General features: G+C 65.5%; 55 protein-coding genes (2 of these 55 running past the window's edge). 37 read left to right on the plus strand and 18 right to left on the minus strand.

Features of this window, described 5'->3' with window-relative positions; genetic code table 11:
* The 22 genes from EV665_RS22370 to ureG form a co-directional block, all read left to right on the plus strand.
* On the plus strand, positions 1-979 hold the 3' portion of the coding sequence (locus EV665_RS22370; RefSeq protein ID WP_133035758.1) for a sarcosine oxidase subunit beta family protein. Its footprint begins 272 nt before the window's first position; the window shows 979 of its 1,251 coding nt (coding positions 273-1,251); the start codon falls outside the window, past its left edge; the stop codon is at positions 977-979.
* 7 nt (positions 980-986) lie between these two features.
* On the plus strand, positions 987-1,262 hold the full coding sequence (locus tag EV665_RS22375) for a sarcosine oxidase subunit delta (RefSeq protein WP_133035759.1): 276 nt from the start codon (positions 987-989) through the stop codon (positions 1,260-1,262).
* Positions 1,259-4,216, plus strand: a complete 2,958-nt coding sequence (locus EV665_RS22380; RefSeq protein WP_133035760.1) for a sarcosine oxidase subunit alpha family protein — start codon at positions 1,259-1,261, stop codon at positions 4,214-4,216. Before EV665_RS22375 ends, EV665_RS22380 begins: the two co-directional genes overlap by 4 nt.
* A gap of 10 nt (positions 4,217-4,226) precedes the next feature.
* A complete protein-coding gene (locus EV665_RS22385; RefSeq protein ID WP_133035761.1) occupies positions 4,227-4,781 on the plus strand; it encodes a sarcosine oxidase subunit gamma in 555 nt (184 codons plus the stop codon).
* Between the two features lie 122 nt (positions 4,782-4,903).
* The gene (locus EV665_RS22390) at positions 4,904-7,330 is read left to right on the plus strand and encodes a GcvT family protein (RefSeq protein WP_133035762.1); all 2,427 of its coding nucleotides are present in this window, start codon (positions 4,904-4,906) and stop codon (positions 7,328-7,330) included.
* Between the two features lie 284 nt (positions 7,331-7,614).
* Positions 7,615-8,517 carry a branched-chain amino acid ABC transporter permease gene (locus EV665_RS22395; protein WP_064331020.1) on the plus strand — a complete coding sequence of 301 codons (903 nt, stop codon included), beginning with the start codon at positions 7,615-7,617 and terminating at the stop codon, positions 8,515-8,517.
* Between the two features lie 3 nt (positions 8,518-8,520).
* Positions 8,521-9,909: a high-affinity branched-chain amino acid ABC transporter permease LivM gene (livM, locus tag EV665_RS22400; protein ID WP_064331019.1), complete on the plus strand. Its 1,389-nt coding sequence runs from the start codon at positions 8,521-8,523 to the stop codon at positions 9,907-9,909.
* Positions 9,909-10,817: an ABC transporter ATP-binding protein gene (locus tag EV665_RS22405; protein WP_064331018.1), complete on the plus strand. Its 909-nt coding sequence runs from the start codon at positions 9,909-9,911 to the stop codon at positions 10,815-10,817. The genes livM and EV665_RS22405 overlap by 1 nt, the downstream gene beginning before the upstream one ends.
* Positions 10,817-11,542 (plus strand): ABC transporter ATP-binding protein, encoded by a 726-nt coding sequence (locus EV665_RS22410; protein WP_064331017.1) that lies wholly within the window; start codon positions 10,817-10,819, stop codon positions 11,540-11,542. Before EV665_RS22405 ends, EV665_RS22410 begins: the two co-directional genes overlap by 1 nt.
* Positions 11,543-11,648: 106 nt before the next feature.
* The gene (locus EV665_RS22415) at positions 11,649-11,993 is read left to right on the plus strand and encodes a DUF6867 family protein (protein WP_064331016.1); all 345 of its coding nucleotides are present in this window, start codon (positions 11,649-11,651) and stop codon (positions 11,991-11,993) included.
* 112 nt (positions 11,994-12,105) lie between these two features.
* On the plus strand, positions 12,106-13,224 hold the full coding sequence (locus tag EV665_RS22420) for a branched-chain amino acid ABC transporter substrate-binding protein (protein WP_064331015.1): 1,119 nt from the start codon (positions 12,106-12,108) through the stop codon (positions 13,222-13,224).
* A gap of 208 nt (positions 13,225-13,432) precedes the next feature.
* A complete protein-coding gene (locus EV665_RS22425; protein ID WP_133035811.1) occupies positions 13,433-14,284 on the plus strand; it encodes an urease accessory protein UreD in 852 nt (283 codons plus the stop codon).
* A gap of 97 nt (positions 14,285-14,381) precedes the next feature.
* Positions 14,382-14,684: an urease subunit gamma gene (locus tag EV665_RS22430; protein ID WP_064331014.1), complete on the plus strand. Its 303-nt coding sequence runs from the start codon at positions 14,382-14,384 to the stop codon at positions 14,682-14,684.
* 4 nt (positions 14,685-14,688) lie between these two features.
* Positions 14,689-14,943 (plus strand): DUF1272 domain-containing protein, encoded by a 255-nt coding sequence (locus tag EV665_RS22435; RefSeq protein WP_133035764.1) that lies wholly within the window; start codon positions 14,689-14,691, stop codon positions 14,941-14,943.
* 10 nt (positions 14,944-14,953) lie between these two features.
* Positions 14,954-15,259: an urease subunit beta gene (locus EV665_RS22440; RefSeq protein WP_133035765.1), complete on the plus strand. Its 306-nt coding sequence runs from the start codon at positions 14,954-14,956 to the stop codon at positions 15,257-15,259.
* A 1-nt stretch (position 15,260) separates the two neighbouring features.
* Complete coding sequence (locus EV665_RS22445; protein WP_133035766.1) at positions 15,261-15,695, plus strand: lysozyme inhibitor LprI family protein; 435 nt, start codon at positions 15,261-15,263, stop codon at positions 15,693-15,695.
* Positions 15,696-15,700: 5 nt separating this feature from the next.
* Positions 15,701-16,399: a Urease operon accessory protein gene (locus EV665_RS22450; protein WP_133035812.1), complete on the plus strand. Its 699-nt coding sequence runs from the start codon at positions 15,701-15,703 to the stop codon at positions 16,397-16,399.
* A gap of 2 nt (positions 16,400-16,401) precedes the next feature.
* A complete protein-coding gene (gene ureC / locus EV665_RS22455; protein ID WP_133035767.1) occupies positions 16,402-18,108 on the plus strand; it encodes an urease subunit alpha in 1,707 nt (568 codons plus the stop codon).
* 141 nt (positions 18,109-18,249) lie between these two features.
* Positions 18,250-19,083, plus strand: a complete 834-nt coding sequence (locus tag EV665_RS22460; RefSeq protein WP_133035768.1) for a GGDEF domain-containing protein — start codon at positions 18,250-18,252, stop codon at positions 19,081-19,083.
* 105 nt (positions 19,084-19,188) lie between these two features.
* Positions 19,189-19,659: an urease accessory protein UreE gene (ureE, locus tag EV665_RS22465; protein WP_133035769.1), complete on the plus strand. Its 471-nt coding sequence runs from the start codon at positions 19,189-19,191 to the stop codon at positions 19,657-19,659.
* Positions 19,652-20,323: an urease accessory protein UreF gene (locus tag EV665_RS22470; protein WP_133035770.1), complete on the plus strand. Its 672-nt coding sequence runs from the start codon at positions 19,652-19,654 to the stop codon at positions 20,321-20,323. The genes ureE and EV665_RS22470 overlap by 8 nt, the downstream gene beginning before the upstream one ends.
* Positions 20,324-20,417: 94 nt before the next feature.
* The gene (gene ureG, locus EV665_RS22475; RefSeq protein WP_133035771.1) at positions 20,418-21,029 is read left to right on the plus strand and encodes an urease accessory protein UreG; all 612 of its coding nucleotides are present in this window, start codon (positions 20,418-20,420) and stop codon (positions 21,027-21,029) included.
* A 21-nt stretch (positions 21,030-21,050) separates the two neighbouring features.
* Here the strand turns inward: ureG and EV665_RS22480 are convergent, their stop codons facing one another.
* From EV665_RS22480 to EV665_RS22515, 8 genes are all read right to left on the minus strand, one after another.
* Positions 21,051-21,731: a Crp/Fnr family transcriptional regulator gene (locus EV665_RS22480; protein WP_064331006.1), complete on the minus strand. Its 681-nt coding sequence runs from the start codon at positions 21,729-21,731 to the stop codon at positions 21,051-21,053.
* A gap of 149 nt (positions 21,732-21,880) precedes the next feature.
* Positions 21,881-25,192, minus strand: a complete 3,312-nt coding sequence (locus EV665_RS22485) for an efflux RND transporter permease subunit (RefSeq protein ID WP_133035772.1) — start codon at positions 25,190-25,192, stop codon at positions 21,881-21,883.
* 196 nt (positions 25,193-25,388) lie between these two features.
* Complete coding sequence (locus EV665_RS22490) at positions 25,389-26,594, minus strand: efflux RND transporter periplasmic adaptor subunit (protein WP_133035773.1); 1,206 nt, start codon at positions 26,592-26,594, stop codon at positions 25,389-25,391.
* 317 nt (positions 26,595-26,911) lie between these two features.
* Complete coding sequence (locus EV665_RS22495; RefSeq protein WP_133035774.1) at positions 26,912-27,904, minus strand: ABC transporter substrate-binding protein; 993 nt, start codon at positions 27,902-27,904, stop codon at positions 26,912-26,914.
* A gap of 25 nt (positions 27,905-27,929) precedes the next feature.
* Complete coding sequence (locus tag EV665_RS22500; protein ID WP_133035775.1) at positions 27,930-28,799, minus strand: ABC transporter permease; 870 nt, start codon at positions 28,797-28,799, stop codon at positions 27,930-27,932.
* Positions 28,796-29,680: an ABC transporter permease gene (locus tag EV665_RS22505; protein ID WP_133035776.1), complete on the minus strand. Its 885-nt coding sequence runs from the start codon at positions 29,678-29,680 to the stop codon at positions 28,796-28,798. Before EV665_RS22505 ends, EV665_RS22500 begins: the two co-directional genes overlap by 4 nt.
* Before the next feature lie 3 nt (positions 29,681-29,683).
* Positions 29,684-30,019, minus strand: coding sequence for a hypothetical protein (locus EV665_RS22510; protein WP_064331001.1), 336 nt, complete (start codon positions 30,017-30,019; stop codon positions 29,684-29,686).
* On the minus strand, positions 30,019-30,822 hold the full coding sequence (locus tag EV665_RS22515; RefSeq protein ID WP_133035777.1) for an ABC transporter ATP-binding protein: 804 nt from the start codon (positions 30,820-30,822) through the stop codon (positions 30,019-30,021). Before EV665_RS22515 ends, EV665_RS22510 begins: the two co-directional genes overlap by 1 nt.
* 122 nt (positions 30,823-30,944) lie before the next feature.
* Between EV665_RS22515 and EV665_RS22520 the strand changes: the two genes are divergently transcribed.
* Positions 30,945-31,358: a cupin domain-containing protein gene (locus tag EV665_RS22520; protein ID WP_064330999.1), complete on the plus strand. Its 414-nt coding sequence runs from the start codon at positions 30,945-30,947 to the stop codon at positions 31,356-31,358.
* A 215-nt stretch (positions 31,359-31,573) separates the two neighbouring features.
* Here the strand turns inward: EV665_RS22520 and EV665_RS22530 are convergent, their stop codons facing one another.
* From EV665_RS22530 to EV665_RS22545, 4 genes are all read right to left on the minus strand, one after another.
* Complete coding sequence (locus EV665_RS22530) at positions 31,574-31,948, minus strand: hypothetical protein (protein ID WP_133035778.1); 375 nt, start codon at positions 31,946-31,948, stop codon at positions 31,574-31,576.
* The gene (gene hydA / locus EV665_RS22535; RefSeq protein WP_133035779.1) at positions 31,945-33,399 is read right to left on the minus strand and encodes a dihydropyrimidinase; all 1,455 of its coding nucleotides are present in this window, start codon (positions 33,397-33,399) and stop codon (positions 31,945-31,947) included. Before hydA ends, EV665_RS22530 begins: the two co-directional genes overlap by 4 nt.
* A gap of 11 nt (positions 33,400-33,410) precedes the next feature.
* On the minus strand, positions 33,411-33,605 hold the full coding sequence (locus EV665_RS22540; RefSeq protein ID WP_064330996.1) for a hypothetical protein: 195 nt from the start codon (positions 33,603-33,605) through the stop codon (positions 33,411-33,413).
* Between the two features lie 101 nt (positions 33,606-33,706).
* The gene (locus EV665_RS22545; protein ID WP_133035780.1) at positions 33,707-34,957 is read right to left on the minus strand and encodes a Zn-dependent hydrolase; all 1,251 of its coding nucleotides are present in this window, start codon (positions 34,955-34,957) and stop codon (positions 33,707-33,709) included.
* A 269-nt stretch (positions 34,958-35,226) separates the two neighbouring features.
* On the opposite strand from EV665_RS22545, the gene EV665_RS22550 reads away from it, so the two are divergent.
* Positions 35,227-35,877 (plus strand): TetR family transcriptional regulator C-terminal domain-containing protein, encoded by a 651-nt coding sequence (locus EV665_RS22550; RefSeq protein ID WP_064330994.1) that lies wholly within the window; start codon positions 35,227-35,229, stop codon positions 35,875-35,877.
* Here EV665_RS22550 and EV665_RS22555 read toward each other — a convergent pair.
* Positions 35,858-37,081: an OpgC family protein gene (locus EV665_RS22555; RefSeq protein WP_133035781.1), complete on the minus strand. Its 1,224-nt coding sequence runs from the start codon at positions 37,079-37,081 to the stop codon at positions 35,858-35,860. The genes EV665_RS22550 and EV665_RS22555 overlap by 20 nt on opposite strands.
* Before the next feature lie 78 nt (positions 37,082-37,159).
* A complete protein-coding gene (locus EV665_RS22560; RefSeq protein WP_245507799.1) occupies positions 37,160-38,089 on the minus strand; it encodes a DMT family transporter in 930 nt (309 codons plus the stop codon).
* Positions 38,090-38,251: 162 nt separating this feature from the next.
* Between EV665_RS22560 and EV665_RS22565 the strand changes: the two genes are divergently transcribed.
* On the plus strand, positions 38,252-38,890 hold the full coding sequence (locus tag EV665_RS22565) for an exopolysaccharide biosynthesis protein (RefSeq protein WP_064330992.1): 639 nt from the start codon (positions 38,252-38,254) through the stop codon (positions 38,888-38,890).
* 207 nt (positions 38,891-39,097) lie between these two features.
* On the opposite strand, the gene preA is transcribed toward EV665_RS22565, so the two are convergent.
* Positions 39,098-40,411: an NAD-dependent dihydropyrimidine dehydrogenase subunit PreA gene (preA, locus tag EV665_RS22570; protein WP_133035782.1), complete on the minus strand. Its 1,314-nt coding sequence runs from the start codon at positions 40,409-40,411 to the stop codon at positions 39,098-39,100.
* Positions 40,412-40,426: 15 nt separating this feature from the next.
* Positions 40,427-41,788, minus strand: a complete 1,362-nt coding sequence (locus EV665_RS22575) for an NAD(P)-dependent oxidoreductase (protein WP_064330990.1) — start codon at positions 41,786-41,788, stop codon at positions 40,427-40,429.
* 246 nt (positions 41,789-42,034) lie between these two features.
* Here EV665_RS22575 and EV665_RS22580 point away from each other — a divergent pair, with 246 nt between their 5' ends.
* The 9 genes from EV665_RS22580 to EV665_RS22620 all read left to right on the plus strand — a co-directional run bounded on the left by EV665_RS22580 (position 42,035) and on the right by EV665_RS22620 (position 52,177).
* Entirely contained in the window at positions 42,035-42,988 is a 954-nt protein-coding gene (locus EV665_RS22580) for a sugar-binding transcriptional regulator (RefSeq protein WP_064330989.1), read from the plus strand.
* Between the two features lie 159 nt (positions 42,989-43,147).
* Positions 43,148-44,461: an ABC transporter substrate-binding protein gene (locus EV665_RS22585; protein WP_133035783.1), complete on the plus strand. Its 1,314-nt coding sequence runs from the start codon at positions 43,148-43,150 to the stop codon at positions 44,459-44,461.
* Between the two features lie 256 nt (positions 44,462-44,717).
* Entirely contained in the window at positions 44,718-45,590 is an 873-nt protein-coding gene (locus EV665_RS22590) for a carbohydrate ABC transporter permease (protein ID WP_064329351.1), read from the plus strand.
* A gap of 70 nt (positions 45,591-45,660) precedes the next feature.
* The gene (locus tag EV665_RS22595; protein ID WP_064329352.1) at positions 45,661-46,485 is read left to right on the plus strand and encodes a carbohydrate ABC transporter permease; all 825 of its coding nucleotides are present in this window, start codon (positions 45,661-45,663) and stop codon (positions 46,483-46,485) included.
* Between the two features lie 23 nt (positions 46,486-46,508).
* Positions 46,509-47,510 (plus strand): ABC transporter ATP-binding protein, encoded by a 1,002-nt coding sequence (locus EV665_RS22600; RefSeq protein WP_133035784.1) that lies wholly within the window; start codon positions 46,509-46,511, stop codon positions 47,508-47,510.
* A complete protein-coding gene (locus EV665_RS22605; protein WP_133035785.1) occupies positions 47,507-48,280 on the plus strand; it encodes an L-iditol 2-dehydrogenase in 774 nt (257 codons plus the stop codon). The genes EV665_RS22600 and EV665_RS22605 overlap by 4 nt, the downstream gene beginning before the upstream one ends.
* A gap of 57 nt (positions 48,281-48,337) precedes the next feature.
* Entirely contained in the window at positions 48,338-49,822 is a 1,485-nt protein-coding gene (locus EV665_RS22610; protein WP_133035786.1) for a mannitol dehydrogenase family protein, read from the plus strand.
* Positions 49,823-49,901: 79 nt separating this feature from the next.
* Positions 49,902-50,594 carry an HAD family hydrolase gene (locus EV665_RS22615; protein WP_064332608.1) on the plus strand — a complete coding sequence of 231 codons (693 nt, stop codon included), beginning with the start codon at positions 49,902-49,904 and terminating at the stop codon, positions 50,592-50,594.
* Positions 50,594-52,177, plus strand: a complete 1,584-nt coding sequence (locus EV665_RS22620) for an FGGY-family carbohydrate kinase (RefSeq protein WP_133035787.1) — start codon at positions 50,594-50,596, stop codon at positions 52,175-52,177. Before EV665_RS22615 ends, EV665_RS22620 begins: the two co-directional genes overlap by 1 nt.
* 325 nt (positions 52,178-52,502) lie before the next feature.
* Here EV665_RS22620 and EV665_RS22625 read toward each other — a convergent pair whose 3' ends face one another.
* On the minus strand, positions 52,503-53,297 hold the full coding sequence (locus EV665_RS22625; protein ID WP_133035788.1) for a response regulator: 795 nt from the start codon (positions 53,295-53,297) through the stop codon (positions 52,503-52,505).
* A 161-nt stretch (positions 53,298-53,458) separates the two neighbouring features.
* Here EV665_RS22625 and EV665_RS22630 point away from each other — a divergent pair, with 161 nt between their 5' ends.
* The 3 genes from EV665_RS22630 (at position 53,459) to EV665_RS22640 (ending at position 55,829) form a co-directional block, all read left to right on the plus strand.
* A complete protein-coding gene (locus EV665_RS22630) occupies positions 53,459-53,638 on the plus strand; it encodes a NepR family anti-sigma factor (protein ID WP_245337296.1) in 180 nt (59 codons plus the stop codon).
* Positions 53,639-53,645: 7 nt separating this feature from the next.
* Positions 53,646-54,200 carry an RNA polymerase sigma factor gene (locus tag EV665_RS22635; RefSeq protein WP_024270843.1) on the plus strand — a complete coding sequence of 185 codons (555 nt, stop codon included), beginning with the start codon at positions 53,646-53,648 and terminating at the stop codon, positions 54,198-54,200.
* A 123-nt stretch (positions 54,201-54,323) separates the two neighbouring features.
* Positions 54,324-55,829 carry a sensor histidine kinase gene (locus tag EV665_RS22640; protein ID WP_133035790.1) on the plus strand — a complete coding sequence of 502 codons (1,506 nt, stop codon included), beginning with the start codon at positions 54,324-54,326 and terminating at the stop codon, positions 55,827-55,829.
* A gap of 31 nt (positions 55,830-55,860) precedes the next feature.
* Here EV665_RS22640 and EV665_RS22645 read toward each other — a convergent pair whose 3' ends face one another.
* A protein-coding gene (locus EV665_RS22645; RefSeq protein WP_133035791.1) for a hypothetical protein crosses the window boundary here: on the minus strand, positions 55,861-56,202 show its 3' portion. It continues 90 nt past the right edge of the window; 342 of the gene's 432 nt are visible here — the last part of the coding sequence; its start codon lies beyond the right edge, outside the window; its stop codon occupies positions 55,861-55,863.

A 56,202-nucleotide genomic window follows, 5' to 3' on the forward strand; every position in this document is an offset into this window, starting at 1 on the left:
CTACGAGTTCTCGCTGAAGCTGTGGGAAGGGTTGGAGCGGGAGCTGAACTACAATGTCATGCTGTCGCAGCGCGGCATCATCAGCCTCTATCACAATGACGGCCAGCGCGATCACTATGTCCGGCGCGGCAATGCCATGATGATGGAGGGCGTGGCGGCCGAGCAGCTCGACCGCGAGACGCTGAAGAAGATGCTGCCCTTCCTCAATTTCGACCATGCGCGCTTCCCGATCATCGGCGGCCTCCTGCAGCGGCGCGCCGGCACGGCGCGGCACGATGCCGTGGCCTGGGGTTTTGCGCGCGGCGCGGACCGGCTCGGCGTCGATCTCATCCAGAACTGCGAGGTCACCGGCATCCGCCGGGAAGACGGCATCGTCACCGGTGTCGAGACGACGAAGGGTTTCATCGGCTGCAACAGGCTGGCGCTCGCGGCGGCCGGCAACACTTCCCGCGTCGGCGAAATGGCGGGGCTGAAGCTGCCGATCGAGAGCCATGTGCTGCAGGCCTTCGTCACCGAAGGGCTGAAGCCCTGCATCGACCACGTCATCACCTATGGTGCGGGGCACTTCTACATCTCGCAGTCCGACAAGGGCGGCCTCGTCTTCGGCGCGGAGATCGACGGCTATTCCTCCTATGCCCAGCGCGGCAACCTTGCGACTGCCGAACATGTCATGGAGGAGGGGGTGACGATGATCCCCGGCCTTTCCCGCGTCAGGGTGCTGCGCGCCTGGGGCGGCGTCATGGACATGTCGATGGACGGCTCGCCGATCATCGACCGCACGCCGATCGACAACCTCTATCTCAACTGCGGCTGGTGCTACGGCGGCTTCAAGGCGACGCCCGCCTCCGGCTTCTGTTTCGCGCATCTCATCGCCAAGGGGGAGAGCCACCATGTGGCGCGCGCGCTCAGGCTCGATCGTTTCGAGCGCGGTTTCCCCATCGACGAGGCGGGTGCCGGCACCCAGCCGAACCTGCATTGAGGATGCCATGGCGAGCCTGATTTCCTGTCCCCATTGCGGGGTGCGGCCCAAGGAAGAGTTTTCGATCCGCGGCGATGCGACGCCGGTCCGCCCGGCGCCCATGGCCTCGGATGAGGCTTGGAATGATTATGTCCATGTCCGTGCCAATCCGCGCGGGCGCATCCGCGAGCACTGGCAGCATGTCGCCGGCTGCCGGCGCTGGCTGGTGGTCGAGCGGGACAACTTTACCCATGACGTGTTTTCCGTGACGGATGCCGCCGCGGGGCGGGGAGGCGCGCAATGACCGCCTATCGCCTCGCCTCCGGCGGCCTCATCGATCGCAGCAACACCATCGGCTTCACCTTCGACGGGGCGAGCCTTTCCGGCCATGCCGGCGATACGCTTGCCTCGGCCTTGCTTGCCAACGACCGGCTGCTCGTCGGACGCAGCTTCAAGTACCATCGCCCGCGCGGCATCGTGACGGCCGGGCCGGCGGAGCCCAACGCGCTGGTCACCATCGGCACGGGCGCGCGGCGCGATCCAAACACGAAGGCGACCGTCGCCGAGCTCTACGACGGGCTTGCCGCCACCAGCCAGAACCGCTGGCCGAGCCTTGCCTTCGATATCGGCGCGGTGAACGACCGCCTGTCGCGCTTCCTGTCCGCCGGCTTCTACTACAAGACCTTCATGTGGCCCGCCGCCTTCTGGGAAAAGGTCTATGAGCCGCTGATCCGCCGCGCTGCCGGCCTCGGCCGCACGGACCTTCCGCGCGATCCCGACGGCTACGAGAAGAGCTGGGCGCATTGCGACCTTCTCGTCGTCGGCTCCGGCCCGGCGGGCCTCGCCGCGGCGCTGGTCGCCGCCCGCTCGGGCCTGCGCGTCATCCTCGCCGAGCAGGATTTCGTCCTCGGCGGTGCGCTCCTGTCGGAGACAACCAGGCTCGACGGCGAGGCGCCGTTCGTCTTTGCTCGGCACGCGCTTGACGAACTGCACGGCCATCCCGGCGTGACGCTACTGCCGCGCACCACGGTCTTCGGCTGGTACGACGACAATGTCTTCGGTGCCGTGGAGCGGGTGCAGAAGCACAGCGCCACGATCGACGCGGCACGGCCGGTCGAGCGCCTGTGGCGCATCGTGGCGAAGCACGCGATCCTTGCCACCGGCGCGGAAGAGCGGCCGCTGGTCTTCGGCGGCAATGATCGGCCCGGCATAATGATGGCGAGCGCCGCCAGCACCTATGCCAACCGCTTCGGCATCGCCGCCGGCCGGTCGGTGGCGATCTTCACCAACGGCTCGTCCGGCTATCGCACGGCTGAGGACCTTTCCGCGCAGGGCGTGGAGATCGCCGCGCTGATCGACAGCCGCACGGATGCGTCGGACCGCGCGCCCGATGGCGTGCGGGTGGTGCGTGGCGGCGGCATCATCGACACGAAGGGGCGCCGGCGCGTGCGCGCCGTCATTGCCGATCGCGGCGGCTTCGAGGAGCTGATCGCCTGCGATGCCGTGGCCATGTCCGGCGGCTGGAGCCCGGTCATCCACCTTGCCTGCCAGCGCGGCGGCAAACCGGTCTGGTCGCAGGCGCTGCAGGCGTTCCTGGCGCCGGAGGCGGGCGACGGCCTCGTCATGGCCGGTGCCGCGGCGGGGCACTACCGGCTTTCCGAATGTCTCGACGATGGCGCACGCAAGGCGTCGGCCATCGTGGAAGCGCTCGGCCGGCCCGTCGCCGGTTTCGAGCGTCCCGTCGTCGGCGAGGAGGTCGATCCGTCCTTCACGGCGCTCTGGCATGTGCCGGGCGCCAGGTCCAAGGCCTTCGTCGACTTCCAGAACGACGTGCACGGCAAGGATCTCGGCCTTGCCCTTCGCGAGGGCTTCGGCCATGTCGAGCATGCCAAGCGCTACACGACGAGCGGCATGGCGACGGACCAGGGCAAGCTCGGCAACATCAATGCCATCGGCATCCTCGCCACGATGCGCGGCGTCAGCCCCGCCGAGGTCGGCACCACCACCTTCCGGCCGTTCTACACGCCCGTCTCCTTCGGCGCGCTCGCCGGCTCCTCGCGCGACGAACACGCCATGCCCGTCCGCCGCTCGCCGCTGCATGGCTGGGCGGCGCGGCACGGCGCGGTCTTCATCGACGCCGGGCTCTGGTATCGCTCCTCCTGGTTCCCGAAGGCGGGCGAGAAGACCTGGCGGGAAAGCGTCGACCGCGAGGTCCGGACCGTGCGCGAACATGCCGGCCTCTGCGATGTCTCGACCCTCGGCAAGATTGAGGTCTTCGGGCCGGATGCCGCCGAGTTCCTGAACCGGCTCTATTGCAATCCCGTGCTGAAGCTTCCCGTCGGCAAGGCCCGCTACGGGCTGATGCTGCGCGAGGACGGCATGGTCTATGACGACGGCACGGTGAGCCGGTTGGCCGAGGAGCATTTCCTCGTCACGACCACCACGGCCATGGCCGCCGGCGTGCTCTCCCATATGGAGTTTGCCGCGCAAGTGCTCTGGCCGGAGCTTCGCGTGCGCTTCCTGTCGGTCTCCGATCAATGGGCGCAGATGTCGATCGCCGGGCCGAAGGCGCGCACGATCCTGCAGGCCGTCGTCGAGGACGATCTCTCGAATGCGGCCTTCCCGTTCCTTGCCGCCCGCGAGGTGCGGCTGAAGGGCAACCTCAAGGCGCGGCTCTTCCGCATCTCCTTCTCCGGCGAGCTCGCCTATGAGCTGGCGGTGCCGGCGGGTTATGGCGAGGCGGTGGCCGACGCGCTGATGCGGGCGGGCGAACCGCAGGGCCTCTGCGCCTATGGCGTCGAGGCGCTCAACGTGCTGCGCATCGAGAAGGGCCATGTCACCCATGCCGAGCTCGATGGCCGCGTGACGCCCGACGATGCCGGCCTCGGCCGCATGATGGGCACCGGCAAGCCGGATTTCATCGGCAAGCGGCTCTCCACCCGCTTCGGCCTGACGGCCGCCGACCGCGCCCAGCTCGTCGGCCTGAAGGCACTGGAGGCGGACAAGGACATGCGCGCCGGCGCGCATCTTCTCAAGGACGGTGCCAAGCCCTCGACGATCAACGACCAGGGCTGGGTCAGCTCCGTCTGCTTCTCGCCGACGCTCGGGACCCATATCGCTCTTGCCTTCCTGAAATCGGGCCGGGAGCGCTATGGCGAGAAGATCGTCGTCTGGGACAAGCTGCGGGGCGTGGAGACGTTCGCCGAAGTCTGCGATCCGGTCTTCGTCGATCCGGAAAACCGCAAGCTGATGGCGTGAGGGGAAGGCTATGGCTTACGACTACCAGGCAGTACACGCGCTGGACGGCACGATCGGGGCGGTCCCCGGCCAGCGGGCCAACCACCTCGCCGTCCACCGCGCCACGGCCATCGCCGTCGTGCTGGCGGCACCCGGCCATGGCGCCGAAGCAGCCGGCATTCTCGTCGCGGACGGCGCGTTCGAGGCCCGCTTCTGCGGCCCGGGCGAATGGCTGGTGCTGTCGGAGGTGCATGCGCCCGAAACGCTCGTCGCCGAGCTTTCCGTCCGGCTCGGCGCCTTCGCCTTCGTGGTCGACCAGAGCCACGGCCGCGTCGCGCTGACGCTGTCCGGTCCCGATGCCGCGCGCATCCTGGCGAACGGCATCGCCGTCGATCTGCATCCCGGGGCCTTTGCCGTCGGGCGTGCGGCAACCATGCTGTGCAATCATCTTTCGGTCAATCTCGCCCGCACCGGCGTCGATCGTTTCGATCTCGTGGTGATGCGCAGCTTTGCCGAGGCGTTTGTCGCCGATCTCAAGGTCATGGCGCGCAGCCATGATCTCTCCGTCGATTTCGCCACCCGCTGACAAAAACCTCCGGAGCGACATGGCGCTTCGCACCTCGGGCTTGCCGGGCATCCGGGGAACCCAATAGGCTGCATTCTGCGCCGCATCGAATTCCCTTCAACCCGTCGAAAGCCGGAGTTTCCATGAAGAGCCATGCAAGGGTCGTCGTTATCGGGGGCGGCGTCGTCGGCTGCTCCGTCCTCTATCACCTCACGAAATTCGGCTGGACCGATGTCGTGCTCGTCGAGCGCTCGGAGCTCACCTCCGGCTCGACCTGGCATGCGGCCGGCGGCATGCACACGATCAACGGCGATCCGAACGTCGCCAAGCTGCAGAAATACACGGTCGAGCTCTATAAAGAGATTCAGGACTATTCCGGCCAGGACATCGGCCTGCACATGACCTCCGGCATGATGCTGGCATCGACCAGGGATCGCTTCGACTGGATGAAGTCGATCCTCGCCAAGGGGCGCTATATGGGCCTCGATGCGCATCTCCTCACGCCGAAGGAGGCGCATGAGCTGATGCCGCTGCTCGACCCCGACCAGTTCGTCGGCGCGGTGTTCGATCCTGTCGAGGGCCATCTTGACCCCTATGGCACGACGCACGCCTATGCCAAGTCGGCCAAGAAGAACGGCGCGGAGATCTATCTCCACACCAAGGTGGAAGACCTCGTGCAGCGCGAGGACGGCAGTTGGCGCGTCATCACCGACAAGGGCGAGATCGTCGCCGAGCATGTCGTCAATTGCGGCGGGCTCTGGGCGCGCGAGATCGGCCGCATGGTCGGCCTCGAACTGCCCGTTCTTGCCATGGAGCATATGTATCTCATCACCGAGGACATGCCCGAGGTCATCGAGTTCAACCGGACGCATGGCAAGGAGCTGATGCACTGCGTCGACTTCGACGGCGAGATCTATCTGCGCCAGGAGCGCAACGGCATGCTGATGGGCACCTATGAAAAGGCCTGCCGGCCCTGGTCGCCGCTCACCACGCCCTGGGATTTCGGCCATGAACTGCTGGAAGAGGACATTGCGCGAATCACCCCGGAGCTGGAGGTCGGCTTCCGGCACTTCCCCGCCTTCAACACGGCCGGTATCAGGAAGATCATCAACGGCCCCTTCACCTTCTCGCCGGACGGCAACCCGCTCGTCGGGCCCGTGCGCGGCATGACGAACTTCTGGTCCGCCTGCGCCGTCATGGCCGGCTTCAGCCAGGGCGGCGGCGTGGGCCTGGCGCTCGCCAACTGGATGATCAACGGCGATCCCGGCTTCGACGTCTTCGCCATGGATGTCGCGCGCTACGGCGACTATGCGACGCTCGCCTATACCAATGCCAAGGTACGCGAGAACTACTCGCGCCGCTTCTCCATCCGCTATCCCAACGAAGAGCTGCCGGCCGGCCGGCCGCTGCAGACGACGCCGATCTACGACAGGCTGAAGGCGGCCGGTGCCGTCTTCGGGGCGTCCTACGGCCTGGAGCAGCCGCTGTGGTTCGCGCCTGAAGGCGTGGAGGACCGGTTCTCCTGGCGCCGCTCGACGGATTTCGAGACCGTCGGCGCGGAAGCCCGCGCGGTGCGCGAGGGCGTCGGCCTGATGGAGACCTCGGGCTTTGCGAAATATGCGGTGAAGGGCAGGGGCGCGGCGGCCTGGCTCGACCGGCTGCTCGCCTGCCGCCTGCCGGAAACGGGGCGCATGACGCTTGCGCCCATGCTGAAGGATGACGGAAAGCTCATCGGCGATTTCACGCTCGCCAAGCTCGGCGAGGGGGACTTCCTGCTGATCGGCTCGGGCATTGCCGAGGACTACCACATGCGCTGGTTCGAGACGCACCTGCCGCGGGACGGCTCCGTGACGCTGGAGGCGCTGAACCTTTCGCTCGTCGGCCTTGCCATCGCGGGACCGAAGGCGCGCGACGTGCTGGCGAAGCTGACGCACCGGGATGTTTCGAGCGAGGCCTTCCCCTTCATGGCGGTGCGCCGGATGGATCTCGGCATGGCGCCGGCCATCGTCGGGCGCGTCAGCTATACGGGCGATCTCGGCTACGAGATCTGGATGAAGCCGCAATACCAGCGCTATCTCTACGACCTGATCCTCGAAGCCGGGGCCGAATTCGGCATCCGCCTGTTCGGCCTCAGGGCGCTCAACGCCCTGCGCCTCGAAAAGTCCTACGGCAGCTGGTCGCGCGAATATCGCCCGCTCTACGGCCCTGTCGAGGCGGGGCTGGAGCGATTCGTGGCGACCGGCAAGGCGGCCGACTTCATCGGCAGGGAGGCGGCAAGGGCAGAGCGGGAAACGGGCGGCGCGCTCCGCCTGCGCACCTTCGTCGTCGCGGCGAAGGATGCCGATGTCATCGGCGACGAGCCGATCTATCTCGACGGCGCGGTGCGCGGCTGGGTGACCTCGGGCGGCTATGCCCATGCCGCCGGCCTTTCGGTCGCGGTCGGCTATGTGCCGAAGGAGATCGCCGATGTCGAAACCGGCTGGTCGATCGAGCTTCTCGGCGAGATGCTGCCGGCGCGCCTGCAGGCCGAGCCGCTGTTCGATCCCTCCGGTGCGCGCATGCGCGGCTGATTTGCTCCGGCCCGTGCGGCGATGTGCCATGTCGGGACATCGCCGCTTGCGACTTTCGTGCATCTTTTTGGGCAAAAGCGCCGCTTCTCGTGCCGATTTTTTGGTTTTCCCGGCGCCAAATGCGCCATTTAACCGTCCTTGCTAAAGAAATTGTCGATCCAGGCTTTTTGGGCTTCCCTTTTGTATCGAAAGCGGTATGGAATCCGGACTGTCTAACAAGCTCGAAAAAAGAGCGACAAGAACAAGAGATGCGGCCCTCAGGAACCGCATCCGGGGGATAGCAAATGGAATATTTCGTCCAGCAGCTCGTCAATGGGCTGACGCTTGGATCTATTTATGGTTTGATAGCCATCGGCTACACCATGGTTTACGGCATCATCGGCATGATCAATTTCGCCCATGGCGATATCTTCATGCTGGGCGGATTTGCCGCTCTCATCGTCTTCCTCGTCCTTACCAGCGTGTTCGTCGGCCTTCCGGTCGTCCTCCTGCTGCTGGTCATGATCGCCGCGGCCATGCTGACGGCGTCCTTGTGGAACTGGACGATCGAAAAGATGGCCTACCGGCCGCTGCGCGGCTCGTTCCGCCTGGCGCCGCTGATCACCGCAATCGGCATGTCGATCGCGCTGTCGAACTTCATCCAGGTCACGCAGGGTCCGCGCAACAAGCCGATCCCGCCGCTGGTGTCGTCGGTCTACAACGTCTTCGGCATCTCGATCTCGCTGAAGCAGTTGATCATCATGCTCCTGACGGTCATCCTGCTCACGACCTTCTGGTACATCGTCAACAAGACCTCGCTCGGCCGCGCCCAGCGCGCGACGGAGCAGGATCGCAAGATGGCGGCGCTGCTCGGCATCGACGTCGACCGGACGATCTCGGTGACCTTCATCATGGGCGCCTCGCTCGCCGCCGTCGCCGGCACCATGTACCTGATGTATTACGGCGTGACCGTCTTCACCGACGGCTTCATTCCGGGCGTCAAGGCCTTCACGGCTGCGGTTCTCGGCGGTATCGGCTCGCTTCCGGGCGCCGTGCTCGGCGGCCTGCTCATCGGCCTCATCGAGAGCCTCTGGTCCGCCTACTTCACCATCGACTACAAGGACGTCGCGACGTTCTCCATCCTCGCCATCGTCCTGATCTTCAAGCCGTCCGGCATTCTCGGACGACCGGAAGTCGAGAAGGTTTGATCCATGTCCAACATTTCGAACACTCATGAGCGCGCCGGCGGTAACCTGACGGCGCAGGCTCTGCGCGAGGGCCTTTTTGCCGGCCTCGTCGCGCTCGGCCTCTTCGTCCTCTTCGTCGGTCTCGAGACCACGCAGAACATCCGCAACGAGCTTGTGCTGAACCAGCGCTGGGGGCTGCTCGCGATCTTCGTGATCGTCGCCGCCGTCGGCCGTTTCCTCTCCGTCGCCTACCTGCGCCCCTGGGCCGCTGCCCGCAAGGCGGCCGCCGCGGCCAAGCCGGTGGAAGGCGAGGAAAGCTTCTTCAAGCGCAATTTCAGCAAGATCGCCATCGTCGCGCTGATCTTCTATCCGCCGATCATGGTCATGCTCTTCGGCGTGCAGGGCTCGCTGAAATGGGTCGACAATTTCGGCATCCAGATCCTCATCTACGTGATGCTGGCCTGGGGGCTCAACATCGTCGTCGGCCTTGCCGGCCTGCTCGACCTCGGCTACGTCGCCTTCTATGCGGTCGGCGCCTATTCCTATGCGCTGCTTTCGCAGCAGTTCGGCTTCTCCTTCTGGATCCTGCTGCCGCTCGCCGGCATCCTCGCCGCCTTCTGGGGCATGATCCTCGGCTTCCCGGTGCTGCGCTTGAAGGGCGACTATCTCGCCATCGTGACGCTGGCCTTCGGTGAGATCATCCGTCTCGTGCTGATCAACTGGACGGAAGTGACCCGCGGCACCTTCGGCGTCTCCGGCATTCCCAAGGCCTCGGTCTTCGGCATCTGGTCGTTCGACGTCAGCGCGCCGAACAACTTCGCCAAGGCCTTCGACCTGCCGATGTCCTCGGCCTACTACAAGATCTTCCTCTTCTATCTCATCCTGGCGCTGGCGCTGCTCACCGCCTATGTGACGATCCGCCTGCGCCGCATGCCGATCGGCCGCGCCTGGGAGGCGCTGCGCGAGGACGAGATCGCCTGCCGTTCGCTCGGCATCAACACGGTGACGACCAAGCTGACGGCCTTCTCCATCGGCGCGATGTTCGGCGGTTTTGCCGGCTCCTTCTTCGCTGTGCGCCAGGGCTTCGTCTCGCCGGAAAGCTTCGTCTTCCTCGAATCGGCGATCATCCTCGCCATCGTGGTCCTCGGCGGCATGGGCTCGCTCGTCGGCATCGCCGTCGCGGCGGCCGTGATGGTCGGCGGCACCGAGCTCCTGCGCGAGATGACCTTCCTGAAGCAGATCTTCGGGCCCGACTTCACGCCGGAGCTCTACCGCATGCTGATCTTCGGCCTCGCCATGGTCACCGTTATGGTCTGGAAGCCGCGCGGCTTCGTCGGAAGCCGTGAGCCGACCGCCTTCCTCAGGGAGCGCAAGGCGGTCTCCGGCAGCTTCACCAAGGAAGGGCACGGCTGATGGCCCTCGGTGCGAACACGGTAGCGACGAACACGATGACGAACGATCCCATCCTCACGGTCGAGCATCTGTCGATGCGCTTCGGCGGCCTCATGGCCATCAACGACCTGTCCTTCGAGGCCCAGCGCGGCGAGATCACGGCCCTCATCGGCCCGAACGGCGCCGGCAAGACCACGGTCTTCAACTGCGTCACCGGCTTCTACAAGCCGACCATGGGCATGATCACCATGCGCCAGAAGGCGGGCAAGGAGTTCCTTCTGGAACGCATGACCGACTTCGAGATCACCCGCGATGCGAAGGTGGCGCGCACCTTCCAGAACATCCGGCTCTTCTCGGGCCTGACGGTTCTGGAGAACCTGCTCGTCGCCCAGCACAACATGCTGATGAAGGCCTCCGGCTACACGATCCTCGGCCTGCTCGGTTTCCCGACCTACAAGAAGGCCTCGGCCGAATCGATCGAGATCGCCAAGCACTGGCTGGAGAAGGCGCATCTCATCGAGCGCGCGGACGATCCGGCCGGCGACCTGCCCTATGGCGCGCAGCGACGCCTCGAAATCGCCCGCGCCATGTGCACGGGGCCGGAATTCCTGTGCCTCGACGAACCGGCGGCCGGCCTCAACCCGCGCGAGTCGCTCGCGCTCAACGAACTCCTGCGTTCCATCCGCAAGGACAGCGGCACGTCGATCCTGCTCATCGAGCACGACATGTCGGTCGTCATGGAAATCTCCGACCACGTGGTCGTGCTCGAATACGGGCAGAAGATCTCCGACGGCACGCCGGACCATGTGAAGAACGATCCGAAGGTTATCGCGGCCTATCTCGGTGTCGAAGATGATGAGGTCGAAGAGGTGATCGAGGAAATCGAGGTGATCGCGGAGAGCGAAGGCACTGAAGGAGGATCGCACTGATGAGCGATACACTTCTCAGCGTCCAGGGCGTGCAGACCTATTACGGCAATATCCGTGCGCTGGCCGGGGTCGATGTCGAGGTGAAGAAGGGCGAGATCGTCTCGCTGATCGGCGCGAACGGCGCCGGCAAGTCGACCCTGATGATGACGATCTGCGGCAGCCCGCAGGCCCGTACGGGCACCGTCACCTTCGACGGCGAGGACATCACCCGCCTGCCGACGCATCTCATCGCCCGCCGCCGCATCGCGCAGTCGCCGGAAGGGCGCCGCATCTTCCCGCGCATGACGGTCTATGAAAATCTCCAGATGGGCGCGAGCCTCGACAATCTGAAGTATTTCAACGAGGACGTGGAAAAGATCTTCACGCTCTTCCCGCGCCTCAAGGAACGCCAGGGCCAGCGCGGCGGCACGCTTTCGGGCGGCGAGCAGCAGATGCTCTCCATCGGCCGCGCGCTGATGGCGCGTCCGAAGCTCCTGCTGCTCGACGAGCCCTCGCTCGGCCTTGCGCCGCTGATCGTCAAGGGCATCTTCGACGCGATCAAGAAGCTCAACCAGAACGAGGGGCTTACCGTGTTCCTCGTCGAGCAGAACGCCTTCGCCGCCCTCAAGCTCTCCGACCGGGCCTACGTGATGGTCAACGGTCAGGTGACGATGAGCGGTTCGGGCAAGGAACTTCTGGCCAATCCGGAAGTGCGCGCCGCCTATCTCGAAGGCGGCCGGCACTGAGGACGGTCCCGCGCAGGACCCGCAAGGATCCTGCGCCGATCCTAGGTTTTACGGCGGCTGGCGCATATCCTGCGGGAGGCACGGCCCTGTAAGGGGAGTATGTATTATGCAGGGAATTCTCTACGAAGAACCGTCGATCTGGCAGTTCCTGTTCATCACCGTCATCATGGGCGGCTGGACGGCCTGGCGCACGGGAAAGAGCGTCGCCGAGAACTGGCAGAGCTACACGACGCTGGTGATTTACGTGCTTCTGCTCGGCGGGGCGATCCGTTTCATCCACCACGCGCTGTTCCACGGCACCATGCTGACGGTGCAATACTATGTCGTGGACACCGTCGTGCTTTTGTTGTTTGCTACGCTCGGCTACCGCTATTACCGCACGCGGCAGATGACCAACAACTACTACTGGCTCTATGAAAAGGCATCGCCCTTTTCCTGGAAAGCGAAATAACCAGAGGGAAGCCCGCGCCCGGTTTTCGGGCGCGGCATAACGATATCGGCGCAATGATGCGGGTGTTGCGACCGGTTGAAACGAGCCCGCTTTTAAATTTGGGAGTAACAATATGAAGAAGTCTCTCATGTCGGCTGTTGCTTTGGCTGCAATGGTCGCCTTCAGCGGCAGCGCCTGGGCCGACATCCTGATCGGCGTCGGCGGCCCGCTGACCGGCCCGAACGCCGCCTTCGGCGCGCAGCTTCAGAAGGGTGCCGAGCAGGCCGCTGCCGACATCAACGCAGCCGGTGGCATCAATGGCGAGCAGGTCAAGATCGTGCTCGGCGACGACGTTTCCGATCCGAAGCAGGGCGTTTCGGTCGCCAACAAGTTCGTTGCCGACGGCGTGAAGTTCGTGGTCGGCCACTTCAACTCGGGCGTTTCCATCCCGGCATCCGAAATCTACGCTGAAAACGGCGTGCTGCAGGTTTCCCCGGCCTCGACCAACCCGACCTATACCGAGCGCGGCCTTTGGAACACGTTCCGCGTGTGCGGCCGTGACGACCAGCAGGGTGCCGTCGCAGGCGCTTTCATCGCGGCGAACTTCAAGGATGCCAAGGTCGCCGTCCTCCACGACAAGACGCCGTACGGCCAGGGCCTTGCCGACGAAACCAAGAAGGCGACGAACGAAGCCGGCATCACCGAAGCCATCTATGAAGGCGTCAATGTCGGCGACAAGGACTTCTCCGCTCTCATCGCGAAGATGAAGGAAGCCGGCGTAACGGTCGTCTACTGGGGCGGCCTGCACACCGAGTTCGGCCTCATCGAGCGCCAGTCCGCCGACCAGGGCCTGAAGGCCACCTTCATCTCGGGCGACGGCATCGTTTCGAACGAACTGGCCTCCATCGCCGGCGACGCCGTCGACGGCACGCTGATGACCTTCGCTCCCGATCCGCGCAAGAACGAGGCCGCCAAGGATCTCGTCGAGAAGTTCCGCGCTGCCGGCTTCGAGCCGGAAGCCTACACGCTCTATGCGTATGCTGCCGTTCAGGTCATCGCTGAAGGCGCCAAGTCTGCCGGCGGCACCGACCCGCAGGCAATCGCCGAAGCCATCAAGGCCAACGGTCCGTTCCAGACCGCGATCGGCGAGCTCGGCTTCGACGAAAAGGGTGACATCACCCGTCCGGACTACGTCATGTACACCTGGAAGAAGGGTGAAGACGGCAAGTACACCTACGTGGAGAACGAATAATCGTTCCGACGGAACGGGCGGCGCATTGCACGCCGCCCGGCCGCTCGACCTTGAGCCCGGCCTTCGTGCCGGGCTTTTTTGTCGCCGGCCGGACTTTGCGACGGCGATGTGGCGTCGGGCAGGGCTTGCGCGGCAGGGCGCCCTGATGGAACGTGCAACAAGGGATGACCGGGCGCGGCCCATGTCCCAACATCCGGTATCGAATGCCATGAACGTCTATGCGGAACCACCATCTGGTCATGAAGGCAACGCTCTTTCCGGGCGCCTCCAGCGCGCGCGCGGACATGGGCGGCTGGCTGCGAAGGCCTCTGCCGACGGCACGCGGCTTGACGTGCTCTTCCAGGATGGCTGCGCCAAGATACGCTTGCCGAAGACCTTCGACGGTACGATGGAGGCGGTGCTGATCAACACGGCCGGCGGGCTCACCGGCGGGGACCATATCGCCTGGGACCTGGAGGCCCGTGCCGGAACGCGCCTGACGGCGACGACGCAGGCCTGCGAACGGGCCTACAAGGCGCATGCCGCTACGGCGACGGTCGAAACCCGCATTGCCGTCGGCGCGGGCGCGCGGGTCGACTGGCTGCCGCAGGAGACCATTCTTTTCAATCGGGCGGTGCTCGGCCGCCGGCTGGAGGTGGATCTTGCCGAGGACGCCACGTTCCTCGCGGTCGAGGCCATCCTGCTCGGCCGAAAGGCGATGGGGGAGCGGATGGAGACGGGGCTTTTCCGCGATCGCTGGCGCATCCGCCGCGCCGGCCGGCTGGTCCATGCGGAGGAAACCGCCCTTGCCGGCGAGGTTGCGACGCTGGCGGGCGAGGGGGCGGTGCTGGCCGGCGCCCGTGCCTTCGCGACCGTGCTCTTCTGCGGCCGGGCTGCCGAGGCGCATCTGGCGCCGCTGCGCCGGCTTTTGGCCGATGGGGAGGGCGGCGCAAGCCAGTGGCAGGACAAGCTGGTCCTGCGGCTCGTCGCGCCCGATGGCTTTGCGCTCAGAAAAAAGCTCATCCCGATCATTTCGCACTTGCGTGGTGGCGCTGGCGTGCCGAAAGTCTGGACTCTCTGATCCGCGCGGTTTCGCGCCGGGTTCCTGTTTTGCGTATGTCGTGCGCGCGAAACCCCTGCTTAGTATCGCACGATAGGAATCAAGCGATGGACCGCCCATGAACCTGACCCCCCGCGAAAAGGACAAACTGCTGATCGCCATGGCGGCGATCGTGGCGCGCAAGCGGCTGGAGCGCGGCGTGAAGCTCAACCATCCCGAGGCGATCGCGCTGATCACCGATTTCGTCGTCGAGGGCGCGCGCGACGGCCGGGCCGTCGCCGAGTTGATGGAGGCGGGCGCCCATGTGCTGACGCGCGACCAGGTGATGGAGGGCATTCCCGAGATGATCCACGACATCCAGGTCGAGGCGACCTTTCCCGACGGCACGAAGCTCGTGACCGTGCACGAACCGATCAGGTGAGACCATGCTGGACCTTCGACCGAACTGCGAATGCTGCGACTGCGACCTGCCGCCGGAAAGCCCGCAGGCGATGATCTGCACGTTCGAATGCACCTTCTGCGCCGATTGCGTGACGACCGTTCTGGGCGGTGTCTGCCCGAACTGCGGCGGCGACTTCGTGCGCCGGCCGATCCGGCCCGCGGCACTGCTCGCAAAATATCCGGCATCCACCAGGCGGGTCCTGAAAGCCGAAGGCTGCGGGCCGGCTGCAGCAGCGTGAGGAAAGAGCCATGATTCCGGGTGAAGTCATCGCCGCTTCAGGCGATATCGAACTCAATGCCGGCCTGCCAGTCACCACCTTCGACGTTTCCAATACCGGTGACAGGCCGATCCAGGTTGGCAGCCACTACCATTTCTACGAGACCAATCCGGGCCTCGCCTTCGACCGGGAGAAGACGCGGGGCCTGCGCCTCGACATCCCCGCCGGCACGGCGGTGCGCTTCGAGCCGGGACAGACCCGCACGGTCCATCTCGTCCCCTTTGCCGGCAAGCGCGAGATCTACGGTTTCCGCCAGGGTGTGATGGGGAAGCTCTGACATGGTGACGCGCTTCCGCCTCCTACTTGCCGCGGCGTTTCTTCTGCTCTCCGCCCCGCTGGCCGTCGCCCAGGACGGCGAGCCGGAGGTCGATTGCGATAACGCCCAGGCGCAGATCGAGATGAACATCTGCGCCGACCGCGACTACCAGGCTGCCGACGGCGAGCTGAATGCCGCCTACAAGGCGGCCATGGCCGCGGCACGCGAGATGGACGAACAGGCCGGGGAGATGGGCGAGCACTATGTCGGCGCCGTCGATGCGCTGAAGCGCGCCCAGCGCGCCTGGATCGGCTACCGGGACGGCCAGTGCGAACTGGCCGGCTTCGAGGCACGCGGCGGCTCGATGGAGCCGATGCTGGTCTCCGGCTGCCTTGCCGATCTGACACGCAAGCGCACGGCCGAACTGAAGGCCGTCTCCGCGATCTCCGGAAATTGAGGAGGCTGGCGGTGTCGCGCAGGATCGCCATCGTCGGAAACGGTCCCGTGCCCGAAGGGCTCGCCGAGACGATCGATGCCGCCGATGTCGTGATCCGCTTCAACGACTGCCGCTCCATGGGGCGCGGCGGCGAACGGACCGACATCGTCGCCGTCTGCAACACCGGCCGTCCGGCCCTGGCGATGCTGGGCGGCGGACGGTGGAAGACGAGTGCCGCCGTGCGGCAGGCGCGCGAGATCTGGTGCGTGCGGACGGCGGAAATGTTCGCCGCCATGCGCCCGGCCCTTGCCGAGAGCCATCCCGATCTCGACGATTTCTGCGACGATTACACGCTCGGCTTCGAGACGTTCGCGCGCGCCACCGGCCGGCGGCTCGCTGTGATCCCGGCCGCGGTGCACCATGCGCTCGATGCGGCCTTGGCCGCCTTCGACCCGCCGCCCTATGTGGTGCCGAGCTCCGGGCTGATCGTCATCGCCCATGTGTTCGACAGCGTCGCGAAGGCGGGCGAACGCGTCTCCATCGCCGGCTTCGGCCATGAGGGCTGGCAATGGCACCCCTTTGCCGCGGAACGGCGCTGGGTGGATGCCCAGGTCGCCGCCGGCCGCCTCGATCGACTGGAGCATTCCCGACGCCGGAGCGATGCCGCTCCGGCCGGCAAGGCTCCAGACCATATGAACACGACTCCTGTCTCCCGGGGAAGCTGACCATGTCCTACAGAATGTCCCGCGCCGCCTATGCCAACATGTTCGGCCCGACCATCGGCGACAGGGTGCGCCTTGCCGATACCGAACTCTTCGCCGAGGTGGAAAAGGACTTCACCACCTATGGCGACGAGGTGAAGTTCGGCGGCGGCAAGGTCATCCGCGACGGCATGGGCCAGAGCCAGGCGACGCGTGCCGAAGGGGCCGTCGATACGGTCATCACCAATGCGCTGGTCATCGACCATACCGGCATCTTCAAGGCCGATGTGGGCCTGAAGGACGGCCGCATCGCCGCCCTCGGCAAGGCGGGCAATCCCGATACGCAGCCCGGCGTCACCATCATCGTCGGTCCCTCGACGGAGGTGATCGCGGGCGAGGGCAAGATCCTCACGGCGGGCGGCATGGATGCCCATATCCACTATATCTGCCCGCAGCAGATCGAGGAGGCGCTGGCGAGCGGCATCACCATGATGCTCGGCGGCGGCACCGGCCCGGCGCATGGCACGCTCGCCACCACCTGCACCGGCGCCTGGCATATCGAGCGCATGATCGAGAGTTTCGATGCCTTTCCGATGAACCTGGCGCTCGCCGGCAAGGGCAATGCCTCGCTGCCGGCGGCCATCGAGGAAATGGTGAAGGCCGGGGCCTCCGCGCTGAAACTGCACGAGGATTGGGGCACGACGCCGGCGGCGATCGACTGCTGCCTTTCCGTCGCCGACGACTACGACGTGCAGGTGATGATCCATACGGACACGCTGAACGAAAGCGGCTTCGTCGAGGACACGATGGCCGCCATCAGGGGCCGCACCATCCATGCCTTCCACACCGAGGGGGCAGGCGGCGGGCATGCGCCGGATATCATCAAGGTTTGCGGCCATGCCAATGTCATCCCGTCCTCGACCAACCCGACGCGGCCCTACACGGTCAACACGATCGCCGAGCATCTCGACATGCTGATGGTCTGCCATCACCTGTCGGCGTCGATCCCGGAAGACATCGCCTTTGCCGAGAGCCGCATCCGCAAGGAGACGATCGCGGCGGAGGACATCCTGCACGATATCGGCGCCTTCTCGATCATCTCGTCCGACAGCCAGGCGATGGGCCGCGTCGGGGAAGTGGCGATCCGCACATGGCAGACCGCCGACAAGATGAAGCGCCAGCGCGGTCGCCTTGCCGGCGAGACGGGCGAGAACGACAACCTGCGCATCCGCCGCTATATCGCGAAATACACGATCAACCCGGCGATCGCCCATGGCCTCAGCCACGAGATCGGCTCGATCGAGGTCGGCAAGCGGGCGGACCTCGTGCTGTGGAATCCGGCCTTCTTCGGCGTGAAGCCGGACATGGTGCTGCTCGGCGGGGTGATCGCCATGGCGCCGATGGGCGACCCGAACGCCTCGATCCCGACGCCGCAGCCGGTGCACTACCGCCCGATGTTCGGCGCCTTCGGCAAGATGCGCACCAATTCCTCCGTCACCTTCGTCTCGCAGGCGGCGATCGATCTCGGCCTGCGCGAGCGCCTCGGCGTCGCCAAGCAGCTCCTGCCGGTGCGCAATACCCGCGCCATCTCCAAGGCCTCGATGGTGCTGAACGACCTGACGCCGCATATCGAGGTGGACCCGGAGACCTACGAGGTGCGGGCCGACGGCGAATTGCTGACCTGCGAGCCCGCGACCGTGCTGCCCATGGCGCAGCGCTACTTCCTTTTTTAGGCGCTCGTGCAGCCGGCCCGGCCTTCCCGCAAAATTCCTTAACGGAAGTTTCAAAACGAGGCAGTTAAACTTCTAGCGAAGGTATTAGCTGAATCTGAAAGAAAGTGCCGTAGGGTCTCCTTGTTCATTGTGGAGAGATTTATGCGTGGCAGGCTGGCCCTTTGGCTGAGGGCCCAGTGGGAGGCGGGTGTCTTCCAGACACGGGCCGATATTTCGATGTTCGTGCTGAACACCGTCCTGGTGGCCATCACGCTCGCCACCGCGGCCTATCTGATGGTCGCGGCAATCCTCGCGAATTTCCATCTTCTCCCCTATCCCTTTGCCTCTGCCCTCAGTTTCGGCACCCCCACGACGGTGCTGATCGCGGCGAGCGTATCGGCCCTGATCGCCTGGCTTATGGGAATGGCGATCCATGAAATGGCGCTGTCGCGCGCCAAGTTCGAGCGGCTCAGCCGGCTGGATTCGCTGTCGGGCCTGCTGAACCGGCGGGCCTTCATCGAGGATATGGCGGAGAAGAAGCTCAACGGTTTCTTCGTGCTGTTCGATGTCGACCGGTTCAAGCTCGTCAACGACGTGCATGGCCATGCGGTGGGAGATGCCGTCATCGTCGCCGTCGCGGAGGAGCTGGAGCGGGTGTTCGCGTCCCCCCATCTCGTCGGGCGCCTGGGCGGCGAGGAATTCGCCGTCTTTATCGAGAACGACGACCGCGGGGATTGCAGCCTGCTGGTGGAGGAAGCGCGCCGTTCCGTTGCCGCGCGCCGGGTCACGGGCGCCAAGGGTCCGCTCGGCATCACGCTGTCGGCCGGTATCGCCGACCGGCCCGTCGGCCGGCGGTTCGAGGCGGTCTTCGAGGCCGCGGATCGGGCGCTCTATCTCGCCAAGTCGCTCGGCCGCGACCGGACGATCCACGAGGACGAGGGCGAGGGGCTGCTGGAGCCGAGCCGCCGCGTCGCGGCCGGCGGGCGCCGGCGCTGACGACGGCCTACGCCAAATGACGTATGCCGTGCTTCGGCGGTTTCCTTGGCAGGGCAAACATGCTTTTGTCGGCGGCACTTGATCCATCAGACCCGAGGCCGCCCCTTGCCCCATCGCTCCACGGAAATCCTGCCGCACGGAACCGGCGGTACCCGCACGCCCATCGATGTCGTCGTGCTCGCGCATGACCAGCGCCATGTGCGCCGAAAGCTGCTGCACATGCGCAGCGACGATGTCGTGATGCTCGATCTCAAGGAGCCGGTGCAGCTTGCCCACGGCGATCTCCTGCTCACCGAAGCAGGCGAGGTGATCGAGGTCATCGCCGCCGCGGAGGAACTCTATGAGGTGACGCCGAAGGATCGGTTGCATCTCGTCGAGCTTGCCTGGCACCTCGGCAACCGGCACTTGCCGGCGCAGATCGAGGACGCCCGTATCCTCATCCTGCGCGACCATGTCATCCGCGACATGCTGACGGGGCTTGGCGCTGCGGTGCGGGACGTCGTCGAACCCTTCCATCCGCTACGCGGCGCCTATCACGGCACGGGACACGGACACCACCACCACGGCCATGGCTGACATGGCGTCGCCCGCGGCGCTGCTGCGCCTGATGACCTGGCTCTCGCCGGCCTTTCCGGTCGGCGCCTTCTCCTATTCCGGCGGCCTGGAACAGGTGGTGGACGACGGCGATGTCAGGGATGCGGAAACGCTCGGCGCTTGGCTTTCGAGCCTTCTGGCGCATGGCAATCTCTGGAACGACGCGGTGCTGTTCGCCGAGGCGCATCGCGGCTGTGGGGATGCCGGGCGGCTGGCGGCGGTCGCTGAACTCGCGGAGGCGCTGTCCGGTTCGGCGGAGCGGCATCGCGAGACCATGCTGCAGGGCGAGGCCTTCCTCGCCGCCGCGGCGAGCTGGCCGCATCCGGTGCTGGTGGCGCTCGGGGCCGCGGCTGCCTATCCGGTGGCCGTCGGCGCCGTTTCGGGCGGCCATGGCATTGCGGCCGAGGCGGCGCTTACCGCCTATCTGCACGCGGTCGCCTCGAACCTCGTCTCGGTCGCCATCCGCTGCGGCGTCGTCGGCCAGCGGGGCGGCGTGGCGCTGCTGGCCGAGCTGGAGGAACCGATCCTCACGCTTGCATCGGCCGCCGCCCGCTCGACGCTCGACGATCTCGGCTCGGCCACCATCCGGGCGGATATCGCCAGCCTGCGGCACGAGACGCTGGCGACGCGGCTGTTCCGCTCATGATGGCGCTTGCGGCGGCCCGCGGCGCGGCGCAGATTTTCAATGACGGGGTGGCGGTGTTCCCGGCCGGCCATCCCGGATCTTCCGGAGGTTTCCCATGACATCGAAGAACGGTCCCCTGCGCGTCGGCATCGGCGGTCCCGTCGGCTCGGGCAAGACGGCGCTTACCGAAAAGCTCTGCAAGGCGATGCGCGAGCACTATTCCGTCGCCGTCGTCACCAACGACATCTACACGAAGGAGGATGCCGAGGCGCTGGTGCGCATGCAGGCGCTGCCGTCGGACCGCATCGTCGGCGTCGAGACGGGCGGCTGCCCGCATACGGCGATCCGCGAGGACGCCTCGATCAACCTCCAGGCCATTGCCGACCTCAACCAGCGGTTCCCCGATCTCGACGTGGTGTTCATCGAATCGGGCGGCGACAACCTGGCCGCCACCTTCTCGCCCGATCTTGCGGACCTGACGATCTATGTCATCTCGGTCTGCCAGGGGGAGGAAATCCCGCGCAAGGGCGGGCCGGGCATCACGCGCTCGGACCTGCTCGTCATCAACAAGAAGGACCTCGCCCCCCATGTCGGGGCCGATCTCGATATCATGCAGCGCGACGCCGAACGCATGCGCGCCGCCCGGCCCTTCGTCTTTTCCGATATGAAGCGGGGGGAGGGCGTCGGACGAATCGTCGACTTCCTGCGCGTCGAGGGCGGGCTCTGATCCCGCCCCGGCTACGGTATTTCAGATCCGGCGAAGGGCGTCGGGGTCGCCGATATGGACGAGGCGCCCGCGGACATTGACGCCATGGCCCCGCAGCATGGAGAAGGCGCGCGACAGCGCCTCGGGCGCAAGGCCGAGTTTGCCCGCAAGCAGGCTCTTCTGGTAGGGCAGGCGGAAGCTGGTGGCCTTGTCTACCGGGCACTGGGCGAGCAGGTAGCGCGCCACGCGCTGCGGCGCGGTGTGCAGGCGGTCGTCGGCAAGGCTGGCAAAGGCCCGCGCCAGCTGGCCGGTCAGCGCATTGGCGAGCGCCATCGCCAGATCCGGTCGCCGCCCGGCGATGTCGCGCACGCGCTTCAGGTCGAAACGGGCGATGAGGGAGGGTTCGGCGGCCTGGGCGGTTGCCCCGTAGCGGCCGCCGTCGAGCACGACGCTGGCGCCGATCAGGTCGCCGGGACCGTAGAGCTCCACATCCGCTTCCCGGCCGTCCGGGTCGAGCTTGTAGACGCGCACATAGCCGGAGAGAACGGAATGCAGCATGTCCGCCGGCTCACCCTCGCGAAACAGCAACTGACGCGGCGGCAGGTTTCCGATGGCCGCTATCTCCATCATCGCCGCCACGCTCTCCACGCCAAGGGCGGACAGGAGGCCGGAATTCAGCAGGGTTTCCCGCTCCCGGGCACCGGGTTTCATCAGCCTGTTCATCGATCTCACTCCATGCTCCCGCAGGCATCATCGGTCTTCGATGAAAGAACGATAGTCGAGGAAGGGGAAGTCTTATTTGATTTCGATCAATGAACGCGAAAACGGCCGGTTCGACGCCTGTCGGACCGGCCGTTTGTTTCGCCTGGCGACTATTCCGCGGCGAGCGGCGAGTGATGCACCACGTTGAACGGTTTTCGCCCGCCGTTCTTCTTCTCGAGCGCCTCGATGCGCTTTTCGAGATCGGCGACATCGCGGCTGGTCTGATCGGCAAGGCGGGTCAGCGCTTCCGGCTCCATGGCCAGCAATTCATCGTCCTTCTTGCCGACGAAGCGGCCGAAGGTCCAGGCGAGCAGGCGGGACAGATCGTCCATGATGAGGAAGAAGGACGGCACGACGACGAGCGAGAGCACCGTCGAGACGATGATGCCGCCGATGACGGCGATCGCCATGGGCGAGCGGAAGGAGCCGCCTTCGCCGACGCCGAGCGCCGAGGGCAGCATGCCCGCCGACATGGCGATGGAGGTCATGACGATGGGGCGGGCGCGCTTGCGGCCGGCCTCGATCATCGCGTGCACCCGCTCCATGCCGTGGTGCATCATCTCGATGGCGAAGTCGACGAGCAGGATGGCGTTCTTTGTCACGATGCCCATCAGCATGAGGATGCCGATGAGGACGGGCATGGACAGCGCGTTCTGCGTCAGGATCAGGCCGGCGGCCACGCCGCCGATGGCGAGCGGCAGCGACAGAAGGATCGTGAACGGCTGGATCACGTCCTTGAAAAGCAGGATCAGCACCATCAGCACGAGCAGCAGGCCGAGCAGCATGGCATTGGCGAAGGACTGCTGCATTTCCGCCTGGATCTCGGCATCGCCGCTCTCGGCGAACTGCACGGTCGGCGGCATGTCGATGCTGTTGGCGATCTCCTTGAAGCGGGCGGTGGCCGTGTCGAGCGCCACGCCCTGCTTGAGGTCTGAACCGACCGAGACGACGCGGTTGCGGTTGTGCCGCTTCACCGAGCTCGGGCCTTCTGAATAGTCGATGTCGGCGACGCTCGACAGCGGCACGATCTGACCGCTCGCCGTCTGGATCTTCAGGTTGCGGATGGCCGAGAGGTCGGCACGGAACGTGCGGTCGACCTGAACGCGGATCGGGATCAGGCGATCGTCCAGCGAGACCTTGCTGAGCTGGGAATCGATGTCGCCGATCGTGGCGACGCGCACGATTTCCGAGATCTGCGCCGTGGTGATGCCGAGGCGGGCCATCTGGTCGTCCCGCGGGCGGATCTGCAGTTCCGGCCGCGGCAGCGAGCCTTCGGAGCTGACATTGGCCAGAACCGGATCGGCGCGCAGCTTCGATTCCAGCACGGCGACGGTGTTGTTGAGGTCCGCCTCGTTGTTGGACAGGAGGTTGAAGGCAAGGTCGCGTTCGCCGCGATCGTTGAGCTTGATGATGCGCACGTCCGGAATGTCGCGCAGGTCCGCGAAGATCTCCCGCTCGATGTCCCATTGCGGCCGCAGGCGGCCCTTCGCCTCCACCTTCGGCAGATAGGGACCGATGACCGGGATCCGGCCGGCGACGTCGTTCACCAGCTTGTGGGTGAGGGAATGTTCGAGCTTGTCGAGGATGACGGTCACCGAGGCGCGACGCAGTTCGAGGTCGCCCTTCGGCGAGGAGCCGCCGAGCACGAAGACGCTTTCGACGCCGTCGATGCCCTTGATCCGTTCATAGATCTGCGTGGTGGTGCGGTCGGTATCGTCAAGCATCGCATCCGGCGGCAGCTCGACGGAGAGAACGATGCGGGAGGCGTCTTCCGGCGGCAGGAAGCTGCCGGGCACGGTGGAAAGCAGCATAACCGAGCCGACGAGGAAGGCGATGGCGGCAAAGAGCGTCGCATAGCGGGCATACCATGTGCCCGTCGTCTTGCCGATCAGCCAGGTATAGAAGCGCATGAAGGCGCCTTCCTTCTCCTCGCCATGGCCGTCGGCATCGCCGGAGCGCATGAGATAGGCGGCCATCACCGGGGTGATGAGGCGTGCCACCGCAAGGGAGAAGAACACCGCCACCGCGACCGTCAGGCCGAACTGGATGAAGTACTGGCCCGGAATGCCCGGCATGAAGGAGACCGGCACGAAGACTGCGATGATGGTGAAGGTCGTCGCGATGACGGCAAGGCCGATCTCGTCGGCAGCCTCGATCGCGGCCCGGTAGGGCGTCTTGCCCATGCGGATATGCCGGGCGATGTTCTCGATCTCCACGATCGCGTCGTCGACGAGGATGCCGGTCGCCAGCGTCAGCGCCAGGAACGAGACGAGGTTCAGCGAGAAGCCGAGCATGTCCATGACGAAGAAGGTGGGGATCGCCGAGAGCGGCAGCGCCACGGCGGAGATCAGCGTCGCCCGCCAGTTGCGCAGGAAGAGCAGCACGACCGCGACGGCGAGGAGGGCTCCTTCCAGCAGCGTGTGCAGCGCCGCTTCATAGTTGCCGTAGGTGAAGTAGACGGCGTCGTCGACGAGGTCGATCGAGACATCGGGATATTGCTTGCGCACCGTGTCGAGCGAGGTGGCGACGGATTCGGCGACCGTCACTTCGCTGGCGCCCTTCGAACGGAACACGGCGAAGGTGACGACCGGATTGCCGTTGAAGCGCGAGAAGGAGCGCGGCTCCTCATAGGTATCGGTGACCATGCCGAGCTCGGAGAGCCGCACGAAGCGGCCGTTCGGCAGGGCGATCATCGTGCTGTTGAGCTTTTCGACGGAGCGGGCGTCGCCGAGCGTGCGGATCGCCTGCTCGGCGCCGGCGACCTGGCCGCGGCCCGAGCCGACATCGGCATTCATGCTGCGGATCTGCCGGTTGACGTCGGCGGCGGAAATGCCGAAGGAATCGAGCTTGCCCGGATTGAGATCGATGCGCACCTCGCGGTCCGCGCCGCCGAAGCGGTCGATCTTGCCGATGCCCGGCCGGCCCTGCAAGGCGCGCTTGACCTTATCGTCGACGAACCAGGAGAGCTCCTCGAGCGTCATGTTGGGCGAGGAGACGGCAAAGCTCTGGATCGCCTGGCCTTCCACGTCGATCTTGGTGACGACGGGTTCTTCCACGGAGGCCGGCAGGTCGCTGCGGATGCGGTCGATCGCGTCCTTGACGTCCTGCAGCGCCTGGTTGGTCGGCTTCTCGATCTCGAAGAGCACGGAGGTGACCGAACTGCCGTCGGTGACGGTCGACATGATGTCGTCGACCCCCTCGATGCCGGCGACCGCGTCCTCGATCTCCTTGGTGACCTGGACCTCCAGCTCGGCCGGGGCGGCACCGCTCTGTTCCACGGTGATGGCGATGAGGGGAACGTCGATATTGGGGAAGCGCGTGATCGGCAGGGCATAGAAGGACTGGATGCCGACATACATCAACAGGAAGAATGCGAGCAGCGGCGCAATCGGATTGCGAATGGACCAAGCTGAAAAATTCATGTCCCCAAAGTCCTCGGTAAGAGACCAGACGTTCTTATGTGTGCCTGCAGTTCCGGGCGCAAACCATGGCGCGCCTTGGCCGGACCTGCTCCAGGCATCCGGCCCCTTCCCGGATCACCCGCCATGCGACCAGGCGCCCCAGCCCGGCATTTTCCGCCTTGGGCGGAAGCGGCTCCGCCACAGCGGAGCCTTCATGTCATTTCGTGGCCGAGGCCTGCACGGCATGCACCGGATTGACGCGGTCGCCGTCGCGCACATAGGCGCCGGCCTTGGCAACCACCTCGTCGCCGGCGGCAAGGCCGCTGACGATCTCGATCACCTGGCCGTCCTGGATGCCGGTCTCGACCGGCACCAGCGTGACCACGCCGTTCTCGACCTTGCGGGCGACCGTCTTGCCGCCTGCGGTCGTGACGGCGGAAAGCGGCAACACGATGCCCTGCTTCTCCTCGACGACGATTTCGGCGCTCGCGAACATGCCGGCGCGTGCCTTGCCGGGCTCGTCGAAGCGGATATAGACGCGGCCGAGGCGGCTTTGCGGGTCGAGCGTCGGCTCGATGAGACGGATCGTGCCGGTGAGCGTGGCGGCTCCGCCGGCGAGCGTGACGGTCGCCTTCTGGCCCGGTGCGAGCTTGAGGATGCCGTCCTCGGAAACGTCGGCCTTCAGCTCGATCTCGCCGTCGCGGATGACGGTGAAGAGCGGTGCGGCGGCGCCGCTGGCGATGGCGCCGACCTTGGCCGTGCGGGCCGAGACGATGCCGGCGACCGGCGACTTCACCGCGGTGCGGGCGAGCTTCAGGTCGATATCGTCGATCTGCGACTGGGCGACCTTGATGTCGGCCTGGGAAACGGCGATGGCCTGTTCGGCGGAATTGACGCGGGCGAGCGCCGCATCCGCAGCGGCGACGGCCTGGTCGACGGCGGCCTGCGACTGCGAGCCGGACCTGACGAGCCGCTGGGCCCGGTCCCGGACGCGCACGGCCTCGTCGGCATTTGCCTTGGCCTCGACGAGCTGGGCCCGGATCTGCGCGAGGGCGGCATTCGCCTTGGCAAGCGAGGCCTCGGTCTGGCTCTTCTGCAGAACCAGCGCATCATCGTTCAGCGTGGCGAGCGTGCCGTCCGCCTCGACCCGGTCGCCGACGTCGGCGGCAAGCGTGCGGATGGAAAGGCCGTCGACGAGCGGCGTGACATAGACATCCTCGACCGCCTGGACCGAGCCGGTGGCAAGCACGCGGTCGACGAGGGCGCGCGTCTCGGCGGCGGTGACGACGATTGCCGGGAGGTTTTGTGTCTGCTGCTTGTCGGCTTCACCTTCGGCCGGATCGGCGGCGAAGGCGAAAAGCGGGGTCACCGCCAAGATTGTCGCGACGGAAAAAGAGAGTATTTTCCTGCGTCCAGAAGCCATAGGCCGAACTTTCCCAAAAGCATGACATTATGATCTCGGTCCGGACGTTGTTCTTGAGGTTCTTGCCGGACCCTATTCCCTAGCTATATGGCGGACACGGAACGGCTCCCCAGCTCCTCCACGCTCCCGCTGCGGTCTATGTAATCGGCGCGCCTTGCCCTTACAAGAGGCAACGAAATGGTGCCTCATTATTTTAGGCGTTTGGCATTTCCATGGCAATCGCGACGGGCTGTCGCAGGGAACCATGGGTTTCTACAGCCGCAAAACACAACGTGCGGGGCAAGGCCCCGCACGCTTGGCTTGGTACAAGGCGTCGATTATTTCAGTGCTTCGTCGGTGACCTCGTGCGTCCAGGCGCCTTCCGGCTCCTTGGAGATGACCGGATCGGAGCCGCCGGCGAGCAGCGAGGCGACGGTGCGCTTGTAGTCCGCCTCGTCGAGCGCGCCGTTGGAGCCGGCGGTCAGCTTGGCGATTTCGCCCATCATGCGCTTCTGGTGCGCCTCGGTCTGCGCGCCGGTCGAATCGTTTTCGAGAACGATGTCGGCGGCTTCGTCCGGGTTCTCCTCGGCATATTTCCAGCCCTTCATGGAGGCGCGCACGAACTTGACCATCTTTTCCTTGAAGGCCGGGTCCTTCAGCTTGTCCTCCAGCACGTAGAGGCCGTCTTCCAGCGTTGCGACGCCCTGGTCCTCGTATTTGAAGGTGATGAGGTCCTCCGGCTTGATGCCGGCGTCGATGACCTGCCAGTATTCGTTATAGGTCATGGTGGAGATGCAGGCGGCCTGCTTCTGGATCAGCGGATCGACGTTGAAACCCTGCTTCAGGACCGTCACGCCGTCCGGCCCGCCGGTGGTCGGGATCTTCAGGTGCGCCATCCAGGAGAGGAACGGATATTCGTTGCCGAAGAACCAGACGCCGAGCGTCTTGCCCTTGAAGTCCTCCGGTCCCTTGACGCCGGATTCCTTCAAGCAGGTCAGCATCATACCCGAGGACTTGAAGGGCTGGGCGATGTTGACCAGCGGCACACCCTTTTCGCGGGCGGCAAGGGCGGAGGGCATCCAGTCGACGATGACGTCGGCGCCGCCGCCGGCGATCACCTGCGCGGGCGCGCTGTCCGGGCCGCCCGGCTTGATCTCGACGTCGAGGCCTTCCTCCTCGTAAAAGCCCTTGTCCTTGGCGACGTAATAGCCGCCGAACTGGGCCTGCGTGACCCATTTGAGCTGGAGCGTCACCTTGTCGGCGGCCTCCGCCTGGAATGCGGCAAGCGAGAAGGCGCTTGCCAGGAGCGTGCATGCGATCGTCTTTTTCATGTCAGTTCCCTCTTTCTTTCTTCTTTTACGCCTGCCCACCGCGGACAGACGGATGCCAGAACGTGACGGCCCGCTCGATCAGCGCGACCAATCCGTAGAAGGCGGAGCCAGCCACCGCGGCGACCGCGATTTCGGCCCAGACCATGTCGACATTCATGCGCCCCACTTCCGTGGAAATGCGAAAACCCATGCCGACGATGGGCGTTCCGAAGAATTCGGCGACGATCGCGCCGATCAGCGCGAGCGTGGAATTGATCTTGAGCGCATTGAAGATGAAGGGCCAGGCGGCGGGAAGACGCAGTTTTATCAGCGTCTGGAACCAGTCGGCGGCATAGGTGCGCATCAGGTCGCGCTCCATGTGGCTGGTCGCGGCAAGGCCGGAGACGGTGTTCACCAGCATGGGGAAGAAGGTCATGATGACGACGACGGCGACCTTCGACGGCCAGTCGAAGCCGAACCACATGACCATGATCGGCGCGACGCCGATGACCGGCAGCGCCGAGACGAAATTGCCGAGCGGCAGCAGCCCCTTCTGCAGGAAGGGCGAGCGGTCGATGAGGATCGCGACCAAAAAGCCGAGGCCGCAGCCGAGCGCATAGCCGACGAGCACGGATTTCAGGAAGGTCTGGCGGAAATCGGCCCAGAGCGTCGGAAGGGAGTTGATCAGCCGCGCCCAGATCATGCTTGGCGGCGGCAGCAGGACGGAGGGGATGGCGAAGCCGCGGACCACGCCTTCCCACAGCACGAGGATGGTGATGCCGAAGACCAACGGCACGGCGAGGCGGGCGGCGCTGTTCGTGGCCGGGATCGAAAATTTTTGGCGCACCAGCCATTCGTTGAAGGCCCAGGCGGCGAGCCAGAAGACGATGGTCGCAAGGAGGATGGAAAGGCTCATGCCCGTGCCCCCATGCGCTTGAGGACGAGGCCATGGGCGAAGCCGACGACGATGACCAGCAGCGCCGCCACCGCCGCCGCCATGAAGAGCGCGGCCCAGATCTGCACCGTCTGGCCGTAGTAGGAGCCGGCGAGCAGGCGCGCGCCGAGGCCGGCGGCGGCGCCGGTCGGCAATTCGCCGACGATGGCGCCGACCAGCGAGATGGCGACCGCCACCTTCAGCGAGGTGAAGAGATAGGGCATGGAGGCGGGCCAGCGCAGCTTCCAGAAGGTCTGCGCGGGCGAGGCATTGTAGGTGTGCATCAGGTCGAGCTGAATCTGTTCGGGGCTGCGCAGTCCCTTCACCATGCCGACGACGATCGGGAAGAAGGAGAGATAGGTCGAGATCAGCGCCTTCGGCATCAGGCCGGAAATGCCGATCGCATTCAGCACCACGATGATCATCGGCGCGATGGCGAGGATGGGGATCGTCTGGCTGGCGATGACCCAGGGCATCAGCGAACGGTCCATGGCGCGGTTGTGCACGATGGCGATGGCGAGCAGGATGCCGAGCAGGGCCCCCATGGCAAAGCCCACCAGCGTCGCGGAAAGCGTGATCCAGGCATGGTAGACGAGGCTGCGCCGGGAGGTCACCGCCTTGTTGACGGTCGTGTCCCACAGTTCGGCAAAGACCTGGTGCGGCGCCGGCAGCACCGGCCGCTCCTGCGCCATGGTTTTCGGCAGCAGTTCCAGGAAGCCGATCGTCCCGCCGGCGCGCGCCGCCTGGTCGCGCTCGAAGGGCGCGTTGAGCACGACGACGAAGACGTACCAGAGGGCGACGAGCGCGAGCAGCACGGTGCTTATCGGAAGCAGGCGGTCTCGGAAAAAGCTTGCCTCACCCATGGCTCAACTCCGCGCCGGGGAGGGCATCAGCATCAGCCCCATGGCGAGAATGCCGAGGCCGACGCCGGCAAGCTGGGTGCTGCTCAGCCGCTCGCCGAAGAACAGGAAGGCGATGACGTTGATCAGCAGCAGTTGGGTGATGGCGGAAAGCGAGATGGCGATGCCGAGCCCCCCTTCGCGCATCAGCTTCAGCATCATCAGGTTGCCGACGACATAGAGCGTCAGGGAGAACAGCAGGTAGAGGATGTTCGTCGTGCCGATATAGGCGCGCGAGGCGGTCGCCGCGCTGATGAAGACGGCCGTCGCGCCGAAGAGCCAGAGCACATAGGAGAGCTTCATCAAACGTGCTCCTCATAGCTGTGCCCCGCGCGCAGGCCCTCGCGCACCCGATGGGCGATTTCGAGGAATTCCGGGGTTTCGCGGATGCCGAGCGGGCGCTCCTTCGGCAGGGGCGATTCGATCACGTCGGTGACGCGGCCAGGGCGGGGGCTCATGACGACGATCTTCGTCGAGAGATAGACGGCCTCGGGAATGGAGTGGGTGACGAAGCAGATCGTCTTGTTGGTTCGCGCCCAGAGTTTCAGGAGCTGTTCGTTGAGATGGTCGCGCACGATCTCGTCGAGCGCGCCGAACGGTTCGTCCATCAGGAGCAGATCGGCGTCGAAGGCCAGCGCCCGGGCGATCGAGGCGCGCTGCTGCATGCCGCCGGAGAGCTGCCAGGGATATTTCTTGCCGAAGCCCGAAAGGTTGACGAGATCGAGCGTGCGCTCGATGCGGGCCTGCTGGTCGGCCTTCGAATAGCCCATGATCTCCAGCGGCAGGGCGATGTTCTTCTCGATGGTGCGCCAGGGATAGAGCGCGGCGGCCTGGAAGACATAGCCATAGGCGCGGCGATTGCGCGCCTCTTCCGGCGTCATGCCGTTGACGGTGATCTTTCCGGAGGTCGGCTTCTCCAGATCGGCGATGACGCGCAGGAAGGTCGTCTTTCCGCAACCGGAAGGGCCGATGAAGGAGACGAAATCGCCCTTCCTGACGGCAAGGTCGACTCCGGTCAGCGCCGTCACCGGGCCGTCGGCGGTCTGGAAGGTGAGGCCGAGGTCCTTTGCTGAAACGACGGTGCTGGAAGGCGTGGCGTGGGACATGGCGGTCATCCTTCGGCGCGGGTTGCGGCAGACTGCATGTCCATTCTCAGCATTGCAATCGGCATTGTCTGCGGTATCACTTTGGGCACGGAATTCTCACGCTGGAACCGGGGGAAGAGACGATGGCGGAGGAACGGAAGGCCGAATGCCGGGTGGTTCGCCCGGGCGGCACCTATGACGGAAAACAGGGGTTCAGCTACTTCGAGGGCATCGCCCGCGAGAGCGTGGGCGCCTCCGGCATCTGCATGCATCTCCTGACGATCCCGCCGGGCGGGCGGGCGAAGGCGCATATGCACGAGAGCCACGAGACGGCGATCTATATGCTCTCCGGCGAGGCGCATACCTGGTATGGCGAGCGTCTGGAGAACCATGTCGTCGTCCGGGCGGGCGAGATGTTCTACATCCCCGCCGGCGTGCCGCACCTGCCGGCCAATCTCTCCGACGCGCCGGCCTCGGCCGTCATCGCCCGGACAGATCCCCACGAGCAGGAGAGCGTGGTGCTTCTGCCGCATCTCGAGGCGCTGGTTGCGATTTAGGCGGCGGGGGAACGCATCCCCCTCTGTCCTGCCGGATATCTCCCCCTCAAGGGAGGAGATCGGCTGGGAGCGCTGATCATACCCCAAACCAGAATGCACGCTTGTCGCGAGCGATGCCTGTATGATCCGGGAAAACGGACCGGCCTTCCGATCTCCCCCCTTGAGGGGGAGATATCCGGCAGGACAGAGGGCGGTAAATGCTGTTCGCAGGCCCCTCACATCTTGCACCGCATCAGCGGCCCCCAGCGCGTGCCGTCCGGAAAGCTCACGGTGTAGCCGCCATTGTCGGGCGTCAGCGTCAGCTCGAAGGGTGTGGTTTCCTCGTATCCTTCCTCGTGGCATTCGGCGGCGACCTTCGTTGCGCCGCCCACCCGATTGCCTTTGCCCTTGAACTCGCAATAGGCGGCGGCGGTGGTAACGCCCTCCTTGTTCAACAGGAAGAAGAAATCGGCGCCGGAGGATTCGCCCGTCTCGGCGTAGCGGCAGCCTTCCGCGTCGCCATAGCTGCCATCGACGATGTCGGCCGCCGCCCCCGCCGGACCGGCGAGAACGATGCCGAGGAGAAGGGCGAGGCGACCGGCGCGGATCATACGCCGCTCGCCGGAATGCCGCTGCGCTCCACCTTGCGCGGCGCGGTGATCTCCTTCCAGGTCGACAGCGCCTTGTTGACGGCCGCAAACGGCTCACGCTTGACGAACTGGCCGTGCCCCTCACGGGTCTTGACCGTCGATTCCTCGATGGCGACCACGCCGCGCGTCAGCGTGTAGCGTGGCAGGCCCACCACTTCCTTGCCCTCGAAGACGTTGTAGTCGATCGAGGACTGCTGGTTCTTCGACGAGATGGTTTTCGAGCGCTTGGGATCCCACACGACGATATCCGCATCCGCGCCGACGAGGATCGCGCCCTTCCGCGGATAGACGTTGAGGATCTTGGCGATGTTGGTGGAGGTGACGGCGACGAACTCGTTCATCGTCAGGCGGCCGGTGTTGACGCCGTGCGTCCAGAGCATCGGCATGCGGTCTTCCAGGCCCCCGGTGCCGTTCGGGATCTTGCGGAAATCGCCGGCGCCGGTGCGCTTCTGGTCCGTCGTGAAGGCGCAGTGGTCGGTCGCCACCACCTGCAGCGAGCCGCTCGCAAGGCCGGCCCAGAGCGAATCCTGGTGCTGCCTGTTGCGGAAGGGCGGGCTCATGACGCGGCGCGCAGCATGGTCCCAGTCCTTGTCGAAATATTCGCTCTCGTCCAGCGTCAGGTGCTGGATCAGCGGTTCGCCATAAACGCGCATGCCGTTCTGCCGGGCGCGGCGGATGGCCTCGTGCGCCTGTTCGCAGGAGGTGTGCACGACATAGAGCGGCGCGCCCGCCATGTCGGCGATGATGATGGCGCGGTTCGTCGCCTCGCCTTCGACGGAGGGTGGGCGGGAATAGGCGTGGCCTTCCGGCCCGTTGTTGCCCTCGTCCATCAGTTTCTGCTGCATGGCGGCGACGACGTCGCCGTTCTCCGCATGGACGAGCGGCAGCGCGCCGAGCGCGGCGCAGCGCTGGAAGGAGGCGAACATCTCGTCGTCGTTCACCATCAGCGCGCCCTTGTAGGCCATGAAGTGCTTGAAGGTGTTGATGCCCTTTTCCTCGACGACGGCCTTCATCTCGTCGAAGACCTGCTCGCCCCACCAGGTCACGGACATGTGGAAGGAATAGTCGCAATTGGCGCGGGTCGACTTGTTGTCCCAGCGCTTCAGCGCGTCGAGCAGCGACTGGCCCGGATCAGGCAGACAGAAATCGACCACCATGGTGGTGCCGCCGGCAAGGCCGGCCCGCGTGCCGCTCTCGAAATCATCGGCCGAATAGGTGCCCATGAAGGGCATTTCGAGATGCACATGCGGATCGATGCCGCCGGGCATGACATAACAGCCCGCCGCATCCAGCACCTCGTCGCCGGAAAGGTCCGGGCCGATCTCGACGATCCTCCCGCCCTCGATCCTGACGTCCGCCTTGTAGGTGAGGTCCGCGGTAACGACGGTTCCGCCCTTGATGACTGTGCTCATTGCGCTGTCCTCTACTGCTTGGTGGAAATGGTGACAGTGCGTGTGTCGACATCCCATTCGTATTCAGTTTCTCCGACACCCTGCTGAAGCAGGCGCGCTTCGATCTCCTCATCGAGGCCACCATCGAGATATTGTACCCACAATGCTTCTGCGGCTTCCTCAGCTTTGGGGCCGGTGAAGACAAAGGTAACGGACTTGCCTGCCATGCTGCTTCTCCCGATGACGTCAGGCTGACCCGAAGAGGGGGCCCGGTTCTCTTAAATCGCGTCGATTGGCTGGGTTCGCAGGTCTTGCCCGCGAGCCGGGCTCACTCAGCAATCCCCGCCGTCTCGATCACCGCATGGAGCAGCACGTCGGCGCCGGCGGCGGCCCATTCCTTGGAAATGTCCTCCGCCTCGTTGTGCGAGAGGCCGTCCACGCAGGGGCACATGATCATCGTGGCCGGCGCCACCCGGGCGGCCCAGCAGGCGTCGTGGCCGGCGCCGGAGATGATGTCCCTATGGCTGTAGCCGAGGTCCTCGGCCGCCTTGCGGACGGTGGCGACCAGCGTCGGGTCGAAGGTGACGGGGTCGAAATGGCCGACCGGCTCGACGGAACAGCCGACGCCGAGCGCCTCGCAGATCTTCGGCGCCTCCGCCTCGATGCGGGTGCGCATGCCGTCGAGTTTCGCCTGGTCCGGCGAGCGGATGTCGACGGTGAAGACGACCTTGCCGGGCAGCACGTTGCGCGAGTTCGGCGAGAAGAACACCTGGCCGACGCCGCCGACGGCGCCCGGCTGGTTCTCCATCGCGACCATCTGCACCATTTCGAGGATGCGGGCCATGGCGAGGCCGGCATTGACGCGCATGGTCATCGGCGTCGAGCCGGTATGCGCCTCGCGGCCGGTCAGCGTGAATTCCAGCCACCACAGGCCCTGGCAGTGGGTGACGACGCCGATATCCTTGCCTTCCGCTTCGAGGATCGGGCCCTGCTCGATGTGATATTCGAAATAGGCGTGCATTTTTCGCGCGCCGACCTCTTCGTCGCCGACCCAGCCGATGCGCTGCAATTCCTCGCCGAAGGTTTTTCCCTCCGGGTCCTTGCGGCCGTAGGCGTAGTCCTGCGTATGCACGCCGGCGAAGACGCCGGAGGCGAGCATGGCGGGGGCGAAGCGCGCGCCTTCCTCGTTCGTCCAGTTGGTGACGACGATCGGGTGCTTCGTGCGGATGCCGAGGTCGTTCAGCGAGCGCACGACCTCCAGGCCCGCCAGCACGCCGAGCACGCCGTCATATTTGCCGCCCGTCGGCTGCGTATCGAGATGCGAGCCGACATAGACGGGCAGGGCGTCGGGGTCCGTGCCTTCGCGCGTCATGAACATGTTGCCCATCGTGTCGACGCCCATGGTGAGGCCCGCGCCGTCGCACCAGGCCTGGAACAGGCGGCGGCCCTCGGCGTCCGAATCGGTCAGCGTCTGGCGATTGTTGCCGCCGGCAATGCCGGGGCCGATCTTCGCCATGTCCATAAGGGAATCCCACAGGCGGTCCGCGTTGACACGCATGTTCTCGCCGGGTGCGGCCATGTCTATGCTCCCATGTCATCGGGCTTTTGCAGCCCCATTTTCGTTCCCACCGGCTGGCGGCGCCCTTGTTGTTTTGCGCCTTCCGATCAGCAGTTGCCTTTGTGCGATAACTGTCTGATAATTTGACCGGTTGGTAAACATTACAGCTTCCGTTGCGGCACTCAAGCCGAAAAACCAAAAACTTGGGCTGCATCCAAGAAAATGGCGGCTGGTTAAACTGGTGAATTTGGCGGCACTTTTCCCGGCGACGGGATGGCCGAGGGGGCACGATGGCATTACCAAGGGCGGCGAGGACACAGCGGCGCACGCGCATCCAGGAGGCGAAGGAGGAGCAGATCCTCGAAGCGGCGCTGGAGGTCTTCTCCCTGCACGGCTTTCGCGGCGCCACCGTCGACCAGATCGCCGAGGTCGCCGGCATGTCCAAGCCGAACCTGCTCTACTATTTCCGCACCAAGGAGGCGATGCACCGGGCGCTGATCACCCGGGTGCTCGATACCTGGCTCGATCCCTTGCGCGAATTCGATGCGGAGGGCAATCCGGTGTCGGAGATCCGCAGCTATATCCGCCGCAAGCTGGAAATGGCACGGGATTTTCCGCGCGAGAGCCGGCTGTTCGCCAATGAAATCCTGCAGGGGGCGCCGAACATCGAGGACGAGCTGAAGGGGCCGCTGAAATCGCTCGTCGACGAGAAGGCGGAGGTCATCCGCACCTGGGCGAAGGCGGGCAAGATCGCCAAATGCGACCCGTACCACCTCATTTTCTCCATCTGGTCGACGACCCAGCACTATGCCGACTTCGACGTGCAGGTGCGGGCCGTGCTGGGGCAGAACCAGGCCGGCGAGGGGCGGTTCGAGGATGCGGCGCGCTTCCTCGAGCAGCTTTTCCTAACCGGCCTCAATGTCAGCGAGCAGCCGGCGTAGATTTCGACTTGGCCGGCTCCACCTTGGGCTGGCCGAAGAGGCTTGCGGCGATCTGCTCGCGTTCGCGCCACAGGGCCGGCAGGGCGAGAAGCGCAATGCAGACGACGGCGATCGACGTCTTGGTGAGCTGCGAGAGTTCCGGCGTGCGCCCGTCCGCATAATAGACCGCGTAGACGATGGCGACATGCCAGACATAGACCTGCAGCGAATGGCGGCCGAGCAGGCGCAGGAAGCGCAGGGTGAACACGCCGGTGACGATGCCCGCGAGCTTGCGGACCCACAGGTTGTGGTGCTTCGGCCCGGCGATCAGCAGCCAGGCGAGACCGGTGGCGACGGCCGCGAAGTTCAGGAGGTAGACCGGGCCGAAATCGGCGCGGATCTCCATGGTCGCGAACTTGTCGAGCACGGACTGCGGCAGCAGGTCCCAGGCCGTGACGATGCGCAGCGGCAGGAAGAACAGGCAGATGGCGAGCGCGACCTTCGGCAGCCGCGTCTTTTCCGGGGAGAAGATGCGGTTCCAGTCGATCCTGTCCTGCGCGGTCAGCGCACCGATGACCAGGGCGGAGAAGAACACGATCTGCCAGCCCAGCATGTTGAAGCTTGCGCGGATGCCCTGGCCGTCGGAGCCGGTGAACAGGGTGTTCAGGGGATCGGTGAGGAAGCGTTGCAGGCCGAGCTGCGCGGCCATCCAGACGATCAGCGAACCGGCCAGCACCTGCGCCCATTTTCCCTTCAGGCAGAGCCAGACGAGCGGCGGGGCGAACAGCATGTAGACGATGTATTGCGGCAGGATGTCCATGAACGTCGGCTGGAACAGGAAGGCGGCGATCGCCGCCAGCCGCAGCGGTTCGTCGAAATTCGTATAGCCGAGCCAGTTGTACCAGAGCCGATAGGCGTCAGGCAGGAACATCTGCACGACGAGCACCGCCATGACCGTGCCCATGGCGTAGCGGTAGAGCTCGAAGGCGCGGTTGCGGATGAGCTGGCGGCCGGTGTCATAACCGTATTTCAGCATCTTGCGGGCATAGACCATGCCGATGAGCAGACCCGAGAGGAACACGAAGCCCTGGGCGTCCTCCACGAAGGCGAACTGGCGATGGTTCACTTCCATCATCCAGTAACCGCCGACAAAGACGAGGTGATTGATCAGCATGAAGACGAGGAAGTAGCCTCGCATGCCGTCGATGATCTCAAACCGCTTCAAATTATGCGCTCCGCCAATACTCAAGGTGCGCCCCAACGGGTCCGCAACGCATGAGGCGGCGAATCGTTCCAGAAAAAATCAATCCGGCAGAAGCGCCATCAGCGCCAGGCCACCGGCGGTGACGAGGGCGCCGGCCAGCACCGGCAGGCTCGCCCAGCCATGGCCCAGAACACCTTCGAGCAGGATGATGAAGCTCGGCGTCAGGTAGCCGTAGCCGAGCACCTTGGAGGCGGGCAGGCGCATCGAAGCATATTGCAGCAGCAGGAAGGTGCCGGCCGTGGTGACCACCGCAAGATAGGTGACGGCGGCATAGACGGCGAAGGGCAGGGCGGAAAAATCCGTCTCGACGAGGCCGCCTATGCCCGGCGGCATCAGCCAGAGCGTCGCGCCCACCGTGACCCAGAAGCCGAATGCGACGGCCGATTCGCCCCGGTCGAAGCGGCGGATCAGCGGCACGTAGAGCGCATGGCAGATGACGCCGACGAAGAAGATCATCTCGCCGGCGCCGACATCGAAGGCGAGGATGGCCTGGATGTTGCCGCGGAAGATCACCCAGACGGCGCCGGCGGCGGCGATGAGCAGGCCGGCGAGCACGCCGGGCCGGGTCCGTTGCCCGAGCACCGGCAGCGCGAAGCCGGCGCTCAGCAGCGGCATCAGCGTGAAGACGGCGCCGGTGGCGACGGGGCTGGTGAATTCCAGCGCCATGAACATGGTGAGCATGTAGACGGCGATCAGCCCGCCGAGCAGCAGGAAGCGCCAGGCCTGCTTCGGCAGGGCCACCGGAACCCGGAAGGCGCCGAAGGCGAGCGCCGCCATGACGACGACGGTCAGGATGTAGCGCCAGAGCATCAGCGGCTCGGCCTCCATGTAGCGCGCCGCAAGCCCCCCGAAGGAGAAGGAGCCGGCGATCAGCACCGCAAAGAGCAGCATGGCGAGGTGGCCCTTCAGCTTTTCGTGGCCTTTGGCGTGAATGGAAAGGCCTGCCGGGGCCGGCATACGCTTCGTCAAGAAAATCATCCTATTGTCTGCGGCGCGGCATGCTCATAGAGCAATTCCGGCAAGTGTGCGCGGCGGTCTTGCGTCCGCAAGTGCGAAAAATCGGGGTGCGCCGCTCCCACAGGAAAGCCGCAATCGCCGCCCATAGGCCGGCGGCACGCGAGAGGACATTGCATGACGACGGCCATCGGCTTCAAGGACACGGACCGCAAGACGAGCGAACTGCTCGAAGACATCATCCAGTCGATCAAGGGTGAGCACATCACGCTGCGCGATCTGCTCGCGATGATGGGCGAAAGCGGCCTGCTTCTGCTCTGCGCCTTCCTGTCTCTGCCGTTCCTGTTCCCCGTCTCGATCCCTGGCGTCTCCACCGTCTTCGGCGCCGGCATCGTGCTGATCAGCGCGGCGATCACGCTCAACCGGCTGCCCTGGCTGCCCGGCAAGGTCGCCGACCGGCGGCTCGAAAGCGGCAAGCTCCGGCCCGTGCTGGAGCGTGGCGTGACGTTCCTGCGCAAGATCGACCGGTTCTTCAAGCCGCGCATGACGGCGCTCACCACGGGCGCGCTGATGAACCGCGTCAACGGCCTGGTGCTGATGGGAGCGGGACTGCTGCTCATGGCGCCGCTCGGGCTCATTCCCTTCTCCAACACGCTTCCCGGCGTCGCCATCCTCCTGCTCGCCGCCGGCATTTCGCAGCGCGACGGGCTGGTGGTGCTCGCGGGCTACGTGATGGTGGCGCTGACGATCGTCTATTTCGCCGCGCTGGCGTTTCTGGCCTATAGCGCGGGGCAGAGTTTTCATTTCTTCGGGTGACGAGGGGCCGACTGCCTCGTCCTTACCCGATCCGCACTCCCTCTCCTTCGTCATCCTCGGGCTTGACCCGAGGATCCACGCACCACGGCATGGACCTGCTTTGTAGCATGGATCCTCGGGTCAAGCCCGAGGATGACGAAGGAGAGGTGCGCGCGCGACGGAGGCGGAGGCAGGGGGGGAAAAGGCCGGGCAAAAAACGCCTTCTCGTTACTCCGCCGCCTGCTTGGCCATCGGATTGTTCGGATGCGTCGTCCAGTTGGCGTAGTTCGGGTCGACCGGCTTGCCGGTGCGCTGGTCCAGGACGCCGGGCTCCAGGCCCACCATGGTGATGCAGTTCTCCACCGGGCAGACGTTGACGCAGAGGTTGCAGCCGACGCACTCGTCCTCCATCACCTCGAAATGCCGGATGCCGTCGACGAACTGCGTGATCGCCTGGTGCGAGGTGTCCTCGCAGGCGATGTGGCAGCGGCCGCACTTTATGCAGGCATCCTGGTCGATGCGGGCTTTGGCGATGTAGTTGAGGTTGAGGTACTGCCAGTCCGTGACGTTGGGCACCGCGCGGGCGATGATGTCGTCGAGGCTGCGGTGGCCCTTGGCGTCCATCCAGCTGGAGAGCCCGGTGATCATCTCCTGCACGATCTTGAAGCCGTAGGTCATCGCCGCCGTGCAGACCTGCACGTTGCCGGCGCCGAGCGCCAGGAACTCCGCCGCGTCGTGCCAGGTGGTGATGCCGCCGATGCCCGAGATCGGCAGGCCGTAGGTTTCCGGATCGCGGGCGATCTCGGCGACCATGTTGAGGGCGATGGGTTTGACCGCCGGGCCGCAATAGCCGCCATGGGTGCCCTTGCCGCCGACCGTCGGGTTCGGCGCGAAATTGTCGAGGTCGACGGAGACGATCGAGTTGATCGTGTTGATCAGTGACACGGCGTCGGTGCCGCCGGCCTTTGCGGCGCGGGCCGGCTTGCGGATGTCGGTGATGTTGGGCGTCAGCTTGGTGATGACGGGCATGCGGGTGTACTGCTTGCACCAGCGCACGACCATCTCGATATATTCCGGCACCTGGCCGACCGCCGCGCCCATGCCGCGCTCGGACATGCCGTGCGGACAGCCGAAATTGAGCTCGATGCCGTCCGCCCCGGTCTCTTCCACCAGCGGCAGGATCGCCTTCCAGCTCTCCTCCTCGCAGGGCACCATGATGGAGGCGATCAGCGCCCGGTCCGGCCAGTTCATCTTGACCTGCTTCATCTCGCGCAGGTTGGTGTAGAGGTCGCGGTCGGTGATCAGCTCGATATTGTTGAGGCCGAGCAGGCGGCGGTCGGCGCCCCAGATCGCGCCGTAGCGCGGGCCGTTGACGTTGACGACCGGCGGGCCTTCCTCGCCGAGCGTCTTCCAGACCACGCCGCCCCAGCCGGCCTTGAAGGCGCGCTCGACATTGTAGGCCTTGTCGGTCGGCGGCGCGGAGGCCAGCCAGAAGGGGTTGGGCGACTTGATGCCGACGAAAGTGTTGCGAAGATCAGCCATGTCTCATCCTCCCCTTCAAGCGACGGCAACAGCGGGCTGCGCACCGGCGGCCAGCATGCGGTTGATGGAATCGGCCGCATCGCGGCCCTGTGCGACCGAGGTAACCGTCAGGTCCTCGCCGGCCTTCACGCAGTCGCCTCCCGCCCAGACATTGGCGATGGACGTGCGGCCTTCCGCGTCGATGGCGATGCGGTTGCCGGCCATGGCGAGCGAACCGAGGCCGCCAGCCTCGAAGGTCTGGCCGATGGCCTTGAAGATCTGGTCGGCGGCCAGCACCCCGGTCTCGCCGGTGCCTGTCAGCTTGCCGTCCCGCATCTCGGTATATTCCACCTCGATGCCGGCGACATGGCCATCTCTTGCGATGACGCGCTTCGGCTGCAGCCAGTGGCGGATCATCACGCCCTTGGAGGTCGCAAGGTCCTGCTCGAATTCCGAGGCGTTCATATGCTCCTTGCCGCGGCGGTAGCAGATCGTCACCTCTTCCGCGCCGAGCAGCTTCGCCTGCACGGCGGCGTCGATCGCCGTCATGCCGCCGCCGATGACGACGACGCGCCGGCCGACCGGGATGGTCGCTTTGTCCGTCGCCTGGCGCAGCTCGGCGATGAAATCGACCGCATCGACGACGCCGGGCAGGTTCTCACCCTCCGCGCCGAGCGCGTTGACGCCGGCAAGGCCCATGCCGAGGAAGACGGCGTCGAAATTGGCGGTGAGGTCGGCAAGCGTGAAGTCGCGGCCGAGCTTCAGGCCGTTCTTCACCTCGATGCCGCCGATGGAAAGCACATAGTCGACTTCCGCCTGGGCGAAATCATCGACCGCCTTGTAGGTGGCGATGCCGTATTCGTTGAGGCCGCCGGCCTTTTCGCGCGCCTCGAAGATGACGACGTCGTGGCCGTTCATGGCGAGGCGGTGGGCGCAGGCGAGCCCCGCCGGGCCGGCTCCGACGACCGCCACGGCCTTGCCCGTGCGGGCGGCGCGCTCGTAGAAATGCTTGTTCTCCGTCATCGCGACATCGGTCGCGTAGCGCTGCAGGCGGCCGATCTCCACCGGGCGGTGCTCGGCGGTGTTGCGCACGCAGGCCTGCTCGCAGAGCGTCTCGGTGGGACAGACGCGGGCGCACATGCCGCCCAGGATGTTCTGGTCGAAGATGGTCTTGGCCGAGCCGATCGGGTTGCCCGTCGAGATCTGGCGGATGAACAGCGGAATGTCGATGGAGGTGGGACAGGCCGTCATGCACGGCGCGTCGTGACAGAAGTAACAGCGGTCGGCGGCGACCAGGGCCTCGTGATCGTCGAGGCGCGGATGAAGGTCGGAAAAGTTCGTCTCGTATTCGGTCGGCGCAAGACGCCCCCGATGGATCCCAGATTGCGTCGTTCCCATGATTATCTCCCATTTGCGTGGGCTTTTTGAATGAGAGAACGGTAACCCAGCTTTATTTTTTTATCAAACGGTAAAAGTTCAAAAGAAAGGCTGGTTTTTCAGGGCTTCCAGCAAAAATAAACATGAGAATTATGGTTATGTTTTCCTGCCGCCTTGCGGGGAGCTGTTCCGGCTGCGCCATCAGATGGCGTTTGACAGGTCGCCGGAAAAGATGCAGCAAATCGTCTGGAACAGCAGGGGAAAACGATGGCGAAGCGGGCGGAAACAACCGGGCGGCTGGACGATGCGGCAAGGGCCGGCTGGCTCTATTATGTCGCGGGCCGCACGCAGGACGAGATCGCCGCCGCCATGGGCATCTCCCGCCAGTCGGCGCAGCGCCTCGTCTCGCTCGCCGTCGCCGAGCGGCTGATCAAGGTGCGGCTCGACCATCCGATCGCCGAATGCCTGGAGCTTGGCGAGGAGCTGAAGAAGAAGTTCGGCCTCGTGCATGTCGATATCGTGCCGAGCGACCCTGGCTCCACTTCCACGACGATCGGCATCGCCGAGGCGGGCGCGGCGGAGATCGAACGCTGGCTGAAGAAATCCGAACCGATCGTGCTCGCCGTCGGCACGGGGCGCACGCTGAAGGCGGCGATCGACCAGCTTCCGGCGATGGAATGTCCGCAGCATCGCATCATGTCGCTGACCGGCAATATCGGGCCGGACGGTTCGGCGGCCTACTACAACGTCATCTTCTCCATGGCCGATGCGGTGAAGGCCCGGCACTATCCGATGCCGCTGCCGGTTCTCGTTTCCTCCACGGAGGAGCGCGACCTCCTGCACAAGCAGAGCCTCGTGCAATCGACCCTCCAGCTCGGCCGCGAGGCGGACGTTGCCTTCGTCGGCATCGGCGAGCTCGGCGCGGATGCGCCGCTCTGCCTCGACGGGTTCCTCGATCCGGAGGAGATGGCCCGTCTGATGGAGGAGGGGGCGGCCGGCGAGATCTGCGGCTGGATGTTCGACCGTGACGGCAAGCTGCTCGAAGGCAGCATCAACGAGCGTGTCGCCTCCGTGCCGCTACCGCCGCGCGAGACCACCACCGTCATCGGCCTTGCCAAGGGCAAGCGCAAATATGCGGCGCTTCTGGCGGCGCTGCGCGGGCGCATGATCAACGGCGTCATCACCGACGAGGCCACCGCCCGCCACCTGCTTTCGGCCTGATCCGGACCGTCTTCCCGGTAAAAATTCTCCATGAGATTCAACGGCCGCTGTCTCGCTTTGTGCGGTGCAGCAACGATTGGCCGTTGACTTGTCGCGACAATATGCGAGTAATTGCCCATGAGCAAAGCAAATGCTCAATACCTTTCTGGGAGGAAGATGATGAATTTGAAGACCCTTTTGCTGGGCACCTGCTCGGCTGCGCTCCTGTGCGGTTTCGCTAATGCCGAAACGCTGACCATCGCCACCGTCAACAATGGCGACATGATCCGCATGCAGGGGCTGACGGACGATTTCACGGCCAAGAACCCCGATATCGAATTGAACTGGGTGACGCTCGAAGAGAACGTCCTGCGCGAGCGCGTCACGACCGACATCGCGACGAAGGGCGGCCAGTACGACATCATGACGATCGGCACCTATGAGGTTCCGATCTGGGCCAAGCAGGGCTGGCTCGTGGCGCTCGACAATCTCGGCGCCGACTACGATGCCGACGACCTCCTGCCGGCCATCCGCTCGGGCCTGACGGGCGAGGACGGCAAGCTCTATGCCGCGCCGTTCTACGGCGAATCCTCCTTCGTCATGTACCGCAAGGACCTGATGGAGAAGGCCGGGCTCACCATGCCCGATGCGCCGACCTGGGAGTTCATCGCCGACGCCGCCCGCAAGATGACCGACCGCACGGCCGGCATCAACGGCATCTGCCTGCGCGGCAAGGCCGGCTGGGGCGAGAACATGGCCTTCCTGACCGCCACCGCCAACGCCTTCGGTGCCCGCTGGTTCGACGAGAACTGGGCGCCGCAGTTCGACCAGCCGGAATGGAAGAACACGCTCGACTTCTACGTCAAGCTGATGAACGACGCCGGCCCGCAGGGCGCGTCCTCCAACGGTTTCAACGAGAACCTGGCGCTCTTCCAGCAGGGCAATTGCGGCATGTGGATCGACGCGACGGTCGCCGCCTCCTTCGTCTCGAACCCGAAGGAATCGACGGTCGCCGACAAGGTCGGCTATGCGCTGGCGCCCGACACGGGCCTCGGCAAGCGCGGCAACTGGCTCTGGGCCTGGAACCTCGCCATTCCCGCAGGCACGCAGAAGGCCGAGGCGGCGGAGAAGTTCATCGCCTGGGCGACCAGCAAGGACTACACCAAGCTCGTCGCCGAGAAGGAAGGCTGGGCGAACGTTCCTCCGGGCACGCGCTCCTCGCTCTATGCGAATGCGGATTATGAAGCGGCCGCGCCCTTCGCCAAGATGACGCTCGACTCGATCAATGCCGCCGACCCGAAGAACCCGGCCGTCAAGCCGGTGCCCTATGTCGGCGTGCAGTTCGTCGCGATCCCCGAGTTCCAGGGTCTCGGCACGACGGTCGGCCAGCTCTTCTCGGCAGCCCTCGCCGGCCAGATGTCGGTCGACGACGCGCTCGCCCAGGCCCAGCAGGTCACGACACGCGAGATGACCCGCGCCGGCTACATCAAGTAATCACCTCCTCCCCAAGGACAGGCTGCCCGGACGCGCTCCGGGCAGCCGATAGATGGGGTGTCGTTTCCGGCGTTTGCCTCTCACCGGCCTGCCGGCATCCTCTCCCCGTACGCGGGGAGAGGAGCGATGGGCTCTCCGTTCTGCCCCTTCTCCCCGCTTGAGGGGAGAAGGTCCCGGCAGGGGGATGAGGGGCGGCTCGCCCTGTAATGATGTCGTGACTGCATTGGCCGGCCATACCGGCTTCGGGAGGAAGATCATGGCGACGGAGAACACGCGTGGTTTGGCGCGTTTGATGTTGGCGCCCTCTGTTGGGTTGCTTCTGGTCTGGATGATCGTGCCGCTGGCGATGACGTTGTGGTTCTCGTTCCAGAACTACAACCTTTTGAACCCGGCCAATGTCAGCTGGGCCGGGCTGTTCAACTATCAGTATTTCTACACCGACCCGGCCTTTTTCCAGTCGATCTGGAACACGCTGCTGATCGTCGGCGGGGTGCTCTTGATCACCGTTGTCGGCGGCATCGCGATTGCGCTGCTGCTCGACCAGCCGATGTGGGGGCAGGGCATCGTGCGCATCATGATCATCTCGCCCTTCTTCGTCATGCCGCCGGTGGCCGCGCTGGTGTGGAAGAACATGATCATGCATCCGGGCTACGGCGTGCTGGCGGACATCAACCGGGCGCTCGGGCTGCAGCCGGTCGACTGGTTCGCGCAGTATCCGCTGTTCTCGATCATCATCATCGTCGCCTGGCAATGGCTGCCGTTTGCCACCCTCATCCTCTTGACCGCGCTGCAATCGCTCGACGGCGAGCAGAAGGAGGCGGCGGAGATGGACGGGGCCGGCTTCGTCTCGCGCTTCGTCTACCTGACGCTGCCGCATCTTGCCCGCTCGATCACCGTCGTCATCCTGATCCAGACGATCTTCCTGCTCGGCGTCTATGCGGAGATCCTCGTCACCACCAATGGCGGGCCGGGCTATGCCTCGACCAACCTGCCGTTCCTGATCTACCGCACCGCGCTTCTCGGCTACGACGTCGGCGGCGCCTCGGCCGGCGGCATCATCGCCGTCATCCTCGCCAACATCGTCGCCTTCTTCCTGATGCGCGCCGTCGGCAAGAACCTGGACAAATAGCTGCCGCCGTTCCGGACGCACAACCGCTCCGCACGTTTCCTGGAACAGCTCACATCAAGGGGATACGACCATGGCTAGAGCCGTCTCGACCAGACGAACCGTCGTCTTCACCATCGCCGCCTGGATCATCGCGCTGATCCTCTTCTTCCCGATCCTCTACACGATCATCACCTCGTTCAAGTCCGAGACCGAGGCGATCCAGGGCTTCGGCATCGTCCCGTCCGGCACGGTGGAGAGCTATGCGGCCGTGCAGGCGCAGAGCAACTACTTCAAGTTCTTCCTGAACTCGGTGATCATCTCGGTCGGCTCGACGCTGCTGGCGCTGCTGGTCGCCGTGCCCGCCGCCTGGTCGATGGCCTTCTCGCCGACGAGAAGGACCAAGGACATCCTGATGTGGATGCTGTCGACCAAGATGATGCCGGCCGTCGCCGTGCTGGTGCCGATCTACCTGATCTTCCGCGACACGGGCCTGCTCGACAGCCGCGTCGGGCTGACCGTCATGCTGACGCTGATCAACCTGCCGATCGTCATCTGGATGCTCTACACCTATTTCCGCGAGATCCCCGGCGAGATCCTGGAGGCCGCGCGCATGGACGGGGCCTCGCTGTGGGGCGAGATCGTCTACGTGCTGACCCCGATGGCGGTGCCGGGCATCGCCTCCACCATGCTGCTCAACATCATCCTCGCCTGGAACGAGGCGTTCTGGACGATCCGCCTGACGACGACGAACGCCGCGCCGCTGACCGCCTTCATCGCCTCCTTCTCCAGCCCGCAGGGCCTGTTCTGGGCCAAGCTCTCGGCGGCCTCGACGCTCGCCATCGCCCCGATCCTGATCATGGGCTGGTTCAGCCAGAAACAGCTTGTCCGCGGCCTCACCTTCGGCGCCGTGAAGTAACGAAACAGACGGGAGGGACCATCATGGGCAAGATCATCCTTAAAAAGGTCAACAAGAGTTTTGGCGCCACGCAGGTCATTCCGGGCATCGACCTGACCATCGAGGACGGCGAGTTCGTCGTCTTCGTCGGCCCGTCGGGCTGCGGCAAGTCCACGCTGCTGCGCCTCATCGCGGGCCTGGAGGACACGACGAGCGGCACGATCGAGATCGACGGGCGGGACGTCACCGGGGAGGCCCCGGCCCGGCGCGGGCTCGCCATGGTGTTCCAGTCCTATGCGCTCTATCCGCACATGACGGTGAAGAACAACATCGCCTTCCCCTTGAAGATGGCCAGGACCGATCCGGCCGTCATCGAGAAGAAGGTGGCGGAGGCCGCACGCGTCCTGAACCTCGCCAACTATCTCGAACGCCGCCCCGGCCAGCTGTCCGGCGGCCAGCGCCAGCGCGTGGCGATCGGCCGGGCGATCGTGCGCGAACCCTCGGCCTTCCTGTTCGACGAGCCGCTCTCCAACCTCGACGCGGCGCTGCGCGGCACGATGCGGCTGGAGATCTCCGAGCTGCACCACCAGCTGAAGACGACGATGATCTACGTCACCCACGACCAGGTGGAAGCCATGACCATGGCCGACAAGATCGTCGTGCTCAACGCCGGCAATATCGAGCAGGTCGGCTCGCCGCTCGATCTCTACAACAAGCCCGACAACCTCTTCGTCGCCGGCTTCATCGGCTCGCCGCGCATGAACTTCGTCAAGGGCGAGGCGGCGAGCCCCTGGAACGCCCCGACCGTCGGCATAAGGCCGGAGCATATCCGCCTCTCCAAGGAGGGCGGCACCTGGAAGGGCGTCGTCGGCGTCGCCGAGCATCTCGGCTCCGACACGTTCCTGCATGTCAATGCCGAGGGCATCGGCATGGTGACCGTGCGCGCCGGCGGCGACTTCCCCGTCACCCACGGCGACACCGTCTTCCTCACCCCCGACGAGGCCCGCATCCACCGCTTCGACGATGCCGGGAAGGCGATCCGATGAAACGGCTGGAGGGCAGGAGCGCGCTGATCACCGGATCGGCGCGCGGCATCGGCCGCAGCTTCGCGGAGGCCTATGCGCGCGAGGGCGCGCGCGTCGCCATCGCCGACATCGACATCGGGCGGGCGCGGGCGACGGCAGGCGAGATCGGGCCGGCCGCCTATGCGGTCGAGATGGACGTGACGCGGCAGGCGTCGATCGACGCGGCCGTCGCGGCCTGCGTGAAGGAGGCCGGCGGCATCGACATCCTCGTCAACAATGCCGCCCTCTTCGATCTCGCCCCGATCGTCGAGATCACGCGCGAGAGCTACGACAGGCTGTTCTCGATCAACGTCGCCGGCACGCTCTTCACGCTGCAGGCGGCGGCCAGGCAGATGATCGCGCAGGGCCGCGGCGGCAAGATCATCAACATGGCGAGCCAGGCCGGCCGGCGCGGCGAGGCGCTGGTCGCCGTCTACTGCGCGACGAAGGCGGCGGTCATCAGCCTCACCCAGTCGGCGGGGCTGGACCTCATCAGGCACGGCATCAACGTCAACGCCATCGCGCCCGGCGTGGTCGACGGCGAGCACTGGGACGGCGTCGACGCGCTCTTCGCCAGATACGAGAACCGGCCGCTCGGCGAGAAGAAGCGCCTGGTCGGCGAAGAGGTGCCCTTCGGCCGCATGGGCACGGCGGACGACCTCACCGGCATGGCGATCTTCCTCGCCTCCAAGGAGAGCAACTACGTCGTCGCGCAGACCTACAATGTCGACGGCGGCAACTGGATGAGCTGAGGCCCGCATGGGCGGGCCGGCAACGAGACGAGACCGGACAACCGGAAGGAATGGACCATGACCACGAAACTGTCGCTCGCCACCCTCGATACGGTCGAAAGGACCGCGGGCGTTCCGGCCTACGGGCGCGGCAGCCTCAAGGCCGGCATCGTGCATTTCGGGGTCGGCAATTTCCACCGGGCGCACCAGGCCGTCTATCTCGACGACCTGTTCAACCTCGGCCGCGATCACGACTGGGCGATCATCGGCGCCGGCGTGCTGCCCTCCGACGCGGCGATGCGCGACAAGCTGGCCGGCCAGGATTTCCTGACCACCGTCGTCGAGCAGGACAACAACCGCTCCGGCGCGCGCGTCACCGGCGCGATGATCGGCTACCTCGCGCCCGGCAATGCGGCGGCCACCATCGCCCAGCTCTGCGACCCCGCCATCCGCATCGTCTCGCTGACCATCACCGAGGGCGGCTACTTCATCAACCCGGCCTCCGGCCTCTTCGACCCGGCCCATCCCGCCATCGCCGCCGATGCCGCCAACCCGGACGACCCGAAGACCGTCTTCGGCCTCATCCTCGCCGGCCTCAGGGCGCGCAGGGACAAGGCCATTGCGCCCTATACCGTCATGTCCTGCGACAACATCCCCGGCAATGGCGAGGTCACGCACGCCGCCGTCTCCGGCCTTGCCCGCCTCTCCGATCCCGACCTTGCCGACTGGATCGACGCCAATGTCGCCTTCCCGAACGGCATGGTCGACCGCATCACGCCGGCCACCGGCCCGCGCGAGATCGGCATCGTGGCGGACGAATACGGCATCGACGACGCCTGGCCGGTCTTCTGCGAGGAGTTCAGGCAATGGGTGCTGGAGGATCGTTTCCCTGAGGGCCGCCCGGCGCTGGAGACGGTCGGCGTGCAGTTCGTGCCCGACGTCGCGCCCTACGAGCACATGAAGATCCGCATCCTCAACGGCGGCCATGCCGCCATCGCCTATCCGGCCGCTCTCCTCGACATCCACTTCGTGCACGAGGCGATGGAGGACCCCGACATCCGCGCCTTCCTCGCCAAGCTCGAGCGCGAGGAGATCATCCCCGTCATCCCGCCCGTGCCCGACACCGACCTCGACGACTATTTCGCGCTGATCGAACGCCGCTTCTCCAACCCCAAGATCGCCGACACGATCCCGCGCCTTGCCCAGGACGGCTCCAACCGCCAGCCGAAGTTCATCCTGCCCTCCACCGCCGACCGGCTGGCGCGCGGCGAGGACGTCGTCGGCCTCGCGCTCGTCTCCGCGCTCTGGTGCCACTACCTCGCCGGCACCACGGACAGCGGCAGGCCCATCGCCTTCAACGACCCCAATATCGAGCGCATCCGCGCCGCCGCAAGCGCCGCAACGACCAACCCAGGCGCCTTCCTCGAACTCAAGGACATCTTCGGTACCGTCGCAACATCAAACCGCTTCGCCAGACGCTTCACCCATGCGCTCAACTCCCTCCAGCAGAAGGGCACCCGGGCAACGCTGAAGGCATATCTGGACGACAGGCTGGTGAATTGAGGAAATCCCCACAAATGCGGGGCTTTCCAACAAGGAGAGCAGACAGTACCACGGGGGCCTGACAATGGAACGGGACGTCATGGCCGCCAAACAGACAGAACTGGTGATCTTCGATTGCGATGGGGTGCTCGTCGACAGCGAGCCGATCTCGATCGCGGTATTGGTCGAGGCGCTGGCGGCGGCGGGCGTCACGATGAGCGCCGAGGAGGCCCACGAGCGTTTCCTCGGCCGCAGCCTGAAGAGCATGTCGGAAATCCTGCATGCCGACTACGGGCTGGCGATCGATACGGCCTTCCTGGAGGCGATGCGCAAGGTGCTCTACGAGCGGTTCCGCACCGAGCTGCAGCCCATCGAGGGCATTGCCGAGACGGTGGACGGGCTCGGCATCGCCCATTGCGTGGCCTCCTCCAGCCAGCTCGAGCGCATCCGCCTGTCGCTTTCCGTCACCGGCCTCATCGACAGGTTCGAGCCGAACATCTTCAGCGCCAGCATGGTCGCGCGCGGCAAGCCGGCGCCCGATCTCTTCCTGCATGCCAGCGCGGTCATGGGCGTTGCGCCCGGCCATTGCGTGGTGGTGGAGGACAGCCCGGCCGGCATCACGGCGGCGAAATCCGCCGGCATGCGGGTGGTTGCCTTCACCGGCGGCTCCCATGCGCGTACGCCGCGCCATCGCGACGCGCTGCTCAGCCTCAATCCCGACGCCCTGTTTGACGACATGCGGGAATTGTTACAGTTTGTCCGCAAGGAAGAGGCCGGCGGGAAAGAGCATTGATGCGCGATCTGATCGTTGCGGTGGACATCGGCACGGGCAGTGCCCGCGCCGGCGTGTTCGACCGGAGCGGCGCTCTGCTGGGACGCTCCGAACACCCGATCGCCCTGCGCCGGCCCAGCGTGAACCACGCCGAGCATGATTCGGAGGACATCTGGCAGGCGGCCTGTGCCGCGATCAAGGCGGCCCGCGCGCTTGCGGGCGTCGAGGCGGGCCGCATCGCGGCGCTCGGCATCGACGCGACCTGCTCGCTGGTCGTCAGGGACACGGCGGGACGGCCGCTGGCCGTTTCCGGCGGCGAGGACGCCCGCTGGGACACGATCGCCTGGTTCGATCACCGCGCGCTGGAAGAGGCCGATCTCTGCACGGCGACGGACCATCCGGTGCTGGCCCATTCCGGGCGTGTCATGTCGCCGGAAATGGAAATGCCCAAGCTGATGTGGCTGAAGCGCCACCGGCCGGAGCAATGGGCGAAGACGGGCCATGTCTTCGATCTCGCCGATTTCATGACCTGGCGGGCGACGGGGTCGAATGCCCGCTCGCGCTGCACGATGACGGCGAAATGGAACTATCTCTCCCATGAAAAGCAGCCGTGGAACGACGGTTTCCTGGCGGCGATCGGCCTTGAGGACCTGCACGAACGCGGTGCGCTGCCGCAGGAGACGCTGGCGGTCGGCGCGGCTGTCGGGCGCCTGACGCCGGAAGCGGCCGCGGAGCTCGGCCTTGATACGGGCTGCGTGGTCGCGACGGGCCTGATCGATGCCTATGCCGGCACGCTCGGCGTGCTCGGGGCCTTTGCCGGCGCACCGGAGGTGCTGGAGCGGCAGCTTGCCCTCATCGGCGGCACGTCGAGCTGCATCGTCGCCTTCTCGCGCGAGAAGCGGTTCGGTTTCGGCATGTGGGGGCCTTATTACGAGGCGGTGCTGCCGGGCTGGTGGCTGGTCGAGGGCGGCCAGTCCGCGACGGGCGCGCTGCTCGACCATGTCGTGCGCACGCACAGCGCGGGCGGCGACCCCTCGGCGGCGAACCATGCCCGCATCGTCGCGCGCATCCGCGAGATGCAGGCGCAGGAGGGCGAGGCTTTCGCCGCGCGGCTGCATGTGCTGCCGGATTTTCACGGCAACCGCTCGCCGCTGGCCGATCCGCACGCGCTCGGCGTGATCAGCGGCCTTTCGCTCGATGCCTCCTTCGACGGGCTTTGCCGCCTCTACTGGCGGACCTCGGTCGCCATCGCGTTCGGCATCCGCCATATCCTGGAAAAGCTCGGCGCGGGCGGCTATCCGCTCGATACGCTGCATGTCACCGGCGGCCATGTGCGCAATCCGCTGCTGATGGAGCTCTACCGGGATGTCACCGGCTGCCGCGTCGTCGTGCCGCAGACCGGCGATGCGGTGCTGCTCGGGACGGCCATGGTGGCGGCGGTTGCCGGCGGAGTGCACGCCGATCTGCCGACTGCGGGCCGGCAGATGTCTCCGGGAAGCAGCACCTTCCTTCCCGATCCCGCCCGCAAGGCCGGTTACGACCGGGACTATCGCCGTTTCCTGGCGCTCCACCGGCATCGCGCCGAACTGGAAGCGATCGACTGAAGATATCCCGAAAAAATTTTCGATCGGCCGGAACCAAGTCCCCCGCTGAGAGTTTCCTTCCCGTCACCGGTCAGCGCATGTCCCCCAAATGCGAGGCCCTCGACCGGTGATCGACCACGATACCGTGTCCCCCTCCGGTCCGTGGATACTCAAGCAGCCAGTGTCTCCCAGACGCTGGCTGTTTTCTTTTGTGGCATGGCGAGAAAATGAAAAGCGGCTGTGCGCATGCCTGCCGTCGCCCGGATGGCAGGCAAGAAAAGGCGGCGGTGGGCGTGCCTCCCACCGCCGCCGGCCGCGCCGCCGCTGCGGCCGTCCGGGAGCGAGATCAGGCCGCGGCGCGCGCTTGCGGGGTGAAGAGAAGAGCCTGGTTGATGAGCACCTTCACCTGCTCCGGATTGAACGGTTTGGAAACGAGGAAGGCCGGCTCCGGGCGCTCGCCGGTGAGAAGCCGCTCGGGATAGGCGGTGATGAAGATCACGGGAATGTCCGTGCGGGTGAGGATGGAATTCACCGCATCGATGCCGGAGCTTCCGTCGGCGAGCTTCACGTCGGCAAGGATGAGGCCGGGTCGGCTGTCGCTCCACAATATTTCGGCTTCGCTCTGCGTGCGGGCGATGCCGGTGACGCGGTGGCCCATGCCGTTGACCATGTGGGCAAGGTCGAGGGCGATCAGCGGCTCGTCCTCGATGATCATGATGCCGGTCTCGGCCTGCGCGGCGATTTCCGCGAAGGCGGCGTCGAGCAGGGTGCGGATGGTGGTCGGCTCGGCATCGAGGATGGCCGCGGTCTTTTCGACGGTAAAGCCCTCGACCGTCGCCAGCAGCAGCGCTTGCCGGGCGAGCGGGGGAACGCCGGACAGGTCGAACGGGGCCTCCGTGCCGGGCGAGATGGTGCCGGCGCCCCGGCTTACCGAAACGGGGAGGGAGGAAATGATGCGGCTGAGAAGACCGAAGAGCGTCGCCTTGTCGTCCTCGCCCTCCGGCATCACGGAGGGATCGACAAGAATGGTTTCGAGGGTCGCGGCCACATAGGCATCGCCGGAGGGCTGTGTTCCGGTCAGGGCGCGGGCATAGCGGCGAAGCGCCGGAAGGTGCGGTCCGATGCGGTCGGAAATCGGCATGGTGGTCCCCTGTTCTGAATTTGTTTGAGTGGCAGTTGACGGTTTGAACGCGGAAGCCAAATTAAGGTTCCGGGGACGGGAACTTTTTTTGAAGCCAGGCATTTTCACGCCGAATTCGTCACAAGGCGCGAATGAAAAATGAGAGTGGCACAGTGAATAGCGTGGACAAGAAGAAAAGAGGCGGGAAACGATCTCCCGCGAGCGACGATCCCAATGCACAGATTGCGATGAAGCTTCGCGCCTTCTACCATCAGGTACAGGATGAGGCGCTTCCCCAAAGGTTCCTTGATCTTCTCGAAAAACTGGATGCTGTGGAAAGCCGCGTCCAACGGGTCGAGTGAGGGTACGATGGATCAGGAACAGACGACGTTCAAGCGGGAGCTGCTGGCGGTTCTGCCAAGCCTGCGCGCCTTCGCCATTTCGCTGATCGGCCGGCACGACCAGGCCGACGATCTCGTGCAGGACACGATCATGAAGGCCTGGGCCAAGCAGGAACAGTTCGAGATGGGCACGAACATGAAGGCCTGGCTCTTCACGATCCTTCGCAACGAGCTTTACAGCAAGATGCGCAAGCGCGGCCGCGAGGTGCAGGATTCCGACGGTCTCTTCACGGAGAACATGGCGCAGCACCCCTCGCAATATGGTTCGCTCGACATGCAGGACTTCAAGAAGGCGCTGGAAAAGCTGCCGGACGAGCAGCGCGAGGCGATCATCCTCGTCGGCGCGTCGGGCTTTTCCTACGAAGAGGCGGCGGAAATCTGCGGCTGCGCGCTCGGCACGATCAAGAGCCGCGTCAATCGTGCCCGCCAGCGCCTGCAGGAGCTCTTGCAGGTGAGCGGCGAAAGCGACTATGGCCCGGATGCGGTCTCGGCGCCGATCACCTCGCGCGCCTTTGCATCATAGGGTACGGAAACACGCGCCGCCTGCGACCATGCGGGCGACGATAGCTGAGGGGGAAAGGGGCGAAGCGCGTCGCAGGCGAAAGCCGAGGGTGAAACCGGACGCGGAATCGCATACCTGAGACGTATGAAGGACAATGTTCTGACAGTATCGTCCGATGTCATAGCGGTTCTGGAGGCGCCAGACCGTCTGGCGGCGCTCGACGCCGCGATGCCGGTCTTCCTCGGCCCGGATCCCGATTTCGACGATATTGCCGGTCTTGCGGCGGGGGTTTTCTCCACGCCGATTTCCCTCGTCACCATTCTCGGGCGCACCGACCAGTGGTTCCTTGCGCGCGAGGGTACGCCGGATATCCGCGCGCCGTCGGATGCCTCCTTCTGCGCGCGCATGATCGCCGAAAGCGCGGATGAACCGCTCATCGTCGCCGATGCCCGTGAGGATGAACGTTTTGCCTGCCTGCCGAGCGTTACCGGCGCACCGTACCTGCGCTTTTATGCAGGCGCGCCGATCATCCTGGAGGGCCAGCCGATCGGCACGGTCTGCGTCTTCGATGTCGAGCCGCACGCGCGTGTCGCCCTGGACCTTCTGCCGCGGCTGAGGCAGCTTGCCTCGCTTGCCGCCTCGCTCATCAAGCTGAAGGACGAGGCCCGGCGGCGCCTGTTGGCCGCCGAGGCGCTTTCGCGTGACGAGAAGCGCCATGCCCTCGCGCTCGATGCGGCCAATGTCGCAAGCTGGCTGTGGGACCTGTCGACGGGCATGGTCTCCGGCAACGAGACCTTCTATCGCATGCTCGGCGTCAAGCCGGCCAGGCCCATGCGGGCGCGCAGGTTCTTCGCCGCGGTGCATCCGGCGGACCGCAAGGCCACCATCGGCCGCCTGCGCGATGCGCTCGCTTCCGGCAAGGAATATGACGGCCTTTTCCGGGCCGCGAAATCCGGCCGCTGGCTGCTCGGGCGCGGGCGCGTGCACGAATGGGATGCGGACGGGCGGCCGACGATTTTCCTCGGCATCAATGTCGACGTCACGGACGGGCAGCTTGCCTCCGAGCGCACGCGGCTTCTGCTGCGCGAGCTCAACCATCGGGTCAAGAACACGCTGGCCATGCTGCAGTCGCTCGCCCGCCAGACCCTTCGCCAGACCAGCGATCCGGTCGAGTTCATGGATGCCTTCGCCGGCCGCCTGCAATCGCTCTCCGAGGCGCATGGCCTGCTCAGTGACCACGAATGGGGCGTCATCCACCTGAAGATGCTGCTGCAGAAGCAGATCATGCCCTATGCGATCGACTTCGACAGCCAGATCGAGATCCACAAGGACGAGGTGGAACTGGGGCCGGACCAGGCGGTTGGCCTCGGCCTCGTCCTGCACGAGCTGGCCACCAATGCCCGCAAATATGGCGCGCTGTCGGTGCGCTCGGGCAAGGTGGTGATCGCCGCCCGCGTGGTGAAGGAAGACGAGCAGCGCGTGCTCAACATGACCTGGCACGAGGTCGGCGGACCGCCGGTCAGGCAGGACGGCAGGCGCGGTTTCGGCTCGGTGCTGATCGAGCGCAGCCTCGACAAGGTGCTCGGCAGCAACGTGCATGTCGAATACCTGCCCAAGGGCGTGACGGCGGTCATCCGCATGCCGCTCTGAGCGGCATGCCTTTTCGCGAAGATCGGGAAGATCAGTCGTCGCCGCGGCGGGATTTCGGCGCGAGCAGGAAGCCGAGCGCGAGCGCAACGGCGGTCGCGGCGAAGGGCTTCTTCATGGCGACGGTGGCGGCCGCCGCCATCAGGTCGCGGCGTGCGGCCAGTTGCTGGCGGCGGATGCGGCGCAGTTCGCGCTCCCGCTTGTTGCGCATGGCGACGACGGCCAGCACGATGAGCGCAAGCAGCAGGAAACCGCCGGCAAGGCCGAAGAGCGCCGACACGGCGCCGTAGTGCTGCGACAGCAGCACGGCGGTGGCGACGACGCCAAGGCCGTAGGCGGTGACCAGCAGGAGGCCGATCGCAGCGCCGGCGATCGC

The organism is Shinella granuli (genome assembly GCF_004341885.1).
Lineage (GTDB): Bacteria > Pseudomonadota > Alphaproteobacteria > Rhizobiales > Rhizobiaceae > Shinella > Shinella granuli.

Coding starts and splice junctions, on each gene's coding strand:
- EV665_RS22615 (WP_064332608.1), top strand. CDS start 49,902: ATGGCCGCCAAACAGACAGAACTGGTGATCTTCGATTGCGATGGGGTG.
- EV665_RS22600 (WP_133035784.1), top strand. CDS start 46,509: ATGGGCAAGATCATCCTTAAAAAGGTCAACAAGAGTTTTGGCGCCACG.
- livM (WP_064331019.1), top strand. CDS start 8,521: ATGTCCAACATTTCGAACACTCATGAGCGCGCCGGCGGTAACCTGACG.
- EV665_RS22610 (WP_133035786.1), top strand. CDS start 48,338: ATGACCACGAAACTGTCGCTCGCCACCCTCGATACGGTCGAAAGGACC.
- EV665_RS22410 (WP_064331017.1), top strand. CDS start 10,817: ATGAGCGATACACTTCTCAGCGTCCAGGGCGTGCAGACCTATTACGGC.
- EV665_RS22580 (WP_064330989.1), top strand. CDS start 42,035: ATGGCGAAGCGGGCGGAAACAACCGGGCGGCTGGACGATGCGGCAAGG.
- EV665_RS22635 (WP_024270843.1), top strand. CDS start 53,646: ATGGATCAGGAACAGACGACGTTCAAGCGGGAGCTGCTGGCGGTTCTG.
- preA (WP_133035782.1), bottom strand. CDS start 40,411: ATGGCTGATCTTCGCAACACTTTCGTCGGCATCAAGTCGCCCAACCCC.
- EV665_RS22490 (WP_133035773.1), bottom strand. CDS start 26,594: ATGGCTTCTGGACGCAGGAAAATACTCTCTTTTTCCGTCGCGACAATC.
- EV665_RS22425 (WP_133035811.1), top strand. CDS start 13,433: ATGAACGTCTATGCGGAACCACCATCTGGTCATGAAGGCAACGCTCTT.
- EV665_RS22375 (WP_133035759.1), top strand. CDS start 987: ATGGCGAGCCTGATTTCCTGTCCCCATTGCGGGGTGCGGCCCAAGGAA.
- EV665_RS22495 (WP_133035774.1), bottom strand. CDS start 27,904: ATGAAAAAGACGATCGCATGCACGCTCCTGGCAAGCGCCTTCTCGCTT.
- EV665_RS22505 (WP_133035776.1), bottom strand. CDS start 29,680: ATGGGTGAGGCAAGCTTTTTCCGAGACCGCCTGCTTCCGATAAGCACC.
- hydA (WP_133035779.1), bottom strand. CDS start 33,399: ATGAGCACAGTCATCAAGGGCGGAACCGTCGTTACCGCGGACCTCACC.
- EV665_RS22590 (WP_064329351.1), top strand. CDS start 44,718: ATGGCGACGGAGAACACGCGTGGTTTGGCGCGTTTGATGTTGGCGCCC.
- EV665_RS22510 (WP_064331001.1), bottom strand. CDS start 30,019: ATGAAGCTCTCCTATGTGCTCTGGCTCTTCGGCGCGACGGCCGTCTTC.
- EV665_RS22595 (WP_064329352.1), top strand. CDS start 45,661: ATGGCTAGAGCCGTCTCGACCAGACGAACCGTCGTCTTCACCATCGCC.
- EV665_RS22605 (WP_133035785.1), top strand. CDS start 47,507: ATGAAACGGCTGGAGGGCAGGAGCGCGCTGATCACCGGATCGGCGCGC.
- EV665_RS22515 (WP_133035777.1), bottom strand. CDS start 30,822: ATGTCCCACGCCACGCCTTCCAGCACCGTCGTTTCAGCAAAGGACCTC.
- EV665_RS22640 (WP_133035790.1), top strand. CDS start 54,324: ATGAAGGACAATGTTCTGACAGTATCGTCCGATGTCATAGCGGTTCTG.
- EV665_RS22415 (WP_064331016.1), top strand. CDS start 11,649: ATGCAGGGAATTCTCTACGAAGAACCGTCGATCTGGCAGTTCCTGTTC.
- EV665_RS22395 (WP_064331020.1), top strand. CDS start 7,615: ATGGAATATTTCGTCCAGCAGCTCGTCAATGGGCTGACGCTTGGATCT.
- EV665_RS22435 (WP_133035764.1), top strand. CDS start 14,689: ATGCTGGACCTTCGACCGAACTGCGAATGCTGCGACTGCGACCTGCCG.
- EV665_RS22540 (WP_064330996.1), bottom strand. CDS start 33,605: ATGGCAGGCAAGTCCGTTACCTTTGTCTTCACCGGCCCCAAAGCTGAG.
- EV665_RS22625 (WP_133035788.1), bottom strand. CDS start 53,297: ATGCCGATTTCCGACCGCATCGGACCGCACCTTCCGGCGCTTCGCCGC.
- ureC (WP_133035767.1), top strand. CDS start 16,402: ATGTCCTACAGAATGTCCCGCGCCGCCTATGCCAACATGTTCGGCCCG.
- EV665_RS22585 (WP_133035783.1), top strand. CDS start 43,148: ATGAATTTGAAGACCCTTTTGCTGGGCACCTGCTCGGCTGCGCTCCTG.
- EV665_RS22470 (WP_133035770.1), top strand. CDS start 19,652: ATGGCTGACATGGCGTCGCCCGCGGCGCTGCTGCGCCTGATGACCTGG.
- EV665_RS22530 (WP_133035778.1), bottom strand. CDS start 31,948: ATGATCCGCGCCGGTCGCCTCGCCCTTCTCCTCGGCATCGTTCTCGCC.
- EV665_RS22485 (WP_133035772.1), bottom strand. CDS start 25,192: ATGAATTTTTCAGCTTGGTCCATTCGCAATCCGATTGCGCCGCTGCTC.
- EV665_RS22405 (WP_064331018.1), top strand. CDS start 9,909: ATGGCCCTCGGTGCGAACACGGTAGCGACGAACACGATGACGAACGAT.
- EV665_RS22460 (WP_133035768.1), top strand. CDS start 18,250: ATGCGTGGCAGGCTGGCCCTTTGGCTGAGGGCCCAGTGGGAGGCGGGT.
- EV665_RS22480 (WP_064331006.1), bottom strand. CDS start 21,731: ATGAACAGGCTGATGAAACCCGGTGCCCGGGAGCGGGAAACCCTGCTG.
- EV665_RS22545 (WP_133035780.1), bottom strand. CDS start 34,957: ATGGCCGCACCCGGCGAGAACATGCGTGTCAACGCGGACCGCCTGTGG.
- EV665_RS22385 (WP_133035761.1), top strand. CDS start 4,227: ATGGCTTACGACTACCAGGCAGTACACGCGCTGGACGGCACGATCGGG.
- EV665_RS22620 (WP_133035787.1), top strand. CDS start 50,594: ATGCGCGATCTGATCGTTGCGGTGGACATCGGCACGGGCAGTGCCCGC.
- EV665_RS22565 (WP_064330992.1), top strand. CDS start 38,252: ATGACGACGGCCATCGGCTTCAAGGACACGGACCGCAAGACGAGCGAA.
- ureG (WP_133035771.1), top strand. CDS start 20,418: ATGACATCGAAGAACGGTCCCCTGCGCGTCGGCATCGGCGGTCCCGTC.
- EV665_RS22520 (WP_064330999.1), top strand. CDS start 30,945: ATGGCGGAGGAACGGAAGGCCGAATGCCGGGTGGTTCGCCCGGGCGGC.
- EV665_RS22420 (WP_064331015.1), top strand. CDS start 12,106: ATGAAGAAGTCTCTCATGTCGGCTGTTGCTTTGGCTGCAATGGTCGCC.
- EV665_RS22430 (WP_064331014.1), top strand. CDS start 14,382: ATGAACCTGACCCCCCGCGAAAAGGACAAACTGCTGATCGCCATGGCG.
- EV665_RS22380 (WP_133035760.1), top strand. CDS start 1,259: ATGACCGCCTATCGCCTCGCCTCCGGCGGCCTCATCGATCGCAGCAAC.
- EV665_RS22550 (WP_064330994.1), top strand. CDS start 35,227: ATGGCATTACCAAGGGCGGCGAGGACACAGCGGCGCACGCGCATCCAG.
- EV665_RS22575 (WP_064330990.1), bottom strand. CDS start 41,788: ATGGGAACGACGCAATCTGGGATCCATCGGGGGCGTCTTGCGCCGACC.
- EV665_RS22390 (WP_133035762.1), top strand. CDS start 4,904: ATGAAGAGCCATGCAAGGGTCGTCGTTATCGGGGGCGGCGTCGTCGGC.
- EV665_RS22500 (WP_133035775.1), bottom strand. CDS start 28,799: ATGAGCCTTTCCATCCTCCTTGCGACCATCGTCTTCTGGCTCGCCGCC.
- EV665_RS22440 (WP_133035765.1), top strand. CDS start 14,954: ATGATTCCGGGTGAAGTCATCGCCGCTTCAGGCGATATCGAACTCAAT.
- EV665_RS22445 (WP_133035766.1), top strand. CDS start 15,261: ATGGTGACGCGCTTCCGCCTCCTACTTGCCGCGGCGTTTCTTCTGCTC.